The 46,930-nt window shown below is 54.1% G+C and carries 46 protein-coding genes; 30 read left to right on the forward strand and 16 right to left on the reverse strand.

The annotated features are described in order from the left end of the window. Positions 1–611, reverse strand: a 611-nt coding sequence (locus LKD23_RS07850; RefSeq protein ID WP_227621173.1) for a CHC2 zinc finger domain-containing protein, incomplete at its 3' end; no start/stop codon positions are given. A 415-nt stretch (positions 612–1,026) separates the two neighbouring features. Between LKD23_RS07850 and LKD23_RS07855 the strand changes: the two genes are divergently transcribed. Further along, the gene (locus LKD23_RS07855; protein WP_156071336.1) at positions 1,027–1,842 is read left to right on the forward strand and encodes a helix-turn-helix domain-containing protein; all 816 of its coding nucleotides are present in this window, start codon (positions 1,027–1,029) and stop codon (positions 1,840–1,842) included. 455 nt (positions 1,843–2,297) lie between these two features. On the opposite strand, the gene LKD23_RS07860 is transcribed toward LKD23_RS07855, so the two are convergent. From LKD23_RS07860 to LKD23_RS07870, 3 genes are read right to left on the reverse strand one after another with little or no spacing between them, the layout of a single operon-like run. Then, complete coding sequence (locus LKD23_RS07860) at positions 2,298–3,182, reverse strand: radical SAM protein (protein WP_097778983.1); 885 nt, start codon at positions 3,180–3,182, stop codon at positions 2,298–2,300. 31 nt (positions 3,183–3,213) lie between these two features. Continuing rightward, on the reverse strand, positions 3,214–4,410 hold the full coding sequence (locus LKD23_RS07865) for an MFS transporter (protein WP_097778984.1): 1,197 nt from the start codon (positions 4,408–4,410) through the stop codon (positions 3,214–3,216). After that, positions 4,379–5,731, reverse strand: a complete 1,353-nt coding sequence (locus tag LKD23_RS07870) for a radical SAM protein (protein WP_181567104.1) — start codon at positions 5,729–5,731, stop codon at positions 4,379–4,381. Before LKD23_RS07870 ends, LKD23_RS07865 begins: the two co-directional genes overlap by 32 nt. 435 nt (positions 5,732–6,166) lie before the next feature. Here LKD23_RS07870 and LKD23_RS07875 point away from each other — a divergent pair, with 435 nt between their 5' ends. Next, complete coding sequence (locus LKD23_RS07875) at positions 6,167–7,084, forward strand: helix-turn-helix domain-containing protein (RefSeq protein ID WP_097793639.1); 918 nt, start codon at positions 6,167–6,169, stop codon at positions 7,082–7,084. Here LKD23_RS07875 and LKD23_RS07880 read toward each other — a convergent pair. The 7 genes from LKD23_RS07880 to LKD23_RS07910 all read right to left on the reverse strand — a co-directional run bounded on the left by LKD23_RS07880 (position 7,081) and on the right by LKD23_RS07910 (position 13,751). Next, positions 7,081–7,275 (reverse strand): hypothetical protein, encoded by a 195-nt coding sequence (locus LKD23_RS07880; protein WP_097793638.1) that lies wholly within the window; start codon positions 7,273–7,275, stop codon positions 7,081–7,083. The two genes, LKD23_RS07875 and LKD23_RS07880, sit on opposite strands and share 4 nt — an antisense overlap. 615 nt (positions 7,276–7,890) lie before the next feature. Beyond that, on the reverse strand, positions 7,891–9,291 hold the full coding sequence (locus tag LKD23_RS07885) for a site-specific integrase (RefSeq protein ID WP_097773062.1): 1,401 nt from the start codon (positions 9,289–9,291) through the stop codon (positions 7,891–7,893). A gap of 14 nt (positions 9,292–9,305) precedes the next feature. Then, on the reverse strand, positions 9,306–9,611 hold the full coding sequence (locus LKD23_RS07890; RefSeq protein WP_006735272.1) for a helix-turn-helix domain-containing protein: 306 nt from the start codon (positions 9,609–9,611) through the stop codon (positions 9,306–9,308). A gap of 370 nt (positions 9,612–9,981) precedes the next feature. Next, entirely contained in the window at positions 9,982–10,452 is a 471-nt protein-coding gene (locus tag LKD23_RS07895; RefSeq protein ID WP_227621175.1) for a CHC2 zinc finger domain-containing protein, read from the reverse strand. A 189-nt stretch (positions 10,453–10,641) separates the two neighbouring features. Further along, positions 10,642–12,204, reverse strand: a complete 1,563-nt coding sequence (locus LKD23_RS07900) for a relaxase/mobilization nuclease domain-containing protein (protein ID WP_097774211.1) — start codon at positions 12,202–12,204, stop codon at positions 10,642–10,644. Further along, positions 12,167–12,613 (reverse strand): plasmid mobilization protein, encoded by a 447-nt coding sequence (locus tag LKD23_RS07905; protein ID WP_006735280.1) that lies wholly within the window; start codon positions 12,611–12,613, stop codon positions 12,167–12,169. Before LKD23_RS07905 ends, LKD23_RS07900 begins: the two co-directional genes overlap by 38 nt. A 925-nt stretch (positions 12,614–13,538) precedes the next feature. Then, the gene (locus LKD23_RS07910) at positions 13,539–13,751 is read right to left on the reverse strand and encodes a hypothetical protein (protein WP_005928958.1); all 213 of its coding nucleotides are present in this window, start codon (positions 13,749–13,751) and stop codon (positions 13,539–13,541) included. 369 nt (positions 13,752–14,120) lie between these two features. Between LKD23_RS07910 and LKD23_RS07915 the strand changes: the two genes are divergently transcribed. Together LKD23_RS07915 and LKD23_RS07920 are read left to right on the forward strand one after the other, a co-directional pair. After that, entirely contained in the window at positions 14,121–14,321 is a 201-nt protein-coding gene (locus tag LKD23_RS07915) for a hypothetical protein (RefSeq protein WP_005928951.1), read from the forward strand. A gap of 82 nt (positions 14,322–14,403) precedes the next feature. After that, a complete protein-coding gene (locus LKD23_RS07920) occupies positions 14,404–15,198 on the forward strand; it encodes a DNA methyltransferase (RefSeq protein ID WP_349138544.1) in 795 nt (264 codons plus the stop codon). Positions 15,199–15,249: 51 nt separating this feature from the next. Here LKD23_RS07920 and LKD23_RS07925 read toward each other — a convergent pair whose 3' ends face one another. Then, positions 15,250–16,464: an ATP-binding protein gene (locus LKD23_RS07925; RefSeq protein WP_005928939.1), complete on the reverse strand. Its 1,215-nt coding sequence runs from the start codon at positions 16,462–16,464 to the stop codon at positions 15,250–15,252. Between the two features lie 388 nt (positions 16,465–16,852). Next, positions 16,853–17,101 carry a DUF6061 family protein gene (locus LKD23_RS07930; protein WP_005928936.1) on the reverse strand — a complete coding sequence of 83 codons (249 nt, stop codon included), beginning with the start codon at positions 17,099–17,101 and terminating at the stop codon, positions 16,853–16,855. Between the two features lie 297 nt (positions 17,102–17,398). On the opposite strand from LKD23_RS07930, the gene LKD23_RS07935 reads away from it, so the two are divergent. Together LKD23_RS07935 and LKD23_RS12885 are read left to right on the forward strand one after the other, a co-directional pair. After that, positions 17,399–17,758 carry a hypothetical protein gene (locus LKD23_RS07935; RefSeq protein ID WP_227621176.1) on the forward strand — a complete coding sequence of 120 codons (360 nt, stop codon included), beginning with the start codon at positions 17,399–17,401 and terminating at the stop codon, positions 17,756–17,758. A gap of 98 nt (positions 17,759–17,856) precedes the next feature. After that, the gene (locus tag LKD23_RS12885; protein ID WP_255668181.1) at positions 17,857–17,988 is read left to right on the forward strand and encodes a hypothetical protein; all 132 of its coding nucleotides are present in this window, start codon (positions 17,857–17,859) and stop codon (positions 17,986–17,988) included. 42 nt (positions 17,989–18,030) lie between these two features. Here the strand turns inward: LKD23_RS12885 and LKD23_RS07940 are convergent, their stop codons facing one another. Beyond that, the gene (locus tag LKD23_RS07940; RefSeq protein ID WP_227621177.1) at positions 18,031–18,711 is read right to left on the reverse strand and encodes an HAD family hydrolase; all 681 of its coding nucleotides are present in this window, start codon (positions 18,709–18,711) and stop codon (positions 18,031–18,033) included. 242 nt (positions 18,712–18,953) lie between these two features. Here LKD23_RS07940 and LKD23_RS07945 point away from each other — a divergent pair, with 242 nt between their 5' ends. The 21 genes from LKD23_RS07945 (at position 18,954) to LKD23_RS08045 (ending at position 41,484) form a co-directional block, all read left to right on the forward strand. Next, complete coding sequence (locus tag LKD23_RS07945; RefSeq protein WP_227621178.1) at positions 18,954–20,033, forward strand: branched-chain amino acid aminotransferase; 1,080 nt, start codon at positions 18,954–18,956, stop codon at positions 20,031–20,033. Between the two features lie 127 nt (positions 20,034–20,160). Then, positions 20,161–20,925, forward strand: a complete 765-nt coding sequence (locus tag LKD23_RS07950) for an alpha/beta hydrolase (protein ID WP_227621179.1) — start codon at positions 20,161–20,163, stop codon at positions 20,923–20,925. Between the two features lie 115 nt (positions 20,926–21,040). Beyond that, complete coding sequence (locus LKD23_RS07955; protein WP_227621180.1) at positions 21,041–21,793, forward strand: esterase family protein; 753 nt, start codon at positions 21,041–21,043, stop codon at positions 21,791–21,793. A gap of 263 nt (positions 21,794–22,056) precedes the next feature. After that, positions 22,057–23,433, forward strand: a complete 1,377-nt coding sequence (locus tag LKD23_RS07960; RefSeq protein WP_227621181.1) for an ATP-grasp domain-containing protein — start codon at positions 22,057–22,059, stop codon at positions 23,431–23,433. A gap of 179 nt (positions 23,434–23,612) precedes the next feature. After that, on the forward strand, positions 23,613–24,257 hold the full coding sequence (locus LKD23_RS07965; protein ID WP_227621182.1) for a hypothetical protein: 645 nt from the start codon (positions 23,613–23,615) through the stop codon (positions 24,255–24,257). A 114-nt stretch (positions 24,258–24,371) separates the two neighbouring features. Next, positions 24,372–25,199: an MYG1 family protein gene (locus LKD23_RS07970; protein ID WP_227621183.1), complete on the forward strand. Its 828-nt coding sequence runs from the start codon at positions 24,372–24,374 to the stop codon at positions 25,197–25,199. Continuing rightward, positions 25,186–25,482, forward strand: a complete 297-nt coding sequence (locus LKD23_RS07975) for a GIY-YIG nuclease family protein (RefSeq protein WP_227621184.1) — start codon at positions 25,186–25,188, stop codon at positions 25,480–25,482. Before LKD23_RS07970 ends, LKD23_RS07975 begins: the two co-directional genes overlap by 14 nt. Before the next feature lie 211 nt (positions 25,483–25,693). After that, positions 25,694–26,926 carry an argininosuccinate synthase gene (locus LKD23_RS07980; protein ID WP_227621185.1) on the forward strand — a complete coding sequence of 411 codons (1,233 nt, stop codon included), beginning with the start codon at positions 25,694–25,696 and terminating at the stop codon, positions 26,924–26,926. A gap of 243 nt (positions 26,927–27,169) precedes the next feature. Next, complete coding sequence (argH, locus tag LKD23_RS07985) at positions 27,170–28,570, forward strand: argininosuccinate lyase (protein ID WP_227621186.1); 1,401 nt, start codon at positions 27,170–27,172, stop codon at positions 28,568–28,570. Next, a complete protein-coding gene (gene argC, locus LKD23_RS07990) occupies positions 28,567–29,508 on the forward strand; it encodes an N-acetyl-gamma-glutamyl-phosphate reductase (RefSeq protein WP_227621187.1) in 942 nt (313 codons plus the stop codon). Before argH ends, argC begins: the two co-directional genes overlap by 4 nt. Positions 29,509–29,714: 206 nt before the next feature. After that, positions 29,715–30,944, forward strand: coding sequence for a bifunctional glutamate N-acetyltransferase/amino-acid acetyltransferase ArgJ (gene argJ, locus LKD23_RS07995; RefSeq protein WP_227621188.1), 1,230 nt, complete (start codon positions 29,715–29,717; stop codon positions 30,942–30,944). A 14-nt stretch (positions 30,945–30,958) separates the two neighbouring features. Further along, complete coding sequence (argB, locus tag LKD23_RS08000; protein WP_227621189.1) at positions 30,959–31,813, forward strand: acetylglutamate kinase; 855 nt, start codon at positions 30,959–30,961, stop codon at positions 31,811–31,813. A 245-nt stretch (positions 31,814–32,058) separates the two neighbouring features. After that, on the forward strand, positions 32,059–33,264 hold the full coding sequence (locus tag LKD23_RS08005; RefSeq protein ID WP_227621190.1) for an acetylornithine/succinylornithine family transaminase: 1,206 nt from the start codon (positions 32,059–32,061) through the stop codon (positions 33,262–33,264). Next, positions 33,261–34,178 (forward strand): ornithine carbamoyltransferase, encoded by a 918-nt coding sequence (gene argF / locus LKD23_RS08010; protein WP_227621191.1) that lies wholly within the window; start codon positions 33,261–33,263, stop codon positions 34,176–34,178. Before LKD23_RS08005 ends, argF begins: the two co-directional genes overlap by 4 nt. Positions 34,179–34,927: 749 nt before the next feature. Then, positions 34,928–35,740 carry a HipA domain-containing protein gene (locus LKD23_RS08015; protein WP_227621192.1) on the forward strand — a complete coding sequence of 271 codons (813 nt, stop codon included), beginning with the start codon at positions 34,928–34,930 and terminating at the stop codon, positions 35,738–35,740. Between the two features lie 4 nt (positions 35,741–35,744). Then, the gene (locus LKD23_RS08020; protein WP_227621193.1) at positions 35,745–36,134 is read left to right on the forward strand and encodes a hypothetical protein; all 390 of its coding nucleotides are present in this window, start codon (positions 35,745–35,747) and stop codon (positions 36,132–36,134) included. A gap of 236 nt (positions 36,135–36,370) precedes the next feature. After that, on the forward strand, positions 36,371–37,039 hold the full coding sequence (locus LKD23_RS08025) for an alpha/beta hydrolase (protein WP_227621196.1): 669 nt from the start codon (positions 36,371–36,373) through the stop codon (positions 37,037–37,039). Further along, positions 37,036–37,473: a YaiI/YqxD family protein gene (locus LKD23_RS08030; protein ID WP_055188917.1), complete on the forward strand. Its 438-nt coding sequence runs from the start codon at positions 37,036–37,038 to the stop codon at positions 37,471–37,473. The genes LKD23_RS08025 and LKD23_RS08030 overlap by 4 nt, the downstream gene beginning before the upstream one ends. Before the next feature lie 1,379 nt (positions 37,474–38,852). After that, complete coding sequence (locus LKD23_RS08035; protein ID WP_117530179.1) at positions 38,853–39,128, forward strand: helix-turn-helix domain-containing protein; 276 nt, start codon at positions 38,853–38,855, stop codon at positions 39,126–39,128. 65 nt (positions 39,129–39,193) lie between these two features. Beyond that, a complete protein-coding gene (locus LKD23_RS08040; RefSeq protein WP_227621194.1) occupies positions 39,194–40,393 on the forward strand; it encodes a tyrosine-type recombinase/integrase in 1,200 nt (399 codons plus the stop codon). Positions 40,394–40,905: 512 nt separating this feature from the next. Continuing rightward, positions 40,906–41,484: a helix-turn-helix domain-containing protein gene (locus tag LKD23_RS08045; RefSeq protein ID WP_227621195.1), complete on the forward strand. Its 579-nt coding sequence runs from the start codon at positions 40,906–40,908 to the stop codon at positions 41,482–41,484. A gap of 61 nt (positions 41,485–41,545) precedes the next feature. On the opposite strand, the gene LKD23_RS08050 is transcribed toward LKD23_RS08045, so the two are convergent. Together LKD23_RS08050 and LKD23_RS08055 are read right to left on the reverse strand one after the other, a co-directional pair. Continuing rightward, positions 41,546–42,523: a hypothetical protein gene (locus LKD23_RS08050; protein ID WP_015565720.1), complete on the reverse strand. Its 978-nt coding sequence runs from the start codon at positions 42,521–42,523 to the stop codon at positions 41,546–41,548. A gap of 9 nt (positions 42,524–42,532) precedes the next feature. Next, on the reverse strand, positions 42,533–42,970 hold the full coding sequence (locus tag LKD23_RS08055) for a DUF4869 domain-containing protein (RefSeq protein ID WP_015565721.1): 438 nt from the start codon (positions 42,968–42,970) through the stop codon (positions 42,533–42,535). 154 nt (positions 42,971–43,124) lie between these two features. On the opposite strand from LKD23_RS08055, the gene LKD23_RS08060 reads away from it, so the two are divergent. Genes LKD23_RS08060 through LKD23_RS12990 form a run of 3 tightly spaced genes read left to right on the forward strand, consistent with a single transcriptional unit; the run spans position 43,125 to position 46,834 of the window. Continuing rightward, positions 43,125–43,991 carry a DUF6017 domain-containing protein gene (locus LKD23_RS08060; RefSeq protein WP_097791726.1) on the forward strand — a complete coding sequence of 289 codons (867 nt, stop codon included), beginning with the start codon at positions 43,125–43,127 and terminating at the stop codon, positions 43,989–43,991. A gap of 4 nt (positions 43,992–43,995) precedes the next feature. Continuing rightward, positions 43,996–44,898, forward strand: a complete 903-nt coding sequence (locus tag LKD23_RS08065) for a ParA family protein (protein WP_097791851.1) — start codon at positions 43,996–43,998, stop codon at positions 44,896–44,898. Continuing rightward, complete coding sequence (locus LKD23_RS12990; RefSeq protein WP_349138474.1) at positions 44,855–46,834, forward strand: CD1108 family mobile element protein; 1,980 nt, start codon at positions 44,855–44,857, stop codon at positions 46,832–46,834. The genes LKD23_RS08065 and LKD23_RS12990 overlap by 44 nt, the downstream gene beginning before the upstream one ends. Positions 46,835–46,930: the final 96 nt, after the last annotated feature.

Genomic DNA, 46,930 nt, shown 5'->3' on the forward strand with positions numbered 1-46,930 from the left:
GCGGCCTTCTGCTGGGGCGTCCCAAATGCAACGCAGTCCGTCAGGTGCTCGATGGTCTCGGTCATGTGGAGGGCTTCCACGAACCGCTCGTCCAGCGGTTCTTCCGGGCTGGCGGGCTTGTAGCGCTTTTGCCAGTCGTGCAGCAGGTCAAGATAATCGGTCAGCACCCGCAGGCAGTAGGCGATGTCTGCCCACTGCTCGTCCGTCAGGTCACGCTTGGGCGGCGGCAGGGCGATGGCATTGGCGGGTGGCTTATCCGGGTCAAGCCAGAGCTTGTCGGGGCGGGGCCCCTCCATCTTGCTGACGCAAGACCGCTCTGTCACTTGCAGTCCCCACTGGGGACTGCATTGCTTCGCAAACGCGAAGTCATTTATCAGCTTCTCGGCGGCTTGCCGGGGATTCAGGTCGAACAGCTTGGCGGTGAGGTCGATGGCATCTCCGTTGGCTCCACAGCCAAAGCAATAATAATAGGTGTCGTTCAGCTTCATGCTGGGGTCGCTGTCAGAATGGAACGGACAGCACACCATGCCATGGCGGTCGGGCTCCATGCCGTACATCTCTCCCACCTGCCGAACGGTGATGGCGGACTTGATCTTTTGATATAAGCTCAAAATCTCTCCTTTGGTCAAAGGTTTTGGCACGGATCATTTTGATCCCTGCCACGTTCAAAGCCGGTCTCCCTTGCTGCCTCCCGACAGGAAATCTTTTTGGACTCTGTGTCGGCCCCATGCAGGGCGCTCGCTCCCCCGATGGGAGGTCTTGGCGGTCTGGGCAGTTCGGACGGTCATTCTGTTGTCAAGGTCCTGTTATGAAAGATATTTCAGAGGGCTTTCGCGGGAAGCCCTTAACATGTTCGCTGCTGGGGAGTTATATGTTTTCTTTCTGTCTATAGGATAGCACCGCAATGGCCGCTGTGCCGTATATCCATAATGTCGGAAAACAGGTGCAGAAACTGCAAAATTCCACGCTTATGGACAGGAACCGCTGGAAGTGGTATACTGTGCAAAAAACATCGGAGGTGCGACCATGAACATCAAGCTGACACTGGGAGAACGGCTCAAAGACCTGCGTGTGGAGCGGAATCTGAAGCTGGAAATGCTGGCAGAGCAGACGGGTCTGTCCAAATCGGCATTGTCGAAATACGAGAGCGACGATGTGACCGACCTCAGCATTTATGCGGTGACAACGCTGGCTGAGTTCTATGGCGTGACCACGGACTACCTGTTGGGTGTGACGGAAAACAAAAAACGCCCAGATGCAGTCCTTTCGGACTTGCATCTGAGCGATGGCGCAGTGGACGTATTAAGGAATGGAAAATTCAATCATCGGCTGCTGTGTGAGCTGATCGTGCATGAGAATTTTCAGAGGTTCATGACCGATCTGGAGATCTATGTGGACGGATATGTCAGCGCAAACATTCAAAACCTCAATGCTGGTCTGGAAGCGACCCGGCAAATGCTGAAAAAGAAGTATGCAGCAGATGAAAACGATTTGTACATGAGCACCTTGAAGCTGGGGCAGATCGATGAAGATGAGTACTTTGGCCGGGTCTTGTACGATGAGTTGGTGGCCATCCTGAAGAACATCAAGACGGAACACCGCAAGGACAAGACCACTTCGGATGGTTCAATGATCGATAACCTGATGAAGGAACTGGAGGATGCACAGAAACATGAAGGGTCTGCGGATGAAAAGAAGATTCGAACGGCATTGAAGGCAATCGGAATCAACTACGATAAGCTGACAGAGGATGAAAGAAAGCTGATAAAGAAGATCCTTTATAAAACGGCAATGCTGAAACCGGGGACACTAGCGGGAAACCGGGGCAAGCACAGACGTTGATTATTTACCTTGCGGCTTATAGGGGAAAAACGCTGCTGCGGCAGGACGGGAGAACGTACACCATTGGTTCCTCTGAAAGCCTGCGCTGGGTGGGCAGAGACCGTCAACTGCCACGCCCATCCGCGCATCCTTCTGCCGCAGAACAGGTGCTTGCCGGAGCCTCTCGCAGCCCCTTTTCCGCATCAGCCGGAACCAAGGTGTAACACACTAGACTTTGTAACCAAAGTCGTGTGCCACGAAACCCCGGCGCGGTTTCTTTGGATTCTTCCGGCTATCGCGTTGCCTCCCGGCTTCAGGCAATAGCAGATGCGGGCGTCAACTCGTACACATGATCGAACTGAGCTTTGCGCTTATCACCAAAACATTCTGGTTGCCACAGCAATCAGGTTTCAGGGCAGAAGACATCTAAAGATGCTGAACTTCTGGATCGATCATACCGTCTTTTTTGAACGGCTTCATTCTAACTGGGGTTGAGGACGGTTAAGAGCCGCAGTACATTTTCCAATTTTCCCGTCGGGCCAGAATACAAGACGATTTGGACGGGAGACACAGTACATTTGATTATAACGCAGCATCCCGATTTTATCCAGATATGCAATATGCTTCGCAACCAACACCTCTTGAGTATCCTGGTGAAGGGGTGACAGATCGTGGGAGCCTTTGCCGCCCCAGTCACCAACTGCACAAACAAGTACATCGAAGCGTTTATCCTGTCCAAACAAACGGTAAAGGTAATCGTACCAACTGTAGTCCTCATCGCCGGCCAGAAGATTACGGCGTAGCGTGATATGGAAGGAGTACTCTTCCGGGGGCAACTTGGAAAGAGCGACCAGATTGTCAATGATGGTCCGCAGGGTTCCTTTGCCAGATACATGGGGCCGAGTCTTGTCATGGTTCCAACCATCAAGTGTAATTTGGTAGCTGGTAATTCCTGCCTGACAAAACTGACGGAACAGCTTTTCGTCCAGCAGATAACCATTGGTGGTCATCTTGGCAGTATACTGAAAGCCATGCTGTTTCTGCAAGTTCTGAATCATTTCAGAGACTTCCAATACAGTGTCTTTGCAAAGGATCGGTTCGCCTCCAAGCCATGCAAGCACAACCTGCTTATGCCGTGGGGCCTGCGCAGTGATATACTCTTCGATCTGATCCAGTGTGTCACGGGTCATACTGGCTGCCGGGTGGTTTTTGTGGCAGTATGAACACTGAAAATTACACCCTTCAGTAGGAATCAGTGTGGCCATGAAGACATCCCAATTGAATTTTTGAGGTAATATTGGCTTGGGTTGAATACAACTGAAATTTTCTCCTAGGCAATCGGAGATGTATCCAGACATCATATATAAGCCCTCTTGATATTGTAGACTAAAATTAGTTGCCGTTCTTTTTTTCTTGAAGTGAAAGCAACCATGCGCTCTTCACAGAAAGACAGATGCCAATTCCAACTACGGTCATAAAAGCACCGAGGATGACAAAACAAGCCGTTGACCCGGCGCTCACCAGTAGTGATGAGCCAAACAGATAAAAAATTTCAGTAACATTGACGCCCATGTTGAAGACGGAAAGCAGCTCGGCGCGATTGTCTTCCCTGCCGGCAGCATCTACAATGCTGTTTTGGACTTCTCCCAGCAGATAGGATGGAATATCCAAAAAAAGCGGAAGGATCAGCATAAATAGGATAGTCCAAACCGGCACATTGACCAAGCCCAACACACCAAGGGCTATTCCACTCAGAATGAAAAACAGTGCCATCATTTGATTATAGTGTTCAGGCTTGGTACGGGCGAGAATCCGTTCGGACAGCAACTGAATTGCAGAATAACCCATAATAATTGCGGCGAGCCAGGTTTCATTGATCCCGCACAACTGCAGCTTCTCCGCATAGAAGAAATTGATCAGAATGCGGCCAATGTTCAAAGCTGCCAAAATCATTAGAAGCATCCATATCTTTTTCTGCTGAAACAACTGCGGATAGGGAATGTTTTTCTTTTGGCGCGTTTCACTTCTGGGCTGCACTGTTTCCTTGGGGATTTTTAAAGAGGTAAAGACAGCAACAAGGTTTGCGGCAATCGTTGCCAGAAGCAGACCCTTGATGCCAATCAGCGTGTACAGGACCGCATAAGCTAGGGTACTGGCAAAAAATCCGACAGTTCCATAATTGGCGACATGTGCAGATTTTTCAGCGTAATGTTCCTTTGAAAACATAATATAAATATAGCCGCTCTGCGTCCCAGAAGAAAAGGAAGCCGCTGTGCCTTCGAGGATAGCCTGTAAAATAAACAGACTATAATTGCAGCTTACATGAGCCAGCAAGAGGCAGGTTCTCGAAATGAGCAGCGCGATCTGGTATAGTACCAACGTGGATTTATAGCCAATGCGATCGGTCAGCTTTCCGAGAGGAATCTCTGTGAGGAGGACCATAGTAGCCATAATTGCTTGCAAAATGAAGAATTGGCTGAGAGAGATTCCTGCAGTGGTTCGTACCAGTAGAGAGACTGGGGAGAAAAACACCAGCCCATTGAGCAGAGAGGTAAGGTCAAGTGCATCTGTTTTCAGCTTTGCGTTCATTTTGATTCACCTCGTTATATTTGGATTTAATATAAGGAATAAACAGTGTTTTCATGAAGTGAGAAAAAACTTCTTCTTCATATGTACAGCACTTTTTGAAATCGATTTGGTGGGACAGCTGACATCCGCCACCGCAGAAGCCACCGATTTTACAATCCTTACACTCCGCATAAGAATTGCAGGTTACAGCGACGGGCCGATAATTTGTTAAATTTTCATAGGAAAAATCAAAAAGGCTGTACCTAGATCTACCAACTGTGCAAGTACAACGATATGTTTTCAGATTCATATCAACATAAAAAACATTACTGGATGACGAAGTGCTCCAACAATAACTATGTGTTTGTTTATGCTCCCGCAAATTCAACTTTAGGCCCATTTTGTCGGCAAAGTTATAGCAGGTCTTTAAAAATGCCGCGTGAACATTGTCCGGGAGAGGCTTGCTTTGAAGCTCAGCGAGAATCTCACTTTCCATCATGATGTCAGGGAAATTTGTTTCATACAAACGATCATCTACTCGACCAATAGTCCACGCAAAGTTTTTATCCTGCAAAAGCTGTAACTTCTTCAAGTCATCCAGTGTATTCCAGATTTCTTTATGATTGTGCCTATCGATATTGGTTCCTAAGTCCACATGGATGCCGTAATGCAGAAGTGTCTTAATACAGCACAGGAGTTTGAAAGTTTCATTTGTATTGTTCCGGCTCGGATCAAGATCGTATCGCGTCATATAATTTAACGCCATACTGTCGATTGTGGGATAAATACCGCTGATGAAGCGACGATTGATGATAAATTTCTTCAAATAATACGAAAGGAAACTTCCGTTTGTGGTGATATGAACAGTGGTTTTGTGCTCTTTGCAAAATTGGAGAATTTTATCAATTACTTTCTCATTCTCGATCAGCAAGGGTTCGCCACCAAATAAACCCAGTCGAACGGTCTTGTTCGGATTTGCTTCCATATACTGTGCAATGATACTTAAAATTTTATCCAGAGTTTCATCACTGATAAGTTTCTTTTCCAAGGTTTTATCGTTTTGCTGATAGCAGTAAGTACAGTGCATGTTGCATTTATACGTAATTGTTAAGATGAAAGTGACTTCTTCGCTTGACTTGTTTGAGTCGGTTTCATCGCTATCCAGCATTTTGTGGTATACTTCTTCGCTCACACCATGGTGGAGGAGATCTTTTGAGATGAGGAAACATCTATTGCTGTACGTATCAACAATAACACATTTTTCGGAATCAACATCTTCTAAATATTTATTTCCAAGGACCTGTGTCAGATCAAAATTCCCCTGTGCGTCTTTGGTTTCCACAAGCGTTCCGTTTTTCAATTCATAAAACATGGTTCCATTATACAGAAAAATCCCAAGAAGCAAACATTTGCTCCTTGGGAAACCGTCACTGATCAGTAGAGGCGGTGCCCGTTGTCATCATCGCAGCTAACGATAACAACCGCGTCGTTTGCCTTCATCTCTTCCAGCTCTTCATTGGAAAAAGTTACGGTATACATTTTCTGTTTCTCCTTTCTTTTTTCAGCTCTGGATGTTTGGTTCATCGCTGTGACTATATTGTAGCAGCACGACGCACTTCTGAACATATCGTACCAAGTTACTTTCAAATAACACAAAACGATAAGTTGGATTCCAATGAACTTATTCCTTTTTGATTTCCAGCTATCAACGACTGGAAAATTAGCTTGATATCCTTTATAATTATAAGAACTCTTTATTCAATCTGGGGTGGTTTCAATGAAAAATGTTTTTCTTGGAGAATATATCAAACAGCGGCGGCTGGATCTGGGCCTGACCCAGGAGCAGCTTTGCGATGGAATCTGTGAACCGATGACCCTTTCCCGACTGGAAAATGGCAAACAGACTCCCAGCCGCAATCGGATCAATGCCCTTTTGCAGCGGCTGGGCCTGCCGGATGACCGCTATTTTGCACTGTTGAGTAAAAATGAGCTGGAAATGGAAGCCCTTCAAAAGGAGATTGTTGCATGCAATGCTAATCATCGCGTGGAGGAAGGCTTTGAAACCTTAAAAAAATTTGAGCAGATTGCAGACCATGACGATCAAATCGCGCAGCAGTTTATCTTACGCTCTAAGGTGTTGTTGGGGCGTTTGGATCAACGATATACACCACAAGAACAGATTGACCTGTTGATGCAAGCAATTCGGCTGACGGTTCCCCGCTTTAATTTGGATGAGATTGAGAGGTTTTTTTATTCGACAGACGAAATCAAGATCATCAATCAAATTGGAATTGCATACTCCGATGATGGACAAAATAAAAAAGCAGCTGATATCTATTACCAGCTGCTGAAATATGTCCGAAAGCATTTTGAAGAAACAATCACTTCGGTTGGTATCTTACCGATGGTTTATTTTAATTATGCCCGTGTTCTGGATTTGTGCGGTCGCTACGAGGATAGCGCAGAATGTGCAGAAGAAGGCAGGAAGGCTTGCCTCAAATATGGGCACTATCAATATTTACCACATTGTCTTGAAATCCAAGCTGAATGCGCTCATTTCATGGGAGATGACAAAAAAAGCGCGGATCTCTATCGTAAATGCTATTATCTGTGCCAGGTCATCGAATACCAGGAAGGATTGGAAATTACCAAAAAGGAAGCAAAAGAATATCTGGGCATGGAATTTGAAACTTAAAGAGCTTCACCGCCCCCCGGAAACGCGTCATATAACTGCATACCCGATTCGTCCGGGTCTTCGGGCTGTTCTGTTTCGGTCACGCCAGTCTGAGGCGTGGGCAAGTCTTCAGGTTCAGCGGCAAAGCAGGGGACAGCCAGCAGACTGGTGGCCAGAACAATAGAAGTAATCAGAGTAAAAAGACGTTTCATAATTTATTTTCCTTTCGTTTTATGTTGTTTTGGTGTTGGCAAAAGGATACCACTACAAGGCAGTACAGACCATATCGTGTCGTGTTGCTTTTTTCTAACATAAAACGATGGGTTTTCCTGAGAATAAGATCAGATGCTTTCCAATCGGCTTGTGATGCAGCAAGTACTAAAATAAGAGGATGGCCACCCAAAACAATGCCGTCAAGTCATTTGTGTGTGAATTGCTTCCGAGTTTCTAAAATTGTCCTGCACGGTTTCTGCACGGAATCTGCACGGTTTCACCCTGTACAATGGTTGACAACAGGTGCAAAATTTACCAGTGGACGTGAAACATGAATTCGGATAAATTACTTATTATCGATAAAATTTTATGTTTTACGGCAGGCGGCATAATGGAGGAATTACCCCTGACTTGCGCTACGAATCAGTAGGCCGGGGGTTCGAGTCCCTTCCATCGCACCAGAAAATGCCGTGAAATCGAAAGATTTCATGGCTTTTTTGTTTTTCTGGCAGAGGTCGCACACACTTGCACACTTTCTGCACACTTTACAAAAAAGCCATGTTATCTTTGCATTGCTCGCACAGCGTGCATTTCGCTGCACAAAAAAGAAATTTTTATGCGAAGAGCACCCGCGTCAGCTCGCGGCGTTCTTCTGCGTCCATCTGCCGGATGGCTTCAAGGATCATTTTGCCTGTGATTTTTGTTGCCGCCGGCATTTTGCTTTCCGGGGACGCCTGCGGCCCTGCTCCTGCTGTGTCCTGCCGGTAGAAGTCGGCTTCGATCTTCTTTGCCAGCTCCAACCGGGGCCTGTCCTGCGTGTGAGCGTAGGTGTCCATCAGGACGGTAGCAGTTGCATGACCTGTGTTGCCCTGCACCGATTTGAAGTCACCGCCAGACTGCAACAGCTGATAGGTGGCACTGGAGTGTCGCAGACCATGAAACACGATCTTCTCAAACTCCGGGTGCTCTGCTCGCCACTGCCGATACCACTTGGTCAGAACGTCCGGGGCAATGGGTAAGCCGTCTGGTAAGCGGAACAGCTGACCGCAGTTGCTGTACTTCTCCGGGGCGTTCTGTTCGTCCTGCTTCATCTTGTCGAGCCATGCCAGAAGTTCCTCTTTCAGCGGTTTCGTCATATACAGGACACGGTTGGACTTCTTGGTTTTGGTCTTTTTCAGAATCAGCGAGGACTTGCTCCCCTCCCGTCTGTCCGGGAAGGTGTGGTAGATCTGGCTGGGGTCGATCTTGGACAAGGCTTCTTTGTTGGCACGCTGCATTGCCTTGTTCACCGTGATAGCTCCACGACCATCGGCGGCATCGAAGGCGAGGTCTCCCGGCTGTAAGCCGAGGATCTCACCCTCTCGCAGGGAGAGAATCATGCTCAGATGCACCGCCAGATGGAGGGCGGGGTTCTCAATGGTCTGCAACGCCGCCAGCATGGTGCGCTCATCCCAGATGGTGCGTTCTTCGGTATTGATCTTGGGGGCTTCACGGGGAGTAGGCGATTTGTGAATCAGATCCCAGTCAACGGCATACGAAAAGGCGGTTTTCAAGAGCGTGTGGACTTCGTGAATGGACGTGCTGGATAACAGCCGCTTCTTCTGATTTTCCGTCAGCTCCTGCTTCTCGCCGTGAACGTACTGGCCGCAGGGGGTCTGGCTCAGGGTGGCGTAGAACTGCTCAATGTCGTAGGTGCGGAGGTCTTGCACCTTCCGCTTTCCGATATACGGCACGATGAGGTTCTGCACCATCGCCACAGATTGGGTGTAGGTCTTGGGAGACCACTTGTGTTTGCTGGACTGAATGGGAATCCACTTGTAGAGCATCTCCTCCACCGTCATTGCATCCGGCACGAGGAATGTACCATCCAGCAGTTCCTTTTCGACCGTGATCTTGCGCTCCTGCGCTTCGGCCTTGGTCTTGAAGGTCTCCCAGCCCTTGCAGGGCTTGCCATTGTGGTCTTTGTAGTTGTATCGGACAGAATACGTGTTGCCACGTTTCATAATAGATGCCATAGATATTCCCTCCCTCAGACCGCAGCAAACCAATCGTCAAAGCTCTGCTTGCTTACCCGGATGCTGGTACCGAGGCGAATCACCTTGAAATCTTTCGTGGTGTTGCACAGATTGTACGCAGCACGGTTGGAGATCGCCAACAGTTGGGCGATCTCCTCCACCCGGTAAACGAGAGGGGCGTGTCGGACAGTTTTGCTGGTCTGGTCAGAAGGTTCTACGGCAGGGGTTTCGGACAATTTCATTGTAGGGGATTCGGGCGCGATTTTCAAGTCCTCACGGGTCAGTTTAGCGGAATTTTTGCGGACATTCGTCATAGGCATGTCTCCTTTGCACTTCTCCAGACCCGGCGCAGTTCCGGTTGAGCTGCACCCTGTGGGCCGGTAAATATGTAAGGGCCTGCCGCTCCTGACCCGAAGCAGCAGCCCAAAAAAGTGCGAGAACTTGAATTTACGCGCCCCATGCGCCCCAAACCACACAAAAGTACCTTTCTGTGTTGATTTTACAGGGCGCATGGCTGGATGGATGCGCCCCAAGAGGGCGCGTCCGGGTTTCTCTCCCGCCCCAAAGGGCATTTTGCCGCCCTGCATCCGCCCGGAAAGGGCGGATACAAACCCGGAGAAAACAGCGATAACAGGTAAAAACCGCTGATTCGGGGCGCGTGGGGCGGGAGAATTTCACTTTTCGTGTGTTTTATGCCGCAGCAAAGGCGGGGTGGACGCATACGCCCCGGAAGCCGCGGTACTTCCCCTCGATGTGCTTGGAAAAGGTCAGGCCATACTTCCCTGCATTTTTCAGCAGGAACTGGCTGAACTTCTTTTGCGGAACAGGCGATTCCAGATTATCCTCAAGAAAGCAGGGGTGAAGTTCTTCTGTGGGTGACTGCGGTGCATATCGGACCCGCCAACGCTGCAGACAGCGGTAATAGTCCAGCAGCTGCTGCCGGACGGTGGGCGGTCTGCGGGGAGCAAGCCGCACCTTGCCGTCGGCAAGTGCCATGCCGAAGTCCTCCTTCAACTTTTCCACAGCCTTGTAGGGAGAAAGTTGAAAAAGTCTGCCGACAAAATCGATCACATCGCCATCTGCCTGACAGGCAAAACAGTGGAAACGGCTGTCCACCTTCATGCTGGGGTGTTTATCCCCGTGGAAGGGGCAGCACATCATACCGTTCCGGTTTACGGCGAAGCCGTACAGCTCCGCTGCCTGCCGGGTCGAGATGGCGTTCTTTACGTCCGAAAAGACAGAGGTGCTACCCTCCGTCCCAATGGGTGGGGTACAGGCGAAAGGACGAAGCCCGGTGAGGGGCGTGGGTGAGGTTGGGTTTATTCACACATCGATCCGTCAGAGTGTTGTTCATTTGACCTCCTGCTGCGGTACGGCGTGGTTGCGCTCTTCCTTGCGGAAGAAGGCTTCCACGTTTTGTTGTGCGGTGCGGAGTTCACGCAGTTCGATCTGCGCTTTCTTGTAGCGGGTGTAGAACCCGTTTTTCTCCGAGGAAAGGGTCTGATATTCGGCATCCAGCTTTTTGAGGTCCGGCAGAGTCCTGAACCCATTGGCCTTGAAATAGGCGCAGGCTGCATCGTAAACGGCAAGCTCTGCACGATGCTGCTCCTTGAACTTGGCGGGATTCCGCACAGTCTGGAGCTTCTGTGCAAGAGGCTTATACTGCCGATAGACCACAAGATGCCCGCGCAGCTCCTTGAGGGAGACCATGCGGGCATCCAAGTCTTTGACCACCGCCAGTGCATCGTCGTGCTGAGTTTTCAGTTCGGCAATGCGCTGGTCTAGGGCATCTTCGCTGAGCAGCTTCTTCTCCTGCAGGAGACACAAGGTCTGCGACCAGCGTTTGAGGTTGAACTTTTTCGCCCAACGCTCATAGCCGATGCCCTTGCCCGCAGCAACGTTCGCCTGAATGTCAACCAGTTTCCTGATCTTATCCGGCTTCTTCTCGCTGCTGGGCTGGATGATGGCGGCAAGCTGGATGTTCTGGGAGAGGGCGGTCAGCACCTGCTCCTTTTCCAGCTTCTTGCTCAGTTTCTTGGCGGTGATGAACTTTGCCCGGCCGGGTGGGCAGTAGCTCAACCGGCCTCGGCTCTCCTTCACGGCGATGCCGTGTTCCTGCATGAGCAATGCAGAAAATTCCTCGAAGGTGGTGGTCTTGTTCAGCACAGCGTAGATCTGCTTTCGCAGTTTGTCCAGTTCGGTCTGGTAGACGGTCTGGGTGGGCTGCTGCCCTTCGGCGGCAAGCTTGGCGTTTGCATGGTCGAGGCGGCGTTGTCCGCGCCGCTGCGCCCAATACTCGCGCTCCGAAACATGGTCACCTTGGGCTTCCAGCAGATTGATCTGGTTCAGGTCGGCTTGCTCGCACATTTCCATGACAGCGACACGGAGGTGCCGGAGCATGGCAGAAGTGCAGCGGTGCTTCTTGCCCGCTTCCCAGTCGCACGGCTTGTCCATGAAGGGCTGCCGTTCCACGGTGCGGACACGCAAGCTGCCGATGACGATGTGGACGTGGATGTTTCCCGCACTGTTGTGACCGTCCGGGTGGGTGCAGACGATGGCGGGATGACCGGGGAAGTTGTCCTTGCAGAACTGCAAGCCAAGGGCTTGCGCCCGTTCCATGGTCAGACCGTTCTCTACTGCGTCCTTCGGGTCGAAGCTGATGATATAATGGTGGGTCTTCACGTCCTCCCGCCCGCCGTTCTTGCCGTACTTGCGGTTGGCGATCAGGCAGGCCATAGCGAACGAGGATTCGCCGCACTCAAGGTTGTCGAGCAGGTACGAATCCCGCAGCTTGGGTCTGCCCTTCTCGTCCAGAATGGGCAGACCGGTGTACTCGTTGTGCTGAAAGGTGAGATAGCTTTCGGCGGCGGCGTAGTTAGAGTTTTTCGAGGTCAAATGCTTGATGGTTGCCATACAGTTCACCAACCGTTTCTTCGGCTTTCAGCCGAAAGTTCGTGAGTGCGGACAGTTCCTCCAGAATTTGCGCCCGGAGCTGCTCGGTGTCTTTGCCGCCGGAGTTGAAGTACCGTGCAAGCTGGTTGAGGTTGCTGCCCACCTTGCTGCACTGGGCAGACAAGGCGGCAAGCGCCGCCAGTGTATCCTCGCCGCCCTGCGCCACCACAACGGTGTGCTTGACGTTCACGCCGTACAGAACGCGGCGGACGAGTTCGGACTGGGTGAGGTGGAGTTCTTTGCAGGCGTATGCGATCCGCAGTTTTTCCTCTGCGGTCACTCGGACTTTGATGATGTGTGTCTTTCGTTTTCGCGGCGTGTCATTGCGGTTCTTCTTTGCGTGTACGTTCGGACTTTTCATTTCAGCCATATTCGACCTCCTGTGAAAATGATAAATGCCCGCTCCGGGATGGAGAGGGCTATGTAATGCGACACGCCGCATTCGCACCAACGGTGCGAAGCTAGAGCAGGGTTTGGGGAAGGGCCACGGTTGCGAAGCAATGAAAGCCCCGGTGGGGCTTTCAAGTGGCAGCGCGGTCTGCGACAGCAGATGGAGGGGCTTTGCCCCGACAAGCGCTTGCCCCAACAAGGATGACTGAGTGGACAGCAATTTTTCAAGCATTGAAAATTTGTGGCCACAGGTCGATACTTGCTTTCGCCCTTTCCGTGCAACACTGAAAATTTCAGAAGTCGAACCGCAATGCACGTTGAAAATTTTGCAGAGCAAAACGTGTGAAAAGGCAAAGTCCCTGCTCATGGTCACCGTTCACACCGAACGCAGTTCCTACCCCTGTTTTGCAGCGGCGTTGTCCGGCTCGCCCACAGAAAGCGTGAGGTCATGGCGCAGTATCTCGTTCAGACGGCTTATGTAAGATTCAAGGTACAATATGAAGAAAGCCGGACGCAGTGCAGACACTACAACCTGCTTCTTTCAAGCACAGAATAACACTTTGTGGTTGTGTAGTCAACAACTAAAAACAAATTTTGGAAGATTGAACAACTACATAAGATTTTATTTGTAAAAAAGAAAAATACCGCCCACGCAGCGCAGCGATGATTTTGTCGGGTGAAACGGCGGCAAAATAGATCGGGTGTGTTGCGGGGCGGTAAAAATCTTCATAGGGAACAAATCCTCGCCACTCTGTACTTTTCGACGAGACCGCGTTTGCGTAGCAATGAAAGCCCCAGTGGGGCTTTTAAGCGGCAGAGCGGTCTTGCGCAGCAAGATGGAGGGGCATTGCCCCGACAAGCTCGGCGGGATTTGCGATAAAGGGTATCACGGTTTGCAAGGTGCGTCAAGATGGTTTTGTAAAATTTATTGTGATAAAGCGGTGATAGTAGGACTTATGAAAAGTGAAGTGTAAAGTACCGTAGCCGTCGATCAGCATCTTATGGGCATACGCACCGAAGTTGTGCGTTCCCAACTGCCGCATCTTGTGCTGGATGAGATTCAACCCCTGCTCGTTCAGGCAGATTTCCTTGCGGATGGGTCGCGTGCGGTCTGGCATATCAAAGAACTCCTTTCACTTTACAACGGACATTTTTAAGTCAAAACGCAGGGATCAAAATGAGAAATTTTCAAAAAATATGCGCCCCTGCTTTTGCGAAAGCGGGAGCGCGTTGTATCTGCGGATATGAGATTTGAGAGAATAGCAAGCACATCCGGTGTCCGTACACACCGGGAAAATGAGCGTTTCAGCCTTGCAGCCGATACGCCCATTTTGATTTTTGGGAAAGCCCCAAACCCTTGTTTTTTAGGTTGAAGATACTTCCTGAGCTTTTCCGGAAAGTCCTTGCTTTTATTCGCTTTGACGATTATAATTATACTGTGATTTTATAAGCAGACGCAGAACGGAACTGCAACAGGAGTGCTGCCCATGAAGTATTTATCAATCGCGCAAACCGCTGAACGCTGGGGTATCTCCACCCGCCGTATTCAGATTTTGTGCGGCGAGGGGCGTGTCCCCGGTGCGATCCGCATTGGCTCGGTCTGGGGGATTCCAGAGGACGCAGAGAAACCGGCGGACGCAAGAATCAAGAACGGCAAGTATATCAAGAAGAAAATTCATAATTCATAATGCGTAATGCATAATTGTAATCTGTCGAAAATTCTGCATTGTGAATTACGAAATATGCTTTATTTTCAGGAGGAAATCAGCCATGCCAACACTTGAATGGATTGGAAAAAGCAAGGTGATCAATCACCATCAGAAAGTGCCGTTTCGGGTGTTGGAGCGCAAGTACAGCTTTGATGAAAACGGACAGCACAGCGAAGATAACGGCAGCGAAAACATGATCATCCGGGGCGATAATCTGGAAGCCCTGAAAGCGCTGCTGCCCCGGTATGAGGGGCGCGTCAAGTGCATTTACATCGACCCGCCCTACAACACCGGCAACGAGGGCTGGGTCTATAACGATAACGTCAACGACCCCAAGATCAAGAAATGGCTGGGCGAGGTCGTCGGCAAAGAGGGCGAGGACTTGACCCGCCACGACAAGTGGCTGTGCATGATGTATCCGCGCTTGAAGCTGCTGCAAAAGCTGCTGGCGGATGATGGATGCTTAATTATAAGCATCAGCTACCATGAACTACATAATCTTGTAAATCTCTTGCGAGAGATTTTTGGGACAAAGCAGATTGTGACTGTCACAGTACAAACTTCTGGTGGGAAACCATCAGGCGGTTTTAACTATGTGCAAGAGTATCTGGTTTTTGTTGTGCCTGCGGACTTTCACGCAAACGCACTTGATTTTTGTGGCGGGAATAACAGAACGCCATTCGAGGGGCTTACACTGAGTACGTTCGACAAGACACAACGTCCAAATCAGACATATCCAATTTTTATAGACGAAAATGGTGTATTTGCTGGTGTAGGAAAATCATTACAAGAGCAAATTGATGACGGCTCATACACCGGAGAGAAAGATGCCTATCATTTAGATTTTCCATTTTGAGTTTTAAGAAGCCCGGCATCGCGCCATTTGACGTGATGCCGGGCTTCCTGTTCAGTTCCATTCCTCCGCCAAGAGGAAATCGCGGATATTCCGGTGTTTGATCCCGTTTCGGCTCATGTCGAACTCATCGAGGGAAACAACGTACTTCGGGAAGTTGTCGCGGATGCTATCATACGCGCCGAACTCGCGGTTGACTGTTTCTTCCGATGCCAGAAGATAAGTGACCTGAACATACAGCTTTTCGCCGCGCTTGTCACATACAAAATCAATTTCCTTATCGCCCGTCCTGCCGACAGTCACCTCATAGCCCCGGCGCAGCAGCTCCAGATAGACGATGTTTTCCAAAATGAGGTTGATGTCCCGCATATTGCCGCCGAAGACCGCCTCGCGGATTCCGTGATCGGCAATATAATACTTCTCGTTGGAGGCAAGGATCTGTTTGCCCTGCAAGTCCTCCCGCTTCACCTGATAGAACAGGTACGCCTCGCAGCAGTATTTGATATAGTTCAGAATTGTTTCCGGGGCAACGGTGCGCTGCTCGTTTTTCAGGAACTTTGCAAGAGAGGTCGCCGAGAAGGTCGTTCCCACATTGGCGATCACATAGGCAATGATCCGTTCCAGCAGGTCAACGTCACGGATTTTATTTCGCTTCACGATGTCCTTGAGCTGGACAGAGTTGAACAGATCGTGAAGATATTGCTTGGACGGCGCATCCGCATAGCGGAGGTTTGCGAGATAGGGCATCCCTCCGGCAAGCAGGTACTTTTGGAAACACTGCTGAATGGACGCATCAGGACTGATCGAGCGGTACAGCTCCATGAACTCTCCGAATGAGAACGGATAGATCACAAACTCCACATACCGTCCGCCCAAATAGGTTGCAAGCTCACCAGACAGCAGCTTTGCATTGGAGCCGGTGATATAGATGTCGCAATCCAGCGAAACGCGGAAAGAATTGATGCACTTTTCCCAGTCCTTGACCTCCTGAATCTCATCAAAAAACAGATAGACCTTGCCGTCGATCTCCTTGGCGCGTTTGGTGATCTCATCATGCAGCGCCTGCGCGGTTTGCAGATGGGAGTAGCTCATATCCTCAAAGTTGATGGCGATAAACTGTGTTGGGCTGACGCCGGACTCCGTGAGTTCCTGCTGGATCAGCTCCAACATGACCGACTTTCCGCAGCGGCGGATACCGGTCATGACCTTGACTAGCTCCGTCCCGATAAACGGACGGATGCGGCTCATATACAGTTCGCGTTTGATCATAAAACTTCACTCTCCTTCCGTGGCCGACCACAGTATATCACACTTACGATTGAAACTCAATGGAGAAATTGCAAAACCAAAAGTTATAACTGATAAAATACTGAATTCGACAAAAGATTTCAGATAAGGCTCAACTATTTAAGCGAAGCCCTGCAAAGGGAGGGTTTCACCCTTTATTGGCACACAAGATGCCGTTACAGAAAAATGAAACAACCATCGGCATATCCGTTGGACGGTTACCCTGCTCAAGAAAGAGAGGGTACAGATTGAAATCGCTGACACGGTGGTGCTGTACGACCGCCTGCCAAAGAATCCCGAATAACGAACGACGCCCACCAGCTTATGGCGAAAACCATAGGTCGGTGGGCATCGTGTTCTTTATAGGGGCTTAATCTTCCAGCCTACCGTGGTTGCAGCTGAGGGAGAGATAGCGCTCCATCTCCCCTTCCAGCACCATCTGCACATACTCCAAGGGCTTGTTGTACAGCAGCCAGTCCAGTTCAGCCCGCTGCGCTGGGGCGTTGCCGTACTCGTCCTCCACGGCGATGCAGTCGATGGCAACGATGGTGCCATCTTCGAACCGGGCTTCCACCCGGTTGGTGTCCATATTGAAGCGGCAGGAAAGCAGTTTATTCATGGTGAACCTCACTTTCTATATCAAACGGTGTCTGTTCGGATGTCCTAAACCCTGCCATAAAACCGGTGTATGATGTAAGATTGTTGTCTGGATGAAATTGGGAATTTTTGCTCTGCCGATGCCCCAAAAATCCAGCAGGAAAGCCGTTGAGTTTGAGGTCGTCTTGCAGGGCTGATTTTGGCTCTGCACACTTTTGCACATTTTCTGCACATTGCAAGGATGGATAACAGGTGCAAAGGAGTGCAAACAATGCAAAGGAATACAATAGATTCACAACTCTAAAATCACGGTGCATCGATGAAAATGACGATTCTTCGTGAATTGTGGATATGGATGAAAGATGCCGTTTGGTTTCTACGAATCAGTAGGCCGGGGGTTCGAGTCCCTTCCATCGCACCAGAAAATGCCGTGAAATCGAAAGATTTCATGGCTTTTTTGTTTTGTAAGCCATGGGTGCACGGTTTCTGCACGGTTTTTGCACGGTGGGTGTTTTCCGTGTCCGATGATGTAGGGCGCTGTATTGCATTGCAATCAGTGCCCTTTTTTGCATCAGGTGAGCAGGGCCAGGCGGAGCTTTGCCTTCATTTCCGGGTCGGCATCCTTGAGCAATTCCAAAAGAGCCGTCATGGAGATGGTGGGTTCGCCTGCGGCGGGTAAATGCAAAACAGACCAAACCTATTTGTACCGGTTTGGTCTGTTTTGTCATAAAATCAGAACGGAGAAAGATTCTGAAAAGGCGGGAGCTGTCGGTAAAAATGAAAATCAGAAAGGGTGAGATCTGCCGCTATACCGGTGCGCTGGGTCTGGAAGTGCTGGACCGCCGCTATGTCTTTGCCCCCGAAGCTGTGATGAGGCAGGCGATGGACTGGTATAAGGAAAGGATATAAACGCGCGAAAACAGGAAGAAAGGCCCGTCTTGTAAGCGAGGATCAGCGGCATCCTCCCCCGCAGCCCTCGTCGAAGGCCCCTGCTTCGAGCTTTTTGCATACCTCATGGAGAGAGGTGCACTCGCAGGTGTAGAGGCGGCGCATCTCATCGGTGGCGGGCGAGAGGTCGGGCACCATCACAGTGACGAAGCCCCCGGCTGCGCCGGCCCGGACGCCGTTGTAGCTGTCCTCCAGCACCAGTGTCTCGGCAGGGGCAGTGCCCAGCTTTTCTGCGGCCAGAAGAAAGATGTCCGGCGCAGGCTTCGAGCGGGCCAGATGCTCGCCGGAGATGACGGCCTTGAAGTAATGACTCAGCTGCCAGTGGCCCAGATGGCCCTCGATGATAGTCATGGGGCTGGAAGAGGCCACCGCCATCGGGATGTGGTGGGCGTCCAGCCACGCCAGAAGCTCGTCAAGGCCCGCCATCTTGGGCACGGGCTTGGTGAAAGCCTCATAGCCCAGCCGGTACAGCTCTTCCACGATGCCCGCAGCGGGGCAGCCGTCGCCGTAGAAGCGGCGGAGCACATCGCAGGTGCCGGATCGTGTCGTGCCCCGGGAGGCCTGCGAGAGGCCCTCCTTATAAGAAAGGCCGAACTTTGCCAGCGCCGGCGCCCAGCAGGTATCCCAGATGCGCTCGGTGTCGAACATCAGCCCGTCCATGTCGAAAATAACGCCCTGTATCATAAAACAAGCTCCTCTCGGCAGAAAATCGTTCGTATTGGTCCTATTGTATCATGTTTTCCCGCTTTTGCACACCGCCAAGGTCATAATTTGTGACAACTTACCCGCCCCAAAGATGAAACATTTTTCGGTTGCTTGCAAATCCGGTCGGCGGCATTATAATAGAAAACAACATTCGGCAATTTTGGCGCGAGGCGTGCAGCCTGCGCGGCGCTGTGTGAGATCAGAAAAGAGGGAAATTTATCATGTTGGACATCAAGATCACTCGTACTACCTGCCCGAAGGAAAAGCCGCAGGACGAGTCGAAGCTGGGCTTTGGCAAGAAGTTTACGGACCATATGTTCGTTATGGATTACACCGAGGGTGAGGGCTGGCACGATGCACGCATCGTCCCCTACGCACCCTTCCAGCTGGACCCCGCTACCGTGGTGTTCCACTACGCACAGGAGATCTTCGAGGGCATGAAGGCTTACCGCACGGCGGATGACACCATCCAGCTGTTCCGCCCCGAGTGCAACGCAAAGCGTATGCAGGACTCCGCCGACCGTCTGTGCATCCCTAAGATCCCTGTGGAGGATTACATTCAGGCCGTCGAGGCTCTGGTGGATGTGGACCGCGACTGGGTGCCCCATTCGGACGGCGCTTCCCTGTACATCCGTCCCTTCATTTTCGCAAACGATGTGGGTCTGGGCGTCCACGCCTCCAAGCACTATATCTTCTGCATCATCTGCGCTCCGTCGGGCGCTTACTACGCCGAGGGCATCAACCCCGTCCGCATCTACGTCGAAGACGAGTACATCCGTGCCGCTCCCGGCCTGACCGGCTTTACCAAGTGCGGCGGCAACTACGCTGCTTCCATCAAGGCCGGTGAGCTGGCCGAGGAGCAGGGCTATGCACAGGTGCTGTGGCTGGACGGCGTCGAGAAGAAGTACGTCGAGGAAGTCGGCAGCATGAACATCATGTTCAAGATCGACGGCAAGGTCTACACCGCCGCCACCGTGGGCACCGTCCTGCCCGGCGTCACCCGCCGCAGCTGCATCGAGCTGCTGAAGGACTGGGGCTATGAGGTCATCGAGGGCAAGCTGGCCATCGCCGACATCATGCAGGCTGCCCGCGACGGCAAGCTGGAAGAGGTCTTCGGCACCGGTACCGCTGCGGTCGTCTCCCCCGTCAAGGAGCTGGTCTGGAAGGGCGAGCACGCCTACATCGGCGACGGCAAGATCGGTGCAGTCACCCAGAAACTCTACGACACCATGACCGGTATGCAGTGGGGCAAGATCCCCGATACCAAGGGCTGGATCGTCCCTGTGGAGAAGAAGTACTAAGCCTTTAGGGCTTCCATACGCCGCCCGGCCCTGCGCCCGGCGGCGTTTTCTGTACCCGGTGTGGATTGCAATTCTCCTCCGTGGGTGATACACTTAAAGCATACCTATGACGAGAGGGAATGAGAAAATGATAAAGAAGTGGAGCATCCGCTACCCCGCAGTGGGGGGCGAAGAAGAACGCCGGGCCTATGTTTACCTGCCTACCATGTACGACGCCGACCCCGGGCGGCGGTATCCGGTGCTGTATATGTTCGACGGGCAGAACGTATTTTTTGACGAGGACGCCACCTACGGCAAGAGCTGGGGCGTGGCCGATTATCTGGACTACACCGACACGCCCCTCATCGTGGCGGCAGTGGAGTGCAACGCAGGCGCAAACAACGAGCGTCTGGTGGAGTATTCGCCCTACCGCTTCGACGACAAGCAGTACGGCCACTTTGACGGCAAGGGCAAGGACACCCTGAACTGGTTCGTCCACGAGTTCAAGCCCTTCATCGATGCCAACTACCGCACTCAGCCCGACCGGGCGCACACCTTCATCGGCGGCAGCTCCATGGGCGGACTCATGAGCCTGTATGCCCTTTTGCAGTACAGCGATGTATTCGGCAGGGCAGCGGCCCTCTCGCCCTCGCTGTGGGTGGCCCCAGAGGCCCTGACGGCGCTGGTGGGCCGCTGCAAGCTGGCCCCGGGCACGGTGCTTTACATGGATTACGGCTCCAAGGAGATGGGAAACCACGACGGGATGCGGAAGGGCTTCGGCGAGATGTGCAGCCGGATCTTTGCCCGCGGCATCAACCTGACGGCCCGCGTCGTGCCCGGCGGAAACCACAGCGAGGCCAGCTGGGAAAAGCAGCTGCCCTTCGTGTTCCACACGCTGATGTACGAGCTGTAATATAGCAGTTTGCGTTTTTAATGCACAAGCAACATCCGCAAACTGCATATCGCAAATATGCTATTTTGATAGGCGCTATTTTTGAAGATTGCGATAAAAAAGAGGAGGAAAGTATATGGAGATGCAGTATTTCAAGGAATACAGCCCGGCGCTGGGCCGGGAGATGGAGTGCAAGATCTACGGGCACGGGGGCCGGCCCATGCTGTACATCCCCTGTCAGGATGGCCGCTTCTTCGACTTCGAGGATTTCCACATGGCGGACACCCTCGCGCCGTGGATCGAGTCGGGCCAGATCATGGTTCTGTCCATCGACACGCTGGACAAGGAGACGTGGTCGGACACCAACGGCGACCCCTACTGGCGCATCCGCCGGTATGAGCAGTGGCTGCGCTATATCGTGGACGAGGCAGTGCCCAAGCTGCGCTATCTGTCCAAGGAGCGCAACGGCTGGGACGACCTGCCCGGCGTCATCGCCTTCGGCTGCAGCCTCGGCGCGACCCACGCGGTCAACCTCTATCTCCGCCGCCCCGACATCTTCTGCGGCTGTCTGGCCCTCAGCGGCATCTACACCGCCCACTACGGCTTCGGCGACTACATGGACGAGCTGGTCTATATGAACTCCCCCGTGGATTATATGCGCAACTTCCCGGAGGACCACCCCTATATGCAGCTGTACCGGAACCAGAAGGCCGTCATCTGCTGCGGTCAGGGCGCATGGGAGCAGCCCGACACCACATGGATGCTCAAGCGCATCTTCGAGGCAAAGAACATCCCCGTCTGGGTGGACCTGTGGGGCCACGACGTCAAGCACGACTGGGATTGGTGGTATAAGCAGGTGGTTTATTATATGCCGTATATTCTGGGGTGATGGCCCCCGAAAAAGGCTCTCCCTTTGGGAGAGCTGGCGCGTGAGCGCCTGAGAGGGCAAGGATGCTGACCGGGAAACACAACAGGTACAGCGATAACTTCGCTCAAACAAAGGGCCTGCGAGTCGCTGCGCGGCAGCGCTGCCTTACCGGGCTTGCCCTCTCCGTCACCTGCGGTGACACCTCTCCCAAAGGGAGAGGCTTTTGGCCTGCCTCTTTGCGGGAGGCAGAATAGAGAGGATATTTAAGGAAAGAAGAATCGAAAATGCAGAATTTTATCTTTATCTCCCCCAATTTCCCGACGAACTACTGGCAGTTCTGCCGGGAGCTGAAGAACGACGGCATGAATGTGCTGGGCATCGGCGACCAGCCCTACGATGAGCTGAAGCCTGAGCTGAAGGACAGCCTGAACGAATACTACAAGGTCGGCAGCCTCGAGAACTACGACGAGGTCTATCGCGCGGTGGCGTTCTTCGCCTTCAAGTATGGCCGCATCGACTGGCTGGAGTCCAACAATGAGTACTGGCTGGAGCGGGACGCCGCCCTGCGCACCGACTTCCACATCACCTCCGGCTTCCAGACCGAGGATATGCCCCGCATCAAGTACAAGAGCAAGATGAAGGAGTATTACAAGAAAGCCGGCATCGCCGTCGCCCGCTACCACATGGTGGACGACTTCGACGGCTGCAAAGCCTTCATCAAGCAGGTGGGCTATCCGGTCGTGGTCAAGCCCGACAATGGTGTGGGCGCTTCTGACACCCACAGGCTGGCCAGCGACGAGGAGCTGAAGGCATTCCTTGACTGCAAAGCCGCGAACCACCCGGACGTCTCCTACATCATGGAGGAGTTCGTCCATGCCGAGGTCAACAGCTACGACGCCATCATCGACGCCTCCGGCAACCCCATCTTTGAGGCCGGCAATGTCAGCCCCGTGTCCATCATGGACATCGTGAACAACGACGACAACTCCATCTACTACATCATCAAGGACCTGCCCGAGGACACCCGCGCCGCAGGCCGTGCGGCCGTCAAGAGCTTCGGCGTCAAGAGCCGCTTTGTCCACTTTGAGTTCTTCCGCATGACCGAGAATCAGGCCAGCATGGGCAAGAAGGGCCAGATCGTGGCCCTTGAGGTCAATATGCGCCCCTGCGGCGGCTTCACCCCCGATATGATCAACTTTGCCCGCTCCACCAACGTCTATAAGATCTGGGCCGACATGATCGCCTTCGGCGGCACCGATATGCCGGTGGGCGAGCACTACTACTGCCCCTTTGCAGGCCGCCGCGACGGCAAGAACTTTGTGTACAGCCACGAGCAGATCATGCAGAAGTACCAGAAGAACATGAAGATGGTGGACCGCATCCCCGACGCCCTCTCCGGCGCCATGGGCAACCAGATGTACGTCGCCACCTTCGCCACCCGGGAGGAGATGGAGCAGTTCTACGCCGATGTGCTGGCTGTCACGGACGGCGATGCTGCCGCCGCACAGGCCGAGCTTTCGCAGGTACTGGCGCTGGGCGAGCCGACCACCAAGGCCCTGACCCCGAAGCCGGATCTCAGCCCGGTGGTCAAGCCCACCACGGCAGTCACCAAGACTCCCACCCGCGCTGTCACCAAGACTGGCCGCAGAAGCCGGAAGTGATCTCTCCACAAAAACTTTACAAACCGCAGCCGCAGAGCGAAAGAAACGCCTCTGCGACTGTTTTTTGGCATAAGGGCGAATGTGATGATTGACAGAGCCCCGTGAAAAGTTGTAAGATAATCAGGACGCAAGAAAAGAAAAATCTCGCAGAATGAGCTGAAAGACAGGAGAATTTTGATATGAAGCTGTATAAGAAGATCGCCTCTCTGCTGGCGGTGGCCGCGCTGGCTGCCGTGTTGATGCCGGTGTGCATGGCTGCTCCCGGCGACTCCATCGAGACCCGCCTGAACCATGCGTTCGCTCTGCGTGCCAGCACAGAGTTTTACGAGGAGGTCGTCACCACCTCCCCGGACGGCACCACCCAGACCATGACCGCCGCCCGCAGCAACGGCAACGCCTACATCAAGATGGACATGGGCGAGGCCGGTCAGCTGGTCTACATCCTGAAGGATGGTCAGGGTTATCTGGTGGATGCCGCCTCCAAGCTGGCTGTCAAGGGCGAGGTGCCTACCGTGACCGTGAGCGAAGAGGCCGTCTCCGGCGAGGCACAGGCCATCCCCTGCACGGAGACGACGATGAACGTGAACGGTCAGGACTGCGAGGCCCTGTCCTATACCCTCACCGGGGACGACGGCCAGACGTCCACCGTCTCCTACTGCCTCGTCGGCGATGACCTCAAGTATGTGGTCACGGACGCTGCCGAAGGACGCACCATCGTGGAGTACCGCGTCACCTCCACCAGCGTGGACCAGAACCTCTTCATCATCCCTGCGGACTATCAGATCATGACGCAGGAGGAGCTGGCCGCACAGATGGGCCAGTAAGGGCGTTTCAGATGCGACACGGGAGCTGCTTCGGCAGCTCCTTTTTGTTGTCCGTTGCCCCGGAATGTGCTATACTGTGAGCAACAGAATGTATGAGAGAATGAGGAGAATCCTATGAAAATTCCCGCAAACGGCTTTACCCATGCAGGCAAATTCCACGCGGACGATGTGTTCGCCACGGCCCTGCTTCAGATACTCCGCCCGGACATCCGGATCACCCGCGGCTTTGTCGTGCCGGAGGATTTCGACGGCATCGTGTACGACATCGGCTTCGGGATGTTCGACCACCATCAGGAACCCCGGGAGACCCGTGCCAACGGCACCCCCTACGCGGCCTTCGGCCTGCTGTGGCGGGTGCTCGGCCCCGGCCTTGTGGGCGAGCGTCAGGCCCGGCTCATCGATGAGAACTTCATCCAGCCCCTCGACCTGAACGACAACACCGGCGAACAGAACAGCCTCTGCGACGCCATCGGCTTCTTCAACCCCGTCTGGGACTCCAAGGAGGATCAGGACGCCTGCTTCTTCAAGGCGGTGGCTGTGGCAAAGCAGATCCTCGAGAACCAGATCGAGAGCGCCAACGCCGTCAACCGCGCCGACGAGAAGGTCCAGCAGGCTTACAAAAACTCCCGCGACGGCATCGTGGTGCTGCCCTGCTATCTGCCGTGGAAGAACGGCCTGTACAAGACGGACGCCCTCTTCGTCATCTATCCCAGCCAGCGGGGCGGCTGGAGCGCCCAGTGCGTCACCGACCACAAGACCAAAAAGCCCAAGCTCCCCTTCCCCCAGAGCTGGGCCGGCCAGCCGCAGGAGGTCATCGAGCAGAAGAGCGGCCTCGAGGGCATCAGCTTCTGCCACGCCAGCCGCTTCCTCATCACGGCCAAGGACAAGGAGACGGCGCTTGCCGCCTGCCGTCAGGTGCTGAAGAACAATGGCCGCCTCTGAGAAGCCGGCCTATGTCTATATGGTGCGCTGCGCGGGCGGACAGCTCTACACTGGCTGGACGAACGACCCGTCCGCCCGCCTCAAGGCCCATCAGAGCGGCCGGGGCGCGAAGTACACCCGCGCCCACACGGCGCTGGACTTTGCGTATCTGGAGGAGTGTGCAGACAAGTCTGCCGCCCTCCGGCGGGAGATCGCCCTGAAAAAGCTGCCGAAGGCCCGGAAGGAGGCTCTCTGCGCCGGGTGGGCCGCTGCGAATATGCATCTAAATATGCATAAAATTTGAATATATTTAGAAAATGATGCATAAACATACAAAATAACAGAAAAGGACCGCCAAATCTGCACAAGGTTTGGCGGTTTTCTGCATTGACGGAAAAACCGCTTGGCGTATAATAAAAGCGTACTCCGAAAGATAAGATGCCGAGCGACCCGGGAGGGATGCCCGGGCGGCAGACAAAAGTGTAAAAAGTGTAGCAAACAAAGGAGCGAATATCATGAAAAAGGAAGATATTAAGAAAGTTGTTCTGGCTTACTCGGGCGGTCTGGATACCTCCATCATCATTCCCTGGCTGAAGGAGAACTACAACAACTGCGAGGTCGTCGCCGTCTCCGGCGATGTCGGTCAGGGCACCGAGCTGGACGGTCTGGAGGAGAAAGCCAAGAAGACCGGCGCCTCCAAGCTGTATATCCTCGACCTGAAGAAGGACTTTGTCGAGAACTACATCTTCCCCACCCTGAAGTTCGGCGCAAAGTACGAAGACTACCTGCTGGGCACCAGCTTCGCACGTCCCTGCATCGCCAAGGCGCTGGCGGACATCGCCATCAAGGAGGGCGCAGACGCCATCTGCCACGGCTGCACCGGCAAGGGCAACGATCAGGTGCGTTTTGAGCTGACCCTGAAGGCCCTCTGCCCCGATATGGCGATCATCGCTCCCTGGCGTGAGTGGGACATCGAGAGCCGTGACGAGGAGATCGACTACGCCGAGGCACACAACATCCCCCTGAAGATCAACCGTGAGACCAACTACTCCAAGGATAAGAACCTGTGGCACCTGAGCCACGAGGGCCTCGATCTGGAGAACCCCGCCAACGAGCCGCAGTACAACAAGCCCGGCTTCCTCGAGCTGGGCGTTTCCCCCGAGCAGGCACCCGACACCCCGACCTACATCACCCTCCACTTCGAGAAGGGCATCCCCACCGCCGTTGACGGCAAGGAGATGGGCGCAGTCGAGCTGGTCGAGTACCTGAATAAGGTGGGCGGCGAGAACGGCATCGGCCTGCTGGACATCGTCGAGAACCGTCTGGTGGGCATGAAGAGCCGCGGCGTCTATGAGACTCCCGGCGGCGCGATCCTGTATAAGGCCATCAATGTTCTGGAGACCATCACGCTGGACAAGGAGAGCGCACACTTCAAGGCTCAGCTGGCCCAGAAGTACGCCGACATCGTCTACAACGGCCAGTGGTTCACTCCGCTGCGTGAGGCGCTGGATGCCTTCGCCGACAGCCTTGAGAAGACCGTCACCGGCGATGTCAAGCTGAAGCTCTACAAGGGCAACATGATCAACGCCGGCGTCACCTCTCCGTACACCCTGTACGACGAGCAGACTGCTTCCTTCGGCGTGGATAAGGACTATGACCAGTCCGATGCTACCGGCTTCATCAACCTCTTCGGCCTGTCCATCAAGGAGCGCGCAAAGCTGTCCAAGAACTGGCCTGAGATCAAGTAAGGAACTGCTTATCCTCCCCTTTGGCGTGTTTTTTACACTTTCACGCTGAAGGCTCAATCACCGGCATATTGCTGGCGGCACCGCCGCGGGAGCTTTTTCCCCTGCGGCGGCTTTGCCGTTTTTAAGGAACAACCTCTCCGACAGCGCTGACGCGCTGCCGCCTCTCCTATCGAGGAGAGGCCTTGCAACCCGGCCTTGTCGAGCGTAAGCGAGACGGAGAGGTTTATGAAAGGGACTTTAACAATGGCAGAACAACTTTGGAAGGGCCGTTTCTCCAAGGCGGTCGATTCCCGCGTCAACGACTTCAACTCTTCCATCCGCTTCGACCAGCGGATGATCGCACAGGATATGCGGGGCAGCGGCGTCCACGCCGCCATGCTGGCCAAGCAGGGCATCATCTCGGAAAAAGACTGTGAGGACATCCTGAGCGGTCTGGCCTCAATCGCCGATGATCTGGCCTCCGGCGCCCTCACCATCGACCCCAACGCCGAGGACGTCCATACCTTTGTGGAGCAGACTCTGACCGCCCGCATCGGCGACGCAGGCAAGCGTCTCCACACCGGCCGCAGCCGGAACGATCAGGTGGCGCTGGACATCCGCCTGACCCTGCGGGACTACAGCCATACATTGCAGGCCTACATCGTCGAGCTGGTAAAGGTCATCTGCAAGAAGGCTGCCGAGAACACCACCGCCGTCATGCCCGGCTACACCCACCTGCAGCGCGCCCAGCCCATTACCTTCGGCCACGCGCTGATGGCCTACGCATGGATGCTGCTGCGGGATCTGCAGCGCTTCGAGGACGCTACCGCCCGGATGGACGCCCAGTGCCCGCTGGGCAGCGGCGCTCTGGCAGGCACCACCTATCCGCTGGACCGCGCCTTTACCGCCGAGAAGCTGGGCTTTGCAGCACCCTGCCCCAACAGCCTCGATGGCGTGTCCGACCGTGACTTCTGCATCGAACTGGCCAGCGCCATCTCCCTGTGCATGATGCACCTGTCCCGCCTGAGCGAGGAGATCATCCTGTGGTGCAGCTGGGAGTTCAAATTCATCGAGCTGGACGACGCCTTTACCACCGGCTCGTCCATCATGCCCCAGAAGAAAAACCCTGACGTCACCGAGCTGATCCGCGGCAAGACGGGCCGGGTCTACGGCGACCTGAACACCCTTCTGGTCATGATGAAGGGCATCCCCCTCGCCTACAACAAGGATATGCAGGAGGACAAGGAGGCCATCTTTGACGCGGTGGATACGCTGGAGCTCTGCCTCAAGACCGTGACCCCGATGCTGGACACCATGAAGACCCTGCCCGCCAATATGCGCCGCGCCGCCGCCAAGGGCTTCATCAACGCCACCGATTGCGCCGACTATCTGACCAAGAAGGGAATGCCCTTCCGCGACGCCTACAAGCTCACCGGCTGCATGGTCTCCGACTGCATCCAGAAGGATAAGGTGCTGGAGGAGCTGAGCCTTGAGGAGTTCAAGGGCTACAGCGCTCTGTTCGAAAACGACGTCTACGACGCCATCGACCTCATCAAGTGCTGCGAGGGCCGCACCAGCTACGGCGGTCCCAGCGAGGCCAGCGTCAGAAAGCAGATCGAGCTGGCTTCGGCCCAGCTCGGCGCATGGGAGGCAGAAAACGCATGAGCGTGAAAGTCTTTATCGACGGTTCTTCGGGCACGACGGGCCTGCGCATCGCCGACCGTCTGGCCGCCCGGCCTGACATCGAGCTGCTGAGCATCTCGGCGGAGGGACGCAAGGATGTGAACGAACGGGCGAAGGTCATCAACTCCGCCGACCTCGCCTTCCTCTGCCTGCCGGATGCGGCGTCCAAAGAGGTCATGCCGCTTCTCCGCCCCGACGTCAAGGTGCTTGACACCTCCACGGCGTTCCGCACCGATGCAGCGTGGGACTACGGCTTCCCGGAGCTGAAGGGCCAGAAGGAGAAGATCAGAAATTCCTGCCGCGTGGCGGTGCCCGGCTGCTATGCCAGCGGCTTTATCAGCATCGCGCGGCCTCTGGTGGAGCTGGGGCTGGCCCCGGCGGACTATCCCTTCAGCTGCACCGGCATCTCGGGCTACTCCGGCGGCGGCAAGAAGATGATCGCCGAGTACGAGAGCGCCGACCGTCCGGCCCACAGCAAGCTGGACGCACCCAAGAGCTACGGCCTCGGCCTTGCCCACAAGCATCTGCCCGAGATGCAGAAGATCAGCGGCCTCGCCCACACCCCCGCCTTTGTGCCGGTGGTGTGCGACTACTACAGCGGGATGCAGGTTCTGGTGCCCCTCGACCTCCGGCTGGCTGGCACCAGCGCGGAGGCCGTGGCCGCAGGCATCGCGGAATATTATAAGGAGGGCGCGACCGTTTCCGTCCACGCCCTCAACGAAGCTCTGCCCGAGAATGGTCTGTACTCCAACGCCCTGTCCGGCAGCGACCGGATGGAGCTGTACATGACCGTCAACGCAGCGGGAGACCAGATGATGCTGGTGTCCCTGTTCGACAATCTGGGCAAAGGCTCCTCCGGTGCAGCCATCCAGTGCATGAATCTGATGCTGGGGATGGACGAGACGGAGGGGCTGGAATAACCTCTCTGTCAGCGCTGGCGCGCTGCCACTGCCCGGGTTGCGGCACCCAGCCGCCGCAGCGCTTTGCTTGCGTCTTGCTGGCCGCGGCCCCAACAACGACTCCCTGTTTCCGCCACTGGCGGCGGTCGTCGTTGTTGCTCCTATCGAGGAGAGGCCTTGTCGAGCGAAGCGAGACTGAGAGGTTTTAAAATTAGGGGGATTTTCAGATGCAGTATAAAGAAGTTGAGGGCGGCATCTGCGCGCCCAAAGGTTTTGCAGCGGCCGGTGTCCATTGCGGCATCCGGGCGAATCACAGTGAAAAATACGATCTGGCACTCATCAAGGCCGACGTCCGCTGCGCCGCAGCCGGTGTCTACACCACCAACAAGGTCTGCGGCGCACCCATCAAGGTGGACCGCGCCCACCTGACCGACGGCTATGCACAGGCCATCGTGGTCAACAGCGGCAACGCCAACACCTGCGCCGCCAACGGTGTGGCGCTGGCCGAGGAGTGCTGTGAGCTGGTGGGCAAGGCGCTGGGCATCGCCGCAGAGGACGTCCTGCCCTCCTCCACCGGCGTCATCGGCCAGCCCATGGTCATCGACCCCTTTGCCCGGGGCATCCCTGCCGCTGCGGCGAAGCTTGCAGCTGACGCACAGGGCAGCACCGACGCGGCAACAGCCATCATGACCACCGACACCCACAAGAAGGAGTATGCCATCCAGTTCGAGCTGGGCGGCAAGACCTGCACGGTGGGCGCGATCGGCAAGGGCAGCGGGATGATCGCCCCCAACATGGCGACCATGCTGGCCTTCTACACCACCGACGCCGCCGTCTGCCCCGCCCTTCTGGAAAAAGCCCTCAAGACGGTGGTGCCCGGCACCTACAACCAGATGAGCGTCGATCTGGACACCTCCACCAACGACACCCTCATTATCATGGCCTCCGGCCTCGCGGGCAACCCGGAGATCACCGAGGAGAACGCCGATTACAATGCCTTTGTGGCGGCGCTGACCGCCATCGCCGAGCATATGTGCGCCGAGCACGCCGGTGACGGTGAGGGTGCGACCCATCTCATCACCTGCGAAGTCACCCACGCCCCCGACCTCAAAACGGCCCGCGCCGTCAGCCGCAGCGTGGTCTGCTCCAACCTCTTCAAGGCCGCAGTCTTTGGCCGCGACGCCAACTGGGGCCGCATCCTCTGCGCCATCGGCTACACGCCCGGCGACTTCTCCATCGACAAGGTCTGCGTCTGGCTGTCCAGCGCCGCCGGTAAGGTCTACGTCTGCGAGAACGCCGCCTACCACCCCTACAGCGAGGAGGAGGCCGCAAAAGTTCTGGCTGAGCATGACATCCTCGTGAAGGTGGATATGGGCACCGGCGACGCCTCGGCCAAGGCATGGGGCTGCGACCTGACCTACGACTACGTCAAGATCAACGGCGATTACCGCACCTGAGAAGGAGGACCGCAATGAAAAATGAAGAAATGGCCCTCCTGTTCTCGGAGGCGACCCCCTATATCCAGAAATACCACGGCAAGACCATGGTCATCAAGTACGGCGGCAACGCCATGATCAACGAGACGCTGAAGAACGCCGTCATGAACGACCTCGTCACCCTCACCCTGCTGGGCGTCCGGGTGGTGCTGGTGCACGGCGGCGGCCCGGCCATCAACGAGATGCTCAAAAAGGTGGGCGTCGAGAGCCACTTTGCAGGCGGTCTGCGCGTCACCGACGACGCAACGATGGAGATCGTCCAGCAGGTGCTGGCCGGCAAGGTGAACAAGGACCTCGTGGCAAAGCTGCGGGGCCGCGGCGTGGGCCTCTGCGGCATGGACGGCCAGATGCTTCGCTGCACCGAGCTGGACCCCCAGCTGGGCCATGTGGGCGAGATCATCCATGTGGACCCCACCCTGATCTCCAGCCTGCTGGACAGCGGCTATATCCCCGTCATCGCAACGGTGGGCATGGATGACCTCGGGCAGGCCTACAACGTCAACGCCGACACGGCTGCTGCCCAGATCGCCATCGCCCTCAAGGCCGAGAAGCTCGTCTCCATGACCGACATCGCGGGCCTGCTGCGGGACAAGGAGGATGAGTCCACCCTCATCCCCGAGGTGGAGGTCTCCGAGATCGAGGGCTACAAGTCCGCCGGCATCATCGCGGGCGGCATGATCCCGAAGATCGGCGGCATGGCTGACGCCATCTATCAGGGCGTCCACGAGGCCGTCATCATTGATGGCCGTGTGCCCCACTCTATCCTGCTGGAGCTGTTCTCCGACCGCGGCTCCGGCACCCGCTTCTACCGCCGCAGCCATCACGAATAAGGGTTGCGTGATGCGCCGGAGTGCCCTATAATAATGGATAAGAACACTTTCCGATATGCCAAGGCCTCCCCTCGATAGGGGAGGTGGCACGGCGACAGCCGTGACGGAGAGGTTTAGCCCTGCTGCGGCTCACGGCTAGGCTCTCCTTCGTACAACCTCTCAGGCGCTTCGCGCCAGCTCCCCTTGTAGGGGAGCCTTTGGCAAAGAGGGAAAGTATGCGGCTCCACCGTCAGGAGGTAAAGAATATGGATTCCGAAAAAGTCATCAAGCGGGACGGCGAATACGTCCTGCACACCTACGGACGCAACCCCATCGTCCTCGAGAAGGGCCACGGCCTCTACGCCGAAGGCCCTGAGGGACAGAAGTATCTCGACTTCACCAGCGGCATCGGCGTCAACAGTCTGGGCTACTGCGACATGACGTGGGCCGAGGCCGTCTCCGAGCAGGCCCATAAGCTGCAGCACGCCTCCAATCTCTACTATACCGCCCCCTGCGGCAAGCTGGCCAAAAAGCTCTGCAAGCGCACCGGGATGAGCAAGGTGTTCTTCGGCAATTCGGGCGCAGAGGCCAACGAGGGTGCCATCAAGGCCGCCCGCAAGTACAGCTTCGACAAGTACGGCGCCGACCGCTACAATGTCATCACGCTGGTCAACAGCTTCCACGGCCGCACCATCGCCACCCTGACCGCCACCGGACAGGGCGTGTTCCACAACTACTTCGGCCCCTTCAACGAGGGTTTCCAGTATGTCAAGGCGGGCGACATCAGCGCCCTGACCGAGATGGTGGACCGTCATACCTGTGCCGTCATGCTGGAGCTGGTGCAGGGCGAGGGCGGCGTCGTGGCCCTCGACCCGGAATATGTGCAGGCCGTCCGCGCCCTCTGCGACGAAAAGGACCTCGTCCTCATCGTGGACGAGGTGCAGACCGGCGTGGGCCGCACCGGCACCTTCCTGTGCTGTGAGCACTATGGCCTCAAGCCCGACATCGTCACGCTGGCCAAGGGTCTGGGCGGCGGCCTGCCCATCGGCGCAGTGCTGATGAATGAGAAAGTCGCTGCCGGGATGGGGCCGGGCACCCACGGCTCCACCTTCGGCGGAAACCCGGTGGTCTGCGCCGGTGCCAATGTGGTCGTGGACCGGATGGACGCCAGCTTCCTTGCCAACGTCAACGAGCGGGCCGTCCAGCTGCGCACCGGTCTGGAAAAGCTGCCCCGGGTCAAGAGCCTGTCGGGCATCGGCCTGATGGTCGGCATCGAGTTCCTCGAGGGCATCAAGGCCGCTGACGTGCTGGCCGCCTGCCGCGCGAAGGGTCTGCTGGTGCTGACGGCCAAGACCCGTCTCCGCCTGCTGCCGCCCCTGAGCCTCACCGCCCACGATGTGGAGATGGCGCTGGACATTCTGGGCAGCGTGCTGGCCGGGATGGACCCCAGCAAAACGGAGGGGCAGGCATGAAGCATCTGCTGAAAATGAGCGACCTGACCCCAGCCGAGGTGGCCCATATCCTCGATGTGGCCGACGAGCTGAAGGCCCGACAGAAGGCCGGAGGCACGGAGCCTCTGTTGAAGGGCAAGAGCGTCGCGCTGATGTTTTCGAAAAACTCCACCCGCACCCGCACCAGCTTTGAGGTGGGCGTCTACCAGCTGGGAGGCCTCGGCAACTACATGAACGCCGCCACCGAGCTGCAGTCCGGCCGGGGCGAGCCGCTGAAGGACACCGCCCGGGTGCTGGGCCGGTATTACGACTGTGTGGTCTGGCGCACCTACCGCCAGCGCGACCTTGAGGAGTTCGCAGAGTACGCGGGCGTGCCGGTCATCAACGGCCTCACCGACTATGCCCACCCCTGTCAGGTGCTGGCCGACCTCATGACCATCCGGGAGAGCCGCGGCCCGCTGGCGGGGCAGAAGCTCTGCTTCGTCGGCGACGGCAGCAATATGGCCAACAGCCTTATCGTGGGCGGCCTGCTGGCCGGCATGAAGGTGGACTGCGTCTGCCCCCACGGCTACCGCCCGGCGGCAGATGTGCTGATGTTCGCCCACAGGTATGGCAGTGCCTTCCGTCTGCTGGAAGACCCCGCCGAGGGTGTCCGGGACGCCGACGCGGTGGTGACGGCCATCTGGAACACCGCCGCCCCCGGGACCACCGAGAGTGAGAGCCGCCTGCGGGATTTCGCGGGCTTCCAGCTCACCAGCACCCTTCTGAAGGCGGCAAAGCCGGACTGCATGGTGCTCCACTGCCTGCCCGCCCACCGGGGCGAGGAGATCTCCACCGCCGTCTTCGAGGCCCACGCGGACGAGATCTTTACCGAGGCGGAAAATCGGCTGCACGTCCAGAAGGCCGTGCTGGCCGTGCTGCTGGCAGAGAAATAAAAAATACAAGAAGGAGCTGCTGCACCGGGAAAAGACCCGTGCAGCAGCTCCTTTTTTGTTTTATGCAGCAGGAGGGTACCCTTATCCCCTTAAGATCTCGCCGCTGACCGGCAGGACATTGTAATCACCTGCCGCCGCAATGGCTCTCGCTTCGTCCAGTGCAGGCCGTATCTTCATAGCAGCTTCCCCTTTCTGCGTCAAACAAAAAACTCCCCCGGCTCTTCTGCCGAGGGAGTGGAAAAGAAAAACGCCCCCGACAGAAGAGAACCTCTTCTGTCAAGGACGAATAAAGCTTGGCCTTTTATCCGCGGTGCCACCCTGACTTCATGGGAACAACCCCATGCACTTGGCGGGATGCCAACACATCCCCGGCAACTGACGTATGCCCTGCGTTGCAGAATACTGTGCGGCAGATGCGCCGCAGTTCCCTGCACCCTCAGCGGTCCATTTCGGGAAAAGCGACGAAACGCCGCATCTTCCTTGACGAACGGTTTCCGGCCTGCTTCTCAGCTGCGCAGGCTCTCTGTACGGGCATAGTTCGCCGTTATCTCCGCTTCAACGGTTTAGTGTATTGAATTTGGCTATATTAAATCACGGTTTCCATTTGTCAAGGCCCAATTTTGATTTTTTAAAAATTTTACCTATGCTTGCGGTGGGTTGGGCTTCTGTTTCAGCAGATTGTCCGGCTCGTCAATTCATCTTGTCTATCCATCCAAACATGGTATAATGGAACAAAGGAGCGTGATACCATGAGCCCAATCGAAGTCCCTGCAAAAATCCAGTTGGTCGAAAAGCGTGAAACACGGACGAGCCGTGGAATGCTCTCAAAGGGCTGGTATCATGTAGATGATCAGCTTGTTATGGTCAAGGGCAACTCCATCACAGAGGCCGGGACAGCCGGGTATGAGCCGTATTCTGAGGTGATGGCATCGCTGATTGCACAGGTGCTGGGTCTGCCTCATGTGGAATACGTCCTGATGCCTGCCAAACTCTTTCCCGACATTCAGACCTATTCCTGCGATGTGGTCAGCGTCTGCCCCAAGTTCACAACGGACGATGAACAGCTGTATCATTTTGCCGACTTGGCTGATGCCCATTTCCTCGCCAACGGTCAGGCATCCTCACCGGAAGCATTGTTCCAGTATGCGGCAGAGTTGTACGGTAAGAAGTGGCTTTATCAGATGTTGGCGTTCGATGCCTTTATCGGCAATGAAGACCGCCACGAGAATAATTTTGATGTGATCGTCCGAGATGGAAAAAAGAATGCTCCGCCTATTTACGACAATGGCGGCAGTCTGCTTGCGTGGACAACGGACGAAGAATTGACCGACACAAAACTCCGTTATCAGTTCGATAAATCGAAGCCATTCCGCAGCCATCACGCCCAGCAGATCAAACTGGTCGACGAGCCTGTGCTGCCAACGCGTGACTTGGACGAGTTGTATAGTGAAATCATTCAGGCCATCTCGCCGATTCTCGCACTGTTAAGTGAAAAACGAGTAACGGCAATCCGCCAATATCTAAAATACCGCCTGCACTATCTGAAAGCTGCCATGGGGTGATAAAATGGCCTATCTTAAATTGATGATGGATGAAAAAGAAATCGCCCACCTAAGTGAAGATGGGCAGTCTCTTTGCGCAAATGAGGGCGTGCCGCAGGATAGCCTTCCACTGAACCTTTTCATTGGTGACAAACGCAAAGTCCCATTAGTCGATGTGGTTGTTTGGGCAAAGAAGCGTATCTTCCCGAAAAATCGGATGGACTGCAAAGAGATTTTGAAATTGATGGGACTGCCCGACTACAACGCTTGGGAGATCGTCAAGCGCACCAACGCTTGTCTGATGGAAGATCCCTATTGGCTGCGATTCAGCGAAGAGGAAACCTTTGAGGACACCACACGTGGACGAGCCAGAAGGATCATGAATGAGAATCAAAAAACATCTGATACAAATTGATATCAACTTACGATGATTTTCAGCTGACAAGCTTGTGCTGTCGGCTTATTAAAGTTGCCGGATGCTTAACTGCACCCGGCAATAAATTTTTGATGATTTTTTGTTCAGGCTATTGACACTCGTTAGCAGGTTTGCTACGGCTATGAACGCCTTTTGAATTGCAAAATGATTTTTCAGTTGCTATACTGGGCTTATCAAAGTTTTTTCGGGAGGACGTCGCAGTGACCGCACAGACAATGCAAATCAGGAGCAGACCTTGCCGCATTTACGGCGAAGCCCATGCAGAATACCTACTGCTCCAAATGACCGGCGAACACGAGCTGCAAAGCATGGACAGCGAGGTTGCCGCTATTGCACAGAGTGCGCACCACTTTCTGTTTGCGGCTATTCCAGTGGAAAGCTGGAACGATGCACTTTCTCCGTGGGAAGCCCCTGCTGTGTGGGGAACGCAAGGGTTTGGCGGCAATGCTATGGACACCCTGCGCTTTCTGATAGAACAGGTCATCCCCACGCTGAAGCGGCAGTTTCATCTCCCGGAAAACGTCAAAATCATTCTGGGCGGCTATTCACTGGCCGGGCTGTTTGCGTTGTGGGCATCCACCCAGACTGATCTGTTCTATGGTGTCGCCGCCGCATCCCCCTCTGTTTGGTTTCCGGGCTGGATGGAGTTTGAACAGCAGCATTTGATACAGGCACAGCACATTTATCTGAGCCTTGGCGACAAGGAAGAGCGCACGAAAAACGCTGTCATGGCTGCGGTGGGGGATAATATCCGCACCCTGCACAGTCGGCTTGCAGAGCGTGGCGCAGACTGCACCCTTGAATGGAACAGCGGCGGGCATTTCAAAGACGCTGACCTGCGCACTGCGAAAGCCTTTCGGTGGGTGATGGAGGAACACGCATGACCATTTTGATCGATGCAGATGGCTGTCCGGTTGTCGATTTGACATTGCAGATTGCAAAGCAGTTCGGCGTTCCTGTCATCATCCTGTGCGACACCTCGCACCAGATCGAACGTGAGGGTGCACAGACGATGGTATTCGACAAGGGTATCGACAGCGTAGACTTTGCGCTGGTCAACCGGGTCAAACCGGGGGATGTGGTCGTAACACAGGACTACGGGCTGGCGAGTATGTGCCTTGCCAAGTGCGCCCGGGTGCTGAACCAGAATGGTCTGGAATACACCGCCGACAACATAGACGCTCTCATGCTGCGGCGGTATGAAAACAAAAAGCTCCTCCGTGCCGGAAAGCACCCCAAGGGGAGCCCAAAGCGGACGAAGGAGCAGGATGTCAGGTTTGCGGACACGCTTGAGAAGATCTTGAACTGCAACCATTGATACATACTTTTGGAAGGCTGGAGAAATCCAGTCTTCTTTTTTCACAAGTGCCAATTGTGACTTTTTTGTTAACTTTCAAAGATGTGGTTGTATTTTGGCCTTTCAACTGGGTTCGTATATGAAGGCTTCTTTTTTTGGCGAATATCGATTCGAGAGATTACATCTTGGTTACAAGTTATAAATTGTGGGTGCAGAATGGCCTTTTTCGTCGGCTACCAATTAGGGGGATGATTTTTCAAAAGCCCTAAATTCCGAAGATTTTCTATAAAAAGCGGCTCCATGAAAACAGAACAGTTCAATCGTCCGGTACTTCACAAAAGGTACTTCTGTAACTCGCAGCCCGGTCATAACGAAGACGGGGTTGCTGAAATGCCAATGAAGCGGTGCAAGCCCGCTGCTGGACGATTCCCCACCCCTAGGGTGCCGAGGGCGAATATGGGAGACCTATATCATATTGACGCAGATGGACTGTAAGCCTATCTGCGACGCGAGAGTTGAAACTACTGTCAGCTCTCTTTACATTGCCACCTATCCGCAGGTGACACACTTTTTGACGCTATGAAGGATTCTTCTGGCTAGTATCAATTTGAACGATTACATCTTGGTTACAGATTGTAAGTGGTGGGTGCAGAATAGCCCTTTTCGTGGGCTCGTATATAGAGGGGTATTTCTTCGGAGTATCTTCTTTCACGAAGGTTTGCTTGTACTCGTATGATTATTATGACAATTCCGTTTAATAGCAGACGCACGATTTGCAAATGCAAATTGTGACTTTTTTGTTAATTTTCAAAAGCATTGCTACGTTTTGGCCTTTTTCGTCGGCTACCTATTGAGGGCATCTTTTTTCAAGACCACTTTCAACTTCAGGCACCGCCATTGTTGCAAAGTTTCGCCCTCCATCGGTTACCCCATGGACCGACGTTATTTTAACCAAGAAGCTACTTCGGCTATATTTTCCAAGAACTTTTTAACAAATTTCTTTTTCGGGTTACTTTTTGGCCTTTCTCGATGCCTACCAATTAGAGGGACAATTTTTCGGAAGCCTTAAATTTCGAAGATTTTCTATAAAACTCTGTTCTTTGAAAACAGAATAGTTCAATCGTCCGGTACTTCACAAAAGGTACTTCTGTAACTCGCAGCCCGGTCATAACGAAGACGGGGTGGCTGAAATGCCAATGGTGCGGTGCAAGCCCGCTGCTGGACGATTCCCCACTCCTAGGGTGCCGAGGGCGAATATGGGAGACCTTAACATATTTTTCGGGAAGTCAGCATGTTAGCCGGCTTCTCTTACATATCGCTTTTATCCTCAAGCTTTATCTAAGCTTTTTCAAATTATCAGTTTTCACGGCATGATCATCTGCCATATCCAAGGAGGGTCTATGAAGTTTAACGATGCCTATTCCCAGATGTTTCCCGGCTACCCCGATGCCGTCAGCCTTCAGCAGGCTGCGGAGATGCTTGGTCTGAACCGCCACACGGTCGGGGAACTGATCCGTTCCCGCCGCCTGTTTGCGCTTAAAATCGGCCGCACCTACCGTATCCCGAAGCTGAGCGTGATTGAGTTCCTGCTCACCGGACAGAGCACCTTCCCGGCTGGAAATCCGCCGCTGGATGTGGTATGCTGTGGGTGCAGCAACGGACAGCACGCCTGTTAACCCAAAGGAGGTTTATGATGAAAACTACAGGGTCTGTCCAAGAGAAAAATGGACGTTTCTATTTCGTGGTCAATCTTTATGATGCCAACGGTAAGCGGAAGATCAAGTGGATCTCCACAGGTCTGACCGTCCGGGGCAACAAGCGCAAGGCGGAATCCATGCTCCGGGAAGTATTGCTCCACTATGATGAGACTGGGGAGCTGCCCACAGGGCGGGGCGGAGCCTACGAAAAAGTAGATGCTAAAACCGCCAAGCCCCTGCCGCTGCCCCTCCAACCCGTCAACAAGTCGGAGATGCTGTTTCTGGACTATCTCAACGAGTGGGTGCAAGTCCATAAGGCATCCATTCAGCCTGCAACCTTTATCAGCTACAATCGGATGATCACCGGGCGTATCACGCAGTATTTTGAACCGCTGGGCTTGAAGCTGTGCGAGGTCACACCGCAGGTGCTGGATGAGTTTCAGGAGAAGATCTTGCTGGAGGGCTACACCACCAACACGGTCATTCACTACCACGCCATCTTCGGCAAAGCGTTCAAGGATGCCGTCCGCAAGGATTATCTGGAAACCAACCCGATGCTGAAAGTTGACCGCCCGAAGAAGAACAGCTTCCGTCCCAACTTCTACTCCAAGGATGAAGTCCAGCAGCTGCTTGAAGTATCGCAGGATGACCCCCTGCATCTGTGCATCCTCATCACGGCCTACTACGGTCTGCGCCGCAGCGAGGTGCTGGGGTTGAAGTGGTCGTCTATCGACTTTGAGCGCAAGTCCATCACCATCAATCACAAGGTGACGGAACAGTTGGTGAACGGCAAGTACGTTCCTGTGGTCAGCGATGTGATGAAGAACAAGACCAGCTGCCGCACCCTGCCGCTGATCCCGGCTGTGGAAGAAGAACTTCTGAAGCAGAAGGAAAAGCAGCAGCTTTACCGCAAGCTGTTCAAGAAGAGCTACAGCACTGAGTATCTGGATTTCGTCTGCACCGATCAGGAAGGCAAGCTGATCCGCCCGAACTTCGTGACGGAGCACTTCGACTGGTTGCTGACCAAGTACGGGCTGAAGCACATCCGTTTCCACGATCTGCGCCACAGCTGCGCCAGCCTGATGGTGATGAACGGCGTATCTATGAAGCAGGTTCAGGAATGGCTGGGGCACAGTACCTTTTCTACCACCGCTGACATCTACGCACACCTCGATTACAAAAGCAAACAGGGGTCTGCTGGGGTCATTGCGAACCTTTTGGGAGAATTCAAACTCCCCAAATAATTATGGATTTATCGTTCATGCATAAAGCATACTGTGATGAGGCAAAAGCGGTCTTTCTCTGCTTGATGCAAAAGAAAAAGTCGCAGATTCGTTTGAATCTGCGACTTCTGGCGGAGATGGTGGGATTCGAACCCACGTGCCCGATTAAGGACAAAACGATTTCGAGTTTTTCCTGCTTCACGGTACTTGGTGGAAGACAGAGGTAATTAGCCGACTTTTCCAGAAGATACGAACCATCGAATTTACGCTTAAAATTTCATCAAAATCCAAAATCACTAGGCTCCATGCGGATTTGAACCCACTTTCCAAAACGCAGAAAAATCTGCCTTTTGGAGAGAATCGGGAGAGATTTTACGCCCGTTGGAGAGAACGGGCGAGAGAGATTCCGGGAGCCATGATCCATCCATACAGTATGTTGCTTCTGACGCTGACAAAATCAAAGCAGCAAAGGATGGATGAATATGAGGACTCTGTTAGAGTGCTATAAAATACTCGAAGAATATCCCAACGGAATGACGAAAGACCAGTTCTACCGTGTTGCCCGCATCAACAAGCAACACGCAAAGTATCTTCTGGATTCCGGTCTCGTTCCGTGTACCAATACAGGAAAGAAAACACGCAAATACCATATTGCGACCCACGACGTGATCACCTACCTGTGTGACCGCGAAGATAACCCCGAAAAGTATAAAGTGCCAACGGGCTTTTATATCGGAAAGAATGGCTGCCCCAAGCGGCACCCGGACAAGCCTGTCACAGAGATCATCCGCTTCGATTTTACAGAGCCAGAAAAAACAGGGCTGTATACCCTATGGGAAAATCTCACGGTTGGATATGATGATCTGCTGACCACCCCGGTAGTTTCGGAGCTGACGGGCTACTCTGCACAAAGCATCCAGCGATGGTGCAATCAGAAGATCCTTGTGGGCTTCAAAATTCGTGGCACATTGACGATTCCGCGCCTTGCGGTCGTTGAGTTTATGTCCGGCGACCGTGCAACGGCTATCGTCCGAAAATCCTCAAAGCACCTCGATTTGCTCCGCACCTATGCACAGGACTGCCATGAAGGTGCAATGACAATTACATATTAAACGAACAGGACTGCTCCACAGTACAATGTGTGTGAAGCAGTCCTGTTTGCTTAGTAGGGATTTATATGTCTTTCTTGTCGAGCTGGATGTGGGACATCTCCGAAAGAATCGCTTTCTTTTCATGCTCCTGTAAATACACAGGATTCAGTTTTGACTTCGTATATTTCAGATAGCTGTCAGCGGTCTTTTGCATCAGCACAGCCGTAAAATATCGCTCCCAACTGAAATACTGCTGGCTTTCCACATGATTTTCCGGCGATTTCAGAATTTCATCGACCTCTGTGTCTTCGAGCAATCCAGAGCGAAGAATCAACCATTCAAACGATTCTGGCAGGTAAATATGAGAATCCGGCTGGAGGGCAAGCAGTTGCATAATGCGCTCCATCTGCGAACCAAATGCCGCACCGTCTGCAACCACCAGAATATTCTCCCCTGCACGGTCGGACAGCATTTTGAAAATGTTGGACTTTCCACCAGCAGATTCGCAGAAAATTCCGTTTTCGGCGCAAACAGCCTGAAAAAACTGGAACCCCGAATTGGAATCCTCTGTAATGATTGCCACTGGTTTTAGTTTCTCCAACCCCATCGGCTTTCCGTAAATTCGGAAAAACTCATTGTAGGTCTGTTTCAAGTCTCCGAAGTGTTTGGATGCCCGGATGCCGTAAATTTCCGTTACGCTATACGGTAATGTTTCAAGTCCTTCCCGCGTGACGAGCACATAGTAGTTGTCTGTTTTCTGAATCGCTGCGGCAAATTCCTTTGAAGCAGTAAAAGCATTCCCTTCATCAATAAAAACGATACTCTGCGAAAGGTCGGAAAGCTGTTTTTCCCACTGCCGCCCGGAAAGAACAACGCAATCCTTCTCGCATTGCAGTTCTATTCCACTGTCCGGGCCTAGTTCCTCGTATTCCCGAATCATCTCCACGAGCGTTGTTTTTCCTGTGGCACTATCTCCACGCAAGATCGTGATGTTCCGGCGTATTTCAAAATCGAACTTGATTTTTCGGTTTTGTACAACGACCCGATATGCTCCTGTCATAAAAAATCCTCACACATAAAGTCCTGCAACGGGGACAAGTTCCCGCATGGAGTGAACGATCTGATTGGTGTTCAGGATGCGGATAGTAAATGTTCCATTTCCAAAATCCATGAGATGCCGAAGGTTGATGGTAACATCCCGATTTTCAGCGATTTTTAACAGCCATTTGGCACAGTTATCTCCACAGGTCGAAGCGTTGAACACCTTTTCCGGCTCGTTGGCTATCAAAATCAGGGTCTTTACTCCGCCCGACAACTGCACCGGGGGAATCTTCCCCAGCACCGGACTATCAATCACACCGCTGTCCAGTACAGTGGAATGGTCTACGTCTTGTATCATCTCACGAGTAAGCGGAGCCGTGATCCACTCCTCTGCATAAGTGTTCTTAAAATAAACAGCGGTGTTGTAGATCACGTTCGGCATATCACCGTAAAAAACATTAAGCATATAAGCATCTTCTCCTGTTACATCGGTTGACACTTTTATTATCATCATTGTAAGCGTTTTTTCTGGTGAATGTCAACCTGTTTTTCATTCATTTCGGAGGGATAGTTTTCCACATGAATACACCCCTACAGTTGAAAATCCGAGGACACACCAAATGATGCTGGACTACTTCTATGGTCAGTCGGGCGAATTGTTCTCCTATTTCCGCATCCCCAAGGCACTGTTCCAAGACTGCCGTTTCCGGCAGCTCTCCACAGATGCCCGGACACTGTACGGCATCCTGCTGGACCGCATGAGCCTGTCTGTAAAGAACGGCTGGCTGGACGAGCAAGGTCGGGTGTATATCATCTACACTGTCCGGGAGGTGCAGGAATCCCTCTGCTGCGCCGAACACAAGGCGGTCAAGCTGTTCCGGGAATTGGAGGACATGGACCTCATCGAGCGCAAGCGCCGTGGTCTGGGCAGACCCAGCCTGATCTACGTCAAGGACTTTTCCTCTGGCTTGCCAAAAGCGCAAGTACAGAATTGCCCAAACAGCAATTCTTGTGCTGCCGAAAGCGCAATTCTGGTGCAGCCAAAACCGCAAGCAAATAAGACTGATAAGAATAAGACAGAGCGGAACGATCCTGACCCTATCTATTCCGGGGGCATCCGGGAGCAGCTTGAGGATTATTTTTATCAGGTGTTAGAGGTTGACCTCCTGCTCCGGCTCTGCCCGGACGATGAGGACACCATCTATCAGATCGTAGACTTGCTTGTGGATACCTGTTCCACCAAACGCAAGATGTTGCGGATTGCCGGAGATGACAAGCCCACCGAGGTGGTACGCAGTCGGCTGAAAAAGCTGAATGCCGACCACATCCGTTTTGTGCTGGATTCTCTTGCAGAAAACACTGCACCGGTGCGGAACATGAAGCAGTATCTGCTGGCGATGCTCTACAATGCGCCCACCACCATGAACCTCTACTATCAGAACAAGACGAACCACGACTTTGCGCGTGGTTCACCGAAGGCGGGGTGATGTTATCGCACAGAAAGCTACGATTATCGCAGTCACCAATCAAAAAGGCGGTGTAGGGAAAAGCACCACCTGTGAAAATCTGGGCATCGGGCTGGCGATGGAGGGCAAGAAGGTCCTACTGGTGGACGCTGACCCGCAGGGCAGCTTGACCATAGTCGCTTCACTCCTATGGCTAGTCGTGTGCACTGCGTGCAGATTTATATTTGCCCGCCATGCGGACATTGCCATCAGTATGGGCTGGCAGCAGCCCGATGAACTGCCCACCACCCTCTCTACCCTGATGCAGAAAGCCATGAACGACCAGCCCATCCAGCCCGGCGAGGGCATTCTGAACCACGCAGAGGGCGTTGACCTGATCCCTGCCAACATCGAACTGGCAGGGCTGGAGGTTGCCCTCGTAAACAGCATGAACCGGGAAAAGATGCTGAAACAGGTGCTGGATGGTGCCAAACGGGAGTACGATTTTATTCTGCTGGATTGTATGCCCTCGCTGGGGATGCTGACGATTAACGCACTGGCGGCGGCAGACGCTGCTCTGATTCCTGTGCAGGCACAGTACCTGTCTGCAAAAGGCTTGGAGCAACTTTTGCAGACCGTGCAGAAGGTCCGGCGGCAGATCAACCCGAAATTGAAAATCGAGGGCATTCTGCTGACCATGACCGACAGCCGCACCAATTACGGAAAGCAGATCAGCAATCTGATTCGTCAGGCATACGGAAAGCACTTGAAGGTGTTTGAGCCGACTATCCCACGGTCAGTCCGTGCGGCTGAAACCAGTGCGGCAGGCAAAAGCATTTTCAAGCACGACCCCAAAGGCAAGGCGGCAGAAGCCTACCAATCTCTTGCAAAGGAGGTGTTGGCGGATGCCGATCGACAGCGGAAACTTAGCTCTGAAAGGGCTAGATGACCTGTTTTCTACCGAGGAAAACCGACAGGATGAACAGCGGGAACAGGTGCAGCAGATTCCTATTGATGCGCTGCACCCCTTCACCAACCACCCCTTCAAGGTGTTGGACGATGAAGCCATGACCCGGACGGTGGAGAGCATTGCACAGTACGGTGTGCTGGCTCCGCTGATTGCCCGCCCTCGCCCGGACGGTGACGGCTACGAGATCATCTCCGGGCACCGCCGTCAGTATGCGGCTAAACTTGCCGGGCTGGACACCCTGCCGGTCATTGTGCGGCAGATGTCGGACGATGCCGCTGTGATATTGATGGTGGATTCCAATTTGCAGCGTGAGCACATCCTGCCCAGTGAACGGGCTTTTGCCTACAAAATGAAGCTGGACGCAATAAAAAATCAAGGTGCTAGGTCAGATTTAACTTCTACGCAAGTTGCGCAGAAGTTGTCCGTCGAAAAAGTTGGCGATGATGCTGGGGTAAGTAAAGATACTATTCGCCGCTTCATCCGTCTGACCAACCTTATCCCCGAACTGCTGGACATGGTAGACGAAAAAAAGATCTCCTTTAATCCCGCTGTGGAACTGTCCTATCTGGACGAAAGCCAACAGCGGGATTTTTTAGAAGCCATGTCTGGCTTTTCCTCCTGTGGCATCTTATTTGGTAGCGGCACACAGGTGTCCGGGCAGACCATGTACTCTGCCGAGGACAGGGACATCCGGGGCGCAGAACAGGACTACAAGAAGCTGGAAAAGGAACTGGATAAAAAAATCAAACGCACCCCTACCAACCACCCCGGCTACAATGAGTACCAGTATCACCTTGATTCCATCGAGCATGACCCGTGGCAGCTGACCTCGTTCCTGACCACCTTGTATGACGATTACACCCGGTCGGAGGTGCAGGGCAAGCTGAAGGAAACCTTCAAAAAACAGTACAAGCTGACCACATGGGTAGAGGTGCAGATACGGTATAAGACCGTCTGGGTCATCAGCCCGGCAGGAATCCCGGTTCCCACGCAGGTGCCCTACGAGTACAAAATCTTCCACACCAAATTGGTGAACAAAGGACTGGAAGTCGTTATCCGGGAAGAATTGAATGCCGACCAATGGAAACGGTACGAGATCTTTCAGGACACACTGGGTGGTCGGCCTTATCTATTTAACGGCGGTCTGCCGCCCGGTGGTTCCGATGGCTCCGGCACACCGGGCATCGACTATCAGGTTCCGGCAGAAGCCCTGACTGACAGCGAGTTTGCCGCCATCTACAAGGAAGCCCAAAAGTATGTGGGCACACCCTATGTGTGGGGCGGCTCCACCCCGGAAACCGGCTTTGACTGCTCCGGCTATGTCTGCTGGGTGTATAACCAGAACGGATATAACGTGGGCAGAACGACCGCCAACGGTCTGTGGAACAAGAGCCAGCACATCAGCGAAGCCGAAGCAAAGCCCGGAGATCTGGTCTTTTTCAAAGGAACCTACGACACCCCCGGCATGAGCCATACCGGGATTTATCTGGGCAATGGCATGATGGTCAGTGCCGGAGACCCCATGGAACGAAACCATGCAGACTTCTACCCGGAGATTCAGACACAGGACGAGCAGGCTGCATGGGAACTGGGCGGCAAAGGCTACCTTTCCATCCAGTCCTGTGAGGATGGATGGGACTACACCATTTACCACAGCGATTATTCTGTGATGGACGGCGGGCAGCTGAATGCCCCGGAACTGACCATTCAGGAAGCCCGTGAGCAGATTCTGGAAGCGCACCACATGGAAAAGGGGCGGCGGCTGTTGCAGGACTACGATGCCGTCATGGACAAAGTTGCGGAAGCCGAGGAACTGAGTACAGACCATCGCCCTTCCACACTGGAAAAGCTGGCAGAACTGGCAAGCAATACGTCTGCGCCAAAATCGTCTGCACGTTCTGCGCCAGAACTGTGAGGTGGACGATGCAGCAAAGATGGAACCAGAATTTTGACGGTGAACCCATGACGGACATCCCGCAGAAGTTTCTGAACGCAGGGTGCGATGTTTATA

Source organism: Faecalibacterium butyricigenerans (assembly GCF_020687345.1).
GTDB classification, from domain to species: domain Bacteria; phylum Bacillota; class Clostridia; order Oscillospirales; family Ruminococcaceae; genus Faecalibacterium; species Faecalibacterium butyricigenerans.

Coding starts and splice junctions, on each gene's coding strand:
- LKD23_RS07855 (WP_156071336.1), top strand. CDS start 1,027: ATGAACATCAAGCTGACACTGGGAGAACGGCTCAAAGACCTGCGTGTG.
- LKD23_RS07860 (WP_097778983.1), bottom strand. CDS start 3,182: ATGATGTCTGGATACATCTCCGATTGCCTAGGAGAAAATTTCAGTTGT.
- LKD23_RS07865 (WP_097778984.1), bottom strand. CDS start 4,410: ATGAACGCAAAGCTGAAAACAGATGCACTTGACCTTACCTCTCTGCTC.
- LKD23_RS07875 (WP_097793639.1), top strand. CDS start 6,167: ATGAAAAATGTTTTTCTTGGAGAATATATCAAACAGCGGCGGCTGGAT.
- LKD23_RS07880 (WP_097793638.1), bottom strand. CDS start 7,275: ATGAAACGTCTTTTTACTCTGATTACTTCTATTGTTCTGGCCACCAGT.
- LKD23_RS07885 (WP_097773062.1), bottom strand. CDS start 9,291: ATGGCATCTATTATGAAACGTGGCAACACGTATTCTGTCCGATACAAC.
- LKD23_RS07890 (WP_006735272.1), bottom strand. CDS start 9,611: ATGCCTATGACGAATGTCCGCAAAAATTCCGCTAAACTGACCCGTGAG.
- LKD23_RS07895 (WP_227621175.1), bottom strand. CDS start 10,452: ATGATGTGCTGCCCCTTCCACGGGGATAAACACCCCAGCATGAAGGTG.
- LKD23_RS07900 (WP_097774211.1), bottom strand. CDS start 12,204: ATGGCAACCATCAAGCATTTGACCTCGAAAAACTCTAACTACGCCGCC.
- LKD23_RS07905 (WP_006735280.1), bottom strand. CDS start 12,613: ATGGCTGAAATGAAAAGTCCGAACGTACACGCAAAGAAGAACCGCAAT.
- LKD23_RS07910 (WP_005928958.1), bottom strand. CDS start 13,751: ATGCCAGACCGCACGCGACCCATCCGCAAGGAAATCTGCCTGAACGAG.
- LKD23_RS07915 (WP_005928951.1), top strand. CDS start 14,121: ATGAAGTATTTATCAATCGCGCAAACCGCTGAACGCTGGGGTATCTCC.
- LKD23_RS07920 (WP_349138544.1), top strand. CDS start 14,404: ATGCCAACACTTGAATGGATTGGAAAAAGCAAGGTGATCAATCACCAT.
- LKD23_RS07925 (WP_005928939.1), bottom strand. CDS start 16,464: ATGATCAAACGCGAACTGTATATGAGCCGCATCCGTCCGTTTATCGGG.
- LKD23_RS07930 (WP_005928936.1), bottom strand. CDS start 17,101: ATGAATAAACTGCTTTCCTGCCGCTTCAATATGGACACCAACCGGGTG.
- LKD23_RS07935 (WP_227621176.1), top strand. CDS start 17,399: ATGAAAATGACGATTCTTCGTGAATTGTGGATATGGATGAAAGATGCC.
- LKD23_RS12885 (WP_255668181.1), top strand. CDS start 17,857: ATGAAAATCAGAAAGGGTGAGATCTGCCGCTATACCGGTGCGCTGGGT.
- LKD23_RS07940 (WP_227621177.1), bottom strand. CDS start 18,711: ATGATACAGGGCGTTATTTTCGACATGGACGGGCTGATGTTCGACACC.
- LKD23_RS07945 (WP_227621178.1), top strand. CDS start 18,954: ATGTTGGACATCAAGATCACTCGTACTACCTGCCCGAAGGAAAAGCCG.
- LKD23_RS07950 (WP_227621179.1), top strand. CDS start 20,161: ATGATAAAGAAGTGGAGCATCCGCTACCCCGCAGTGGGGGGCGAAGAA.
- LKD23_RS07955 (WP_227621180.1), top strand. CDS start 21,041: ATGGAGATGCAGTATTTCAAGGAATACAGCCCGGCGCTGGGCCGGGAG.
- LKD23_RS07960 (WP_227621181.1), top strand. CDS start 22,057: ATGCAGAATTTTATCTTTATCTCCCCCAATTTCCCGACGAACTACTGG.
- LKD23_RS07965 (WP_227621182.1), top strand. CDS start 23,613: ATGAAGCTGTATAAGAAGATCGCCTCTCTGCTGGCGGTGGCCGCGCTG.
- LKD23_RS07970 (WP_227621183.1), top strand. CDS start 24,372: ATGAAAATTCCCGCAAACGGCTTTACCCATGCAGGCAAATTCCACGCG.
- LKD23_RS07975 (WP_227621184.1), top strand. CDS start 25,186: ATGGCCGCCTCTGAGAAGCCGGCCTATGTCTATATGGTGCGCTGCGCG.
- LKD23_RS07980 (WP_227621185.1), top strand. CDS start 25,694: ATGAAAAAGGAAGATATTAAGAAAGTTGTTCTGGCTTACTCGGGCGGT.
- argH (WP_227621186.1), top strand. CDS start 27,170: ATGGCAGAACAACTTTGGAAGGGCCGTTTCTCCAAGGCGGTCGATTCC.
- argC (WP_227621187.1), top strand. CDS start 28,567: ATGAGCGTGAAAGTCTTTATCGACGGTTCTTCGGGCACGACGGGCCTG.
- argJ (WP_227621188.1), top strand. CDS start 29,715: ATGCAGTATAAAGAAGTTGAGGGCGGCATCTGCGCGCCCAAAGGTTTT.
- argB (WP_227621189.1), top strand. CDS start 30,959: ATGAAAAATGAAGAAATGGCCCTCCTGTTCTCGGAGGCGACCCCCTAT.
- LKD23_RS08005 (WP_227621190.1), top strand. CDS start 32,059: ATGGATTCCGAAAAAGTCATCAAGCGGGACGGCGAATACGTCCTGCAC.
- argF (WP_227621191.1), top strand. CDS start 33,261: ATGAAGCATCTGCTGAAAATGAGCGACCTGACCCCAGCCGAGGTGGCC.
- LKD23_RS08015 (WP_227621192.1), top strand. CDS start 34,928: ATGAGCCCAATCGAAGTCCCTGCAAAAATCCAGTTGGTCGAAAAGCGT.
- LKD23_RS08020 (WP_227621193.1), top strand. CDS start 35,745: ATGGCCTATCTTAAATTGATGATGGATGAAAAAGAAATCGCCCACCTA.
- LKD23_RS08025 (WP_227621196.1), top strand. CDS start 36,371: ATGCAAATCAGGAGCAGACCTTGCCGCATTTACGGCGAAGCCCATGCA.
- LKD23_RS08030 (WP_055188917.1), top strand. CDS start 37,036: ATGACCATTTTGATCGATGCAGATGGCTGTCCGGTTGTCGATTTGACA.
- LKD23_RS08035 (WP_117530179.1), top strand. CDS start 38,853: ATGAAGTTTAACGATGCCTATTCCCAGATGTTTCCCGGCTACCCCGAT.
- LKD23_RS08045 (WP_227621195.1), top strand. CDS start 40,906: ATGACGAAAGACCAGTTCTACCGTGTTGCCCGCATCAACAAGCAACAC.
- LKD23_RS08050 (WP_015565720.1), bottom strand. CDS start 42,523: ATGACAGGAGCATATCGGGTCGTTGTACAAAACCGAAAAATCAAGTTC.
- LKD23_RS08055 (WP_015565721.1), bottom strand. CDS start 42,970: ATGCTTAATGTTTTTTACGGTGATATGCCGAACGTGATCTACAACACC.
- LKD23_RS08060 (WP_097791726.1), top strand. CDS start 43,125: ATGATGCTGGACTACTTCTATGGTCAGTCGGGCGAATTGTTCTCCTAT.
- LKD23_RS12990 (WP_349138474.1), top strand. CDS start 44,855: ATGCCGATCGACAGCGGAAACTTAGCTCTGAAAGGGCTAGATGACCTG.